Annotated in this window: 59 protein-coding genes, 1 pseudogene and 1 riboswitch (2 of these 61 only partly in view); of the genes and pseudogenes, 30 read left to right on the top strand and 30 right to left on the bottom strand. The window is 68.3% G+C overall.

The features are described from left to right. Positions 1–858 carry the 5' portion of an efflux RND transporter periplasmic adaptor subunit gene (locus AC1U7O_RS16020; protein ID WP_479895878.1) on the bottom strand. It extends 411 nt beyond the left edge of the window, so 858 of the gene's 1,269 nt are visible here — the first part of the coding sequence; its start codon is at positions 856–858; its stop codon lies beyond the left edge, outside the window. Between the two features lie 192 nt (positions 859–1,050). Further along, positions 1,051–1,803, bottom strand: coding sequence for a helix-hairpin-helix domain-containing protein (locus AC1U7O_RS16015; RefSeq protein WP_479895877.1), 753 nt, complete (start codon positions 1,801–1,803; stop codon positions 1,051–1,053). 249 nt (positions 1,804–2,052) lie between these two features. Between AC1U7O_RS16015 and AC1U7O_RS16010 the strand changes: the two genes are divergently transcribed. Then, positions 2,053–2,946, top strand: a complete 894-nt coding sequence (locus AC1U7O_RS16010) for an undecaprenyl-diphosphate phosphatase (RefSeq protein WP_479895876.1) — start codon at positions 2,053–2,055, stop codon at positions 2,944–2,946. A 10-nt stretch (positions 2,947–2,956) separates the two neighbouring features. Here the strand turns inward: AC1U7O_RS16010 and lspA are convergent, their stop codons facing one another. The 3 genes from lspA to nadA all read right to left on the bottom strand — a co-directional run bounded on the left by lspA (position 2,957) and on the right by nadA (position 7,527). Further along, positions 2,957–3,475, bottom strand: a complete 519-nt coding sequence (gene lspA / locus AC1U7O_RS16005; protein WP_479895875.1) for a signal peptidase II — start codon at positions 3,473–3,475, stop codon at positions 2,957–2,959. Continuing rightward, positions 3,472–6,324: an isoleucine--tRNA ligase gene (gene ileS, locus AC1U7O_RS16000; RefSeq protein WP_479895874.1), complete on the bottom strand. Its 2,853-nt coding sequence runs from the start codon at positions 6,322–6,324 to the stop codon at positions 3,472–3,474. The genes lspA and ileS overlap by 4 nt, the downstream gene beginning before the upstream one ends. Positions 6,325–6,423: 99 nt before the next feature. After that, positions 6,424–7,527: a quinolinate synthase NadA gene (gene nadA / locus AC1U7O_RS15995; protein ID WP_479895873.1), complete on the bottom strand. Its 1,104-nt coding sequence runs from the start codon at positions 7,525–7,527 to the stop codon at positions 6,424–6,426. A gap of 227 nt (positions 7,528–7,754) precedes the next feature. Next, a riboswitch (TPP riboswitch) is annotated at positions 7,755–7,857 on the top strand. A 72-nt stretch (positions 7,858–7,929) separates the two neighbouring features. Between nadA and thiC the strand changes: the two genes are divergently transcribed. The 13 genes and pseudogenes from thiC to AC1U7O_RS15930 all read left to right on the top strand — a co-directional run bounded on the left by thiC (position 7,930) and on the right by AC1U7O_RS15930 (position 18,027). Beyond that, the gene (thiC, locus tag AC1U7O_RS15990; RefSeq protein ID WP_479895872.1) at positions 7,930–9,837 is read left to right on the top strand and encodes a phosphomethylpyrimidine synthase ThiC; all 1,908 of its coding nucleotides are present in this window, start codon (positions 7,930–7,932) and stop codon (positions 9,835–9,837) included. A 10-nt stretch (positions 9,838–9,847) separates the two neighbouring features. Beyond that, positions 9,848–10,648, top strand: coding sequence for a sulfide-dependent adenosine diphosphate thiazole synthase (locus AC1U7O_RS15985; RefSeq protein WP_479895871.1), 801 nt, complete (start codon positions 9,848–9,850; stop codon positions 10,646–10,648). Positions 10,649–10,691: 43 nt separating this feature from the next. After that, positions 10,692–11,207 carry a tetratricopeptide repeat protein gene (locus AC1U7O_RS15980; protein ID WP_479895870.1) on the top strand — a complete coding sequence of 172 codons (516 nt, stop codon included), beginning with the start codon at positions 10,692–10,694 and terminating at the stop codon, positions 11,205–11,207. A 33-nt stretch (positions 11,208–11,240) separates the two neighbouring features. After that, positions 11,241–11,594: an ANTAR domain-containing protein gene (locus AC1U7O_RS15975; RefSeq protein ID WP_479895869.1), complete on the top strand. Its 354-nt coding sequence runs from the start codon at positions 11,241–11,243 to the stop codon at positions 11,592–11,594. 40 nt (positions 11,595–11,634) lie between these two features. Beyond that, positions 11,635–12,726 (top strand): CAF17-like 4Fe-4S cluster assembly/insertion protein YgfZ, encoded by a 1,092-nt coding sequence (gene ygfZ / locus AC1U7O_RS15970; RefSeq protein WP_479895868.1) that lies wholly within the window; start codon positions 11,635–11,637, stop codon positions 12,724–12,726. A 229-nt stretch (positions 12,727–12,955) separates the two neighbouring features. Next, positions 12,956–13,129 (top strand): phage integrase N-terminal SAM-like domain-containing protein, encoded by a 174-nt coding sequence (locus AC1U7O_RS15965; RefSeq protein WP_479895902.1) that lies wholly within the window; start codon positions 12,956–12,958, stop codon positions 13,127–13,129. Positions 13,130–13,186: 57 nt separating this feature from the next. Continuing rightward, positions 13,187–13,522 (top strand): tyrosine-type recombinase/integrase, encoded by a 336-nt coding sequence (locus tag AC1U7O_RS15960; protein ID WP_479895901.1) that lies wholly within the window; start codon positions 13,187–13,189, stop codon positions 13,520–13,522. Between the two features lie 213 nt (positions 13,523–13,735). Then, a complete protein-coding gene (locus tag AC1U7O_RS15955; RefSeq protein ID WP_479895866.1) occupies positions 13,736–14,503 on the top strand; it encodes a DUF3825 domain-containing protein in 768 nt (255 codons plus the stop codon). Between the two features lie 121 nt (positions 14,504–14,624). After that, positions 14,625–16,157 carry an Eco57I restriction-modification methylase domain-containing protein gene (locus tag AC1U7O_RS15950; RefSeq protein WP_479895865.1) on the top strand — a complete coding sequence of 511 codons (1,533 nt, stop codon included), beginning with the start codon at positions 14,625–14,627 and terminating at the stop codon, positions 16,155–16,157. Further along, the gene (locus AC1U7O_RS15945; protein ID WP_479895863.1) at positions 16,150–17,121 is read left to right on the top strand and encodes a BsuBI/PstI family type II restriction endonuclease; all 972 of its coding nucleotides are present in this window, start codon (positions 16,150–16,152) and stop codon (positions 17,119–17,121) included. Before AC1U7O_RS15950 ends, AC1U7O_RS15945 begins: the two co-directional genes overlap by 8 nt. Before the next feature lie 76 nt (positions 17,122–17,197). Then, positions 17,198–17,290, top strand: a pseudogene (locus AC1U7O_RS15940) (type II toxin-antitoxin system VapB family antitoxin); the annotation flags it as partial. 141 nt (positions 17,291–17,431) lie between these two features. After that, positions 17,432–17,704 (top strand): ribbon-helix-helix domain-containing protein, encoded by a 273-nt coding sequence (locus tag AC1U7O_RS15935; RefSeq protein ID WP_479895862.1) that lies wholly within the window; start codon positions 17,432–17,434, stop codon positions 17,702–17,704. Next, complete coding sequence (locus tag AC1U7O_RS15930; RefSeq protein WP_479895861.1) at positions 17,689–18,027, top strand: type II toxin-antitoxin system PemK/MazF family toxin; 339 nt, start codon at positions 17,689–17,691, stop codon at positions 18,025–18,027. Before AC1U7O_RS15935 ends, AC1U7O_RS15930 begins: the two co-directional genes overlap by 16 nt. A gap of 133 nt (positions 18,028–18,160) precedes the next feature. Here AC1U7O_RS15930 and AC1U7O_RS15925 read toward each other — a convergent pair whose 3' ends face one another. Next, positions 18,161–18,643 carry a hypothetical protein gene (locus AC1U7O_RS15925; RefSeq protein WP_479895860.1) on the bottom strand — a complete coding sequence of 161 codons (483 nt, stop codon included), beginning with the start codon at positions 18,641–18,643 and terminating at the stop codon, positions 18,161–18,163. 102 nt (positions 18,644–18,745) lie between these two features. Beyond that, positions 18,746–20,242 carry an alkaline phosphatase D family protein gene (locus AC1U7O_RS15920; protein ID WP_479895859.1) on the bottom strand — a complete coding sequence of 499 codons (1,497 nt, stop codon included), beginning with the start codon at positions 20,240–20,242 and terminating at the stop codon, positions 18,746–18,748. Between the two features lie 41 nt (positions 20,243–20,283). Here AC1U7O_RS15920 and AC1U7O_RS15915 point away from each other — a divergent pair, with 41 nt between their 5' ends. Next, positions 20,284–20,526 (top strand): hypothetical protein, encoded by a 243-nt coding sequence (locus AC1U7O_RS15915; protein ID WP_479895857.1) that lies wholly within the window; start codon positions 20,284–20,286, stop codon positions 20,524–20,526. A gap of 24 nt (positions 20,527–20,550) precedes the next feature. On the opposite strand, the gene AC1U7O_RS15910 is transcribed toward AC1U7O_RS15915, so the two are convergent. Next, on the bottom strand, positions 20,551–20,943 hold the full coding sequence (locus AC1U7O_RS15910) for a nuclear transport factor 2 family protein (RefSeq protein WP_479895856.1): 393 nt from the start codon (positions 20,941–20,943) through the stop codon (positions 20,551–20,553). Between the two features lie 443 nt (positions 20,944–21,386). On the opposite strand from AC1U7O_RS15910, the gene AC1U7O_RS15905 reads away from it, so the two are divergent. Then, positions 21,387–22,130, top strand: coding sequence for a helix-turn-helix transcriptional regulator (locus tag AC1U7O_RS15905; protein WP_479895855.1), 744 nt, complete (start codon positions 21,387–21,389; stop codon positions 22,128–22,130). Between the two features lie 97 nt (positions 22,131–22,227). Here AC1U7O_RS15905 and AC1U7O_RS15900 read toward each other — a convergent pair whose 3' ends face one another. The 6 genes from AC1U7O_RS15900 to AC1U7O_RS15875 form a co-directional block, all read right to left on the bottom strand. Next, entirely contained in the window at positions 22,228–23,208 is a 981-nt protein-coding gene (locus tag AC1U7O_RS15900) for a GGDEF domain-containing response regulator (RefSeq protein ID WP_479895854.1), read from the bottom strand. A gap of 38 nt (positions 23,209–23,246) precedes the next feature. Beyond that, positions 23,247–23,501, bottom strand: coding sequence for a PleD family two-component system response regulator (locus AC1U7O_RS15895; protein WP_479895853.1), 255 nt, complete (start codon positions 23,499–23,501; stop codon positions 23,247–23,249). A 153-nt stretch (positions 23,502–23,654) separates the two neighbouring features. Then, entirely contained in the window at positions 23,655–24,566 is a 912-nt protein-coding gene (locus tag AC1U7O_RS15890; protein WP_479895851.1) for a DMT family transporter, read from the bottom strand. Further along, positions 24,559–24,975: a PIN domain-containing protein gene (locus AC1U7O_RS15885; RefSeq protein ID WP_479895850.1), complete on the bottom strand. Its 417-nt coding sequence runs from the start codon at positions 24,973–24,975 to the stop codon at positions 24,559–24,561. The genes AC1U7O_RS15890 and AC1U7O_RS15885 overlap by 8 nt, the downstream gene beginning before the upstream one ends. Next, entirely contained in the window at positions 24,966–25,256 is a 291-nt protein-coding gene (locus tag AC1U7O_RS15880; protein ID WP_479895849.1) for a hypothetical protein, read from the bottom strand. Before AC1U7O_RS15880 ends, AC1U7O_RS15885 begins: the two co-directional genes overlap by 10 nt. Positions 25,257–25,280: 24 nt before the next feature. Beyond that, on the bottom strand, positions 25,281–25,988 hold the full coding sequence (locus AC1U7O_RS15875) for an O-methyltransferase (protein ID WP_479895848.1): 708 nt from the start codon (positions 25,986–25,988) through the stop codon (positions 25,281–25,283). 97 nt (positions 25,989–26,085) lie between these two features. Between AC1U7O_RS15875 and AC1U7O_RS15870 the strand changes: the two genes are divergently transcribed. Further along, positions 26,086–27,660, top strand: coding sequence for a carboxypeptidase M32 (locus tag AC1U7O_RS15870; protein WP_479895847.1), 1,575 nt, complete (start codon positions 26,086–26,088; stop codon positions 27,658–27,660). Here the strand turns inward: AC1U7O_RS15870 and AC1U7O_RS15865 are convergent. Next, complete coding sequence (locus AC1U7O_RS15865) at positions 27,654–28,214, bottom strand: hypothetical protein (protein ID WP_479895846.1); 561 nt, start codon at positions 28,212–28,214, stop codon at positions 27,654–27,656. The genes AC1U7O_RS15870 and AC1U7O_RS15865 overlap by 7 nt on opposite strands. A 181-nt stretch (positions 28,215–28,395) precedes the next feature. Here AC1U7O_RS15865 and AC1U7O_RS15860 point away from each other — a divergent pair, with 181 nt between their 5' ends. Genes AC1U7O_RS15860 through AC1U7O_RS15845 form a run of 4 tightly spaced genes read left to right on the top strand, consistent with a single transcriptional unit; the run spans position 28,396 to position 32,634 of the window. Further along, entirely contained in the window at positions 28,396–28,827 is a 432-nt protein-coding gene (locus tag AC1U7O_RS15860; protein ID WP_479895845.1) for a Fur family transcriptional regulator, read from the top strand. A 31-nt stretch (positions 28,828–28,858) separates the two neighbouring features. Next, on the top strand, positions 28,859–29,908 hold the full coding sequence (locus AC1U7O_RS15855; RefSeq protein WP_479895844.1) for an extracellular solute-binding protein: 1,050 nt from the start codon (positions 28,859–28,861) through the stop codon (positions 29,906–29,908). Between the two features lie 10 nt (positions 29,909–29,918). Beyond that, the gene (locus AC1U7O_RS15850) at positions 29,919–31,505 is read left to right on the top strand and encodes an ABC transporter permease (protein WP_479895843.1); all 1,587 of its coding nucleotides are present in this window, start codon (positions 29,919–29,921) and stop codon (positions 31,503–31,505) included. A 19-nt stretch (positions 31,506–31,524) separates the two neighbouring features. Then, the gene (locus AC1U7O_RS15845) at positions 31,525–32,634 is read left to right on the top strand and encodes an ABC transporter ATP-binding protein (RefSeq protein WP_479895842.1); all 1,110 of its coding nucleotides are present in this window, start codon (positions 31,525–31,527) and stop codon (positions 32,632–32,634) included. 19 nt (positions 32,635–32,653) lie between these two features. Here the strand turns inward: AC1U7O_RS15845 and AC1U7O_RS15840 are convergent, their stop codons facing one another. Then, complete coding sequence (locus AC1U7O_RS15840) at positions 32,654–33,706, bottom strand: FAD:protein FMN transferase (RefSeq protein ID WP_479895841.1); 1,053 nt, start codon at positions 33,704–33,706, stop codon at positions 32,654–32,656. Then, positions 33,700–34,332: a hypothetical protein gene (locus tag AC1U7O_RS15835; RefSeq protein ID WP_479895839.1), complete on the bottom strand. Its 633-nt coding sequence runs from the start codon at positions 34,330–34,332 to the stop codon at positions 33,700–33,702. Before AC1U7O_RS15835 ends, AC1U7O_RS15840 begins: the two co-directional genes overlap by 7 nt. A 284-nt stretch (positions 34,333–34,616) precedes the next feature. On the opposite strand from AC1U7O_RS15835, the gene AC1U7O_RS15830 reads away from it, so the two are divergent. The 8 genes from AC1U7O_RS15830 (at position 34,617) to AC1U7O_RS15795 (ending at position 39,618) form a co-directional block, all read left to right on the top strand. Further along, positions 34,617–36,140 (top strand): porin, encoded by a 1,524-nt coding sequence (locus AC1U7O_RS15830; protein ID WP_479895837.1) that lies wholly within the window; start codon positions 34,617–34,619, stop codon positions 36,138–36,140. Positions 36,141–36,201: 61 nt separating this feature from the next. Beyond that, positions 36,202–36,654, top strand: a complete 453-nt coding sequence (locus AC1U7O_RS15825) for a hypothetical protein (protein ID WP_479895836.1) — start codon at positions 36,202–36,204, stop codon at positions 36,652–36,654. Further along, positions 36,639–37,337, top strand: coding sequence for an FMN-binding protein (locus tag AC1U7O_RS15820; RefSeq protein ID WP_479895835.1), 699 nt, complete (start codon positions 36,639–36,641; stop codon positions 37,335–37,337). Before AC1U7O_RS15825 ends, AC1U7O_RS15820 begins: the two co-directional genes overlap by 16 nt. 12 nt (positions 37,338–37,349) lie before the next feature. Further along, on the top strand, positions 37,350–37,865 hold the full coding sequence (locus AC1U7O_RS15815) for a hypothetical protein (protein ID WP_479895834.1): 516 nt from the start codon (positions 37,350–37,352) through the stop codon (positions 37,863–37,865). Between the two features lie 138 nt (positions 37,866–38,003). Continuing rightward, complete coding sequence (locus tag AC1U7O_RS15810; protein ID WP_479895833.1) at positions 38,004–38,216, top strand: hypothetical protein; 213 nt, start codon at positions 38,004–38,006, stop codon at positions 38,214–38,216. A 198-nt stretch (positions 38,217–38,414) separates the two neighbouring features. Further along, the gene (locus tag AC1U7O_RS15805) at positions 38,415–39,146 is read left to right on the top strand and encodes an HD-GYP domain-containing protein (protein WP_479895832.1); all 732 of its coding nucleotides are present in this window, start codon (positions 38,415–38,417) and stop codon (positions 39,144–39,146) included. Between the two features lie 112 nt (positions 39,147–39,258). After that, positions 39,259–39,441, top strand: a complete 183-nt coding sequence (locus AC1U7O_RS15800; RefSeq protein ID WP_479895831.1) for a hypothetical protein — start codon at positions 39,259–39,261, stop codon at positions 39,439–39,441. Between the two features lie 9 nt (positions 39,442–39,450). Next, positions 39,451–39,618, top strand: a complete 168-nt coding sequence (locus AC1U7O_RS15795) for a hypothetical protein (RefSeq protein ID WP_479895829.1) — start codon at positions 39,451–39,453, stop codon at positions 39,616–39,618. 344 nt (positions 39,619–39,962) lie between these two features. Here AC1U7O_RS15795 and bfr (AC1U7O_RS15790) read toward each other — a convergent pair whose 3' ends face one another. From bfr (AC1U7O_RS15790) to AC1U7O_RS15740, 11 genes are all read right to left on the bottom strand, one after another. Then, positions 39,963–40,442, bottom strand: coding sequence for a bacterioferritin (bfr, locus tag AC1U7O_RS15790; RefSeq protein ID WP_479895828.1), 480 nt, complete (start codon positions 40,440–40,442; stop codon positions 39,963–39,965). Between the two features lie 5 nt (positions 40,443–40,447). Further along, positions 40,448–40,927: a bacterioferritin gene (bfr, locus tag AC1U7O_RS15785; protein ID WP_479895827.1), complete on the bottom strand. Its 480-nt coding sequence runs from the start codon at positions 40,925–40,927 to the stop codon at positions 40,448–40,450. Between the two features lie 222 nt (positions 40,928–41,149). Beyond that, a complete protein-coding gene (topA, locus tag AC1U7O_RS15780) occupies positions 41,150–43,471 on the bottom strand; it encodes a type I DNA topoisomerase (protein WP_479895826.1) in 2,322 nt (773 codons plus the stop codon). Positions 43,472–43,559: 88 nt separating this feature from the next. Next, a complete protein-coding gene (gene dprA / locus AC1U7O_RS15775) occupies positions 43,560–44,681 on the bottom strand; it encodes a DNA-processing protein DprA (RefSeq protein ID WP_479895825.1) in 1,122 nt (373 codons plus the stop codon). 20 nt (positions 44,682–44,701) lie between these two features. Then, positions 44,702–46,210 carry an Rne/Rng family ribonuclease gene (locus AC1U7O_RS15770; protein ID WP_479895824.1) on the bottom strand — a complete coding sequence of 503 codons (1,509 nt, stop codon included), beginning with the start codon at positions 46,208–46,210 and terminating at the stop codon, positions 44,702–44,704. Positions 46,211–46,307: 97 nt separating this feature from the next. Further along, entirely contained in the window at positions 46,308–47,429 is a 1,122-nt protein-coding gene (gene rodA, locus AC1U7O_RS15765; protein ID WP_479895823.1) for a rod shape-determining protein RodA, read from the bottom strand. After that, positions 47,426–49,264 (bottom strand): penicillin-binding protein 2, encoded by a 1,839-nt coding sequence (gene mrdA, locus AC1U7O_RS15760; RefSeq protein ID WP_479895822.1) that lies wholly within the window; start codon positions 49,262–49,264, stop codon positions 47,426–47,428. Before mrdA ends, rodA begins: the two co-directional genes overlap by 4 nt. A gap of 9 nt (positions 49,265–49,273) precedes the next feature. Further along, positions 49,274–49,789 (bottom strand): hypothetical protein, encoded by a 516-nt coding sequence (locus AC1U7O_RS15755; protein WP_479895821.1) that lies wholly within the window; start codon positions 49,787–49,789, stop codon positions 49,274–49,276. Beyond that, on the bottom strand, positions 49,786–50,667 hold the full coding sequence (gene mreC / locus AC1U7O_RS15750) for a rod shape-determining protein MreC (RefSeq protein WP_479895819.1): 882 nt from the start codon (positions 50,665–50,667) through the stop codon (positions 49,786–49,788). Before mreC ends, AC1U7O_RS15755 begins: the two co-directional genes overlap by 4 nt. A gap of 26 nt (positions 50,668–50,693) precedes the next feature. Continuing rightward, a complete protein-coding gene (locus tag AC1U7O_RS15745) occupies positions 50,694–51,743 on the bottom strand; it encodes a rod shape-determining protein (RefSeq protein WP_479895818.1) in 1,050 nt (349 codons plus the stop codon). 69 nt (positions 51,744–51,812) lie between these two features. Continuing rightward, the gene (locus tag AC1U7O_RS15740; protein ID WP_479895817.1) at positions 51,813–52,256 is read right to left on the bottom strand and encodes an RDD family protein; all 444 of its coding nucleotides are present in this window, start codon (positions 52,254–52,256) and stop codon (positions 51,813–51,815) included. Between the two features lie 217 nt (positions 52,257–52,473). On the opposite strand from AC1U7O_RS15740, the gene AC1U7O_RS15735 reads away from it, so the two are divergent. Next, complete coding sequence (locus tag AC1U7O_RS15735; RefSeq protein WP_479895816.1) at positions 52,474–53,169, top strand: SurA N-terminal domain-containing protein; 696 nt, start codon at positions 52,474–52,476, stop codon at positions 53,167–53,169. A gap of 118 nt (positions 53,170–53,287) precedes the next feature. On the opposite strand, the gene queA is transcribed toward AC1U7O_RS15735, so the two are convergent. Both queA and AC1U7O_RS15725 read right to left on the bottom strand, forming a co-directional pair. Then, entirely contained in the window at positions 53,288–54,307 is a 1,020-nt protein-coding gene (gene queA / locus AC1U7O_RS15730) for a tRNA preQ1(34) S-adenosylmethionine ribosyltransferase-isomerase QueA (RefSeq protein WP_479895815.1), read from the bottom strand. After that, positions 54,307–55,065, bottom strand: partial view of a SpoIID/LytB domain-containing protein gene (locus AC1U7O_RS15725; protein ID WP_479895814.1) — the 3' portion only. Its footprint extends 441 nt past the window's final position; 759 of the gene's 1,200 nt are visible here — the last part of the coding sequence; its start codon lies beyond the right edge, outside the window — the gene reads right to left on this strand; its stop codon occupies positions 54,307–54,309. The genes queA and AC1U7O_RS15725 overlap by 1 nt, the downstream gene beginning before the upstream one ends.

Raw genomic sequence — 55,065 nt, 5'->3', positions numbered from 1 at the left:
GAGCCGCAAGTCTCGGTTGTCCACGGCGATGACGACGTGGTACGTGACGACGTTCTGCACGTTGATCGGAGCGTTGCGCACCTGCCGCACCTGCCCCGTGAACTGCTGGCCGGGATAGGCGTCCACGGTGAAGTAGGCGGTCTTGCCCTCGGCCACGCCGGCGATGTCGGACTCACTGACGTTCGCCTCGACCTGCATCTTGGTCAGGTCCTCGGCCACGAGGAACAGCGTCGGGATGGCGAAGCTCGAGGAGAGGCGCTGGCCGACCTCCACCTGCCGGGAGATCACGATCCCGTTCACGGGCGAGCGGATGACCGTGTACTTGAGGTCCAGCTCGGCCGCCTTCAGGGCCGCCTCGGCCTCCCGGACCTGGGCCTCGGCGAGCGCGAGCTGGGCCCCGGCCCCCTCCAGCGCGGTCAGGGCCACGTCCACGTCGTTCTGGGAGACGAACTGTTGCGTCTGGAGGCGTTTCAAGCGCTCCGCCTCGCGCCGGCGCTGCGCGAGCTCGGTGCGCATCTTGACGACGTTGGCGCGCGCCATCGCGAGGTTGGCCGCGGCCTGGTCCCGCCGCGCCTGGTAGGGAAAGGGATCGATCCGGGCGACCACGTCGCCGGTTTTGACGACCGAGTTGAAGTCCGCGTGGAGGCTCTCCACCATCCCGGACACCTGGCTGCCCACCTGCACGATCGTGACGGGGTTGACCGTGCCGGTCGCCGAAACGATGGAGACGATGCTGCCGCGCTCGACCGGCGCCGTCCGGTAGCGGATCGGCGCCTTGCGCTCGCCCTTGAAGAAGACGTAGCCGCCGATGGCGAGACCCGTCGCCAACACCGCGACGATCAGGACGAGCTTGCGCACGGCGCCCCCTTCTTCCCCTCAGACGGCCGGCAGGCCGCCCCATTCTAGCAGGGGACGCAGGGGTCTTCCACCCTTCTTCACGGAGGGCATCCCCCGGACGGCTCGCCCCCGAACGACGAGGGGCCATCCGCCCGCGGGCGGATGGCCCCTTCCATCGCGACGGCGGCTCGCGTGAGGCGCCGGCGGAATCCCTCAGGGCGAAACCGTGATCCGGTCCTTGATCACGTCGAAGGTCGTCTTCGGCAGGACGTTCTTGGCGACCAGCTCCCCCTTGAGCCGATAGGGCCGGTTGGTGACCACTTTTTCGGCCATCTCTTTGGTGAGCCCCAGGAAGAGGACCATGTCGTTGGCCGAGGCGGTGTTGACGTTGACGGGCGTCAGACCGGTCTTGGGCGCGGTGGGCACCGGCGCGACGCTGGGCGGAACGGGGGCCGGCTCGCCCATGGGGCGGCCCGCCGGCGTGAGCGACGTGCCCGCGGCCGGCGGAGCGGGCGGCGACGGCGGCCTGGCGGCCTGCACGGCACGCTCACGCTCCTTCAGCTCCTTCTGGTAGCGCGCCACCGTCGCTTTCAGCGTTTCGTTCTGTTCCTTGAGCTCCTCGTGCTTCTGCTGCATGGCCTTGTACTGAGCCGTCATGTCCCGAATCTTCTGCTCCAGCTCCTTGACGCGGCCTTCGACGCTGCTGCGCTCCTTCTCGCGGCTGTCCCGGAGGCGCTGCAGCTCGTCCTCCGCGGCCTGGGTCCGCTCGGCCAGCTTGGCCGACTGCTCCCGGAGCTTCTTGACCTCCTGCTCCAGCACCGTCTTGCGGGTCTGAACGTCCTCGAGGTTGGCCTTGGCGACCTCTGCCTCGCGGACGGCCTGCTGGTACTGATCCTTCGACACCATGCAGCCGCCCGCCGCCATCATCACGATGAGGCCCGCGCCGACTATCGCGACCTTCTTCATGCGTTCCTCCCTGCCTCCTGCCCCACCGCGGCTGGCCGACGGAGCGCGCCCCGAGCCCCTCTCCGATCGAGGGATTCGTGTTGTGTAGTCGATCGGCCTCGGAATGTCAAGAGCGCGGGAGTTCCCGCACAGACCCGCGAGCGCCTTGACTCCCCGGCCGCGAGTCTGTGATGATGCGGCGGTTTTTCACCGCCGCAGCCCCCGGTCGGCCGGCCGCGCCAAACCATCGCCGAGGCACGCATCGCCATCATGGACAAGTGGGGCCCTGCCCTCGCGGCGCTCCTGGGCCTGGTCGAAGGGCTGACAGAGTTCCTTCCCGTCTCCTCCACCGGCCACCTGATCCTGGTCGGGCACTGGCTCGGGTTCACCGGCGAGGTGGCGGCCAGCGTGGACATCGCCATCCAGCTCGGCTCCATCCTCGCCGTGGTCGTCTACGAGCGGGCCAAGCTCGCCCAGTTGTTCGGCGGCGCGCGGCGCGAGCAGGCGATGCTGCGGGCCTGGCTGAGGGGGGAGGACGACCGCAAGGGCGCCTGGGCCGTGTCGTGGACCGACCACCTCCGCCGCTCCTCCGCCGAGCATGCCCACCTCCGGTTCCTGATCGGGCTCGCGGTGGCCTTCGTCCCCGCCGCGCTCATCGGCCTGATCGCGCACACATGGATCGAGGCGCACCTGTTCACCCCCTCCACCGTGGCTGCCGCCCTCATCGCCGGCGGGGTGGTCATCCTGCTGGTCGAGGCCCGGCGGCCGACGCCCCGCGTCGACCGGCTCGAACAGGTGGGGCTGGGCCACGCGCTCCGCATCGGCCTGGCCCAGTGCGCGTCGCTGATCCCCGGCGTATCCCGCTCGGGCGCCACCATCATCGGGGCGATGCTCTCCGGCATGGACCGCAAGGTCGCCACCGAATACTCCTTCTTCCTCGCGCTGCCCACCATGCTCGCCGCCACCCTGTACAAGCTCGTCAAGTCGCACGCCCTGTTCAGCGGCGAGGACCTGCTGGCTCTCGGCCTGGGCCTCCTCGTCTCCTTCTTCGTGGCCTGGGCGGTGATCGCCGCCTTCCTCGGGTTCGTCAAGCGGCACAGCCTGCGGGTGTTCGGGATCTACCGGATGCTGCTCGGCCTGGCGGTGCTGGCCTGGCTGGGCTGACGCGGCCGGCTCAGGACCGATGGTCCTGGAGCACGCCCTCCGGCTGCGGCTTCTCGAAGGCGAAGTGGATGATGAGGAAGCAGACCCCGACCGTGATGGCGGCGTCCGCGATGTTGAAGGCGGGCCAGTGGTAGCCGGAGACGTAGAAGTCCAGGAAGTCGATGACCTCGCCGTAGCGGACCCGATCGAGCAGGTTGCCGACGGCTCCGCCGAGGATCCCCGCGATGCTCACCTGCCCCAGCCAGTCCTCCCGGTTCAGGCGGAAGAAGATCGTCCCCAGCAGCCCCAGCGCGAAGAGCGAGGTCAGCCCGAAGAACACCAGCCGAAAGCCGTTGCTGCTGGAAGCCAGCAGGCCGAACGCCGCCCCCGGGTTCCGAATGTACGTGAGGCTGAAAAAGTTGGGGATGATCGGGATGGACTCATGGAGCCGCATCGTCTCCATGATGTGGACCTTGCTGGCCTGGTCCAGGACGATCGTCCCCACGCTCACCAGCGCCAGGATCACGTAGCGGGTCCGCGTCCCTTTCACCGGACCGCCTCGACGCACCGGTCGCACAGGGTCGGGTGCCCCGCGTCGGCCCCCACCGTGTCCCGGTAGTTCCAGCAGCGCTCGCACTTGCGCCCCTGCGCCGGCTGCACCTCGACCGTGAAGTCGTCCGGCCGCGGCAGATGCGTGACCGGCTTCAGCTCGACCTGCGAGACGATGAACAGCGCCGCCAGGTCGGGCCGATAGCCGAGCAGGAAGGCGTAGCGGTCCGGGTTGGCCTCGATGACGACGCGCGCCTCCAGCGACGAGCCGATGACCTTGTCGCGTCGCTGCGCCTCCAGCTTCGCCTGAACGGCGCTCCGCACCTCCAGCAGCCGCTCCCACCGCTGCTCCAGCCCCGGGTCGGCCCACCGTGGATCAGGCTCGGGGAAGGTCGCCAGGTGGACGCTCCAGACGTCCGGCCCGCCGCGCGCGGCGGGCGGAAGGATGCGCCAGATCTCCTCCGCCGTGAAGGTGAGGATCGGCGCCATGAGCTTGGTCATCGCCGCGAGGATGTCGAGCATGGCCGTCTGCGACGCCCGCCGCGCGGGCGAATCGCGGCGGAAGGTGTAGAGCCGGTCCTTGAGCACGTCCAGGTAGACGGCGCTCAGGTCCACCGCGCAGAAGTTGTTCAACTCGCGGAAGATGACGTGGAACTCGAACTCGTCGTAGGCCAGCCGCACCCGCTCGATCAGCCGGCCCAGGCGCAGCAGCGCCCAGCGGTCCAGCTCGGGCATCCGGTCCAGCGGCACCCGGTCGGCGGCCGGGTCGAAGTCGTAGAGGTTGCCGAGCAGGAACCGGCAGGTGTTGCGGATCTTGCGGTAGGCCTCGACGAGCTGCTTGAGGATGTCCTTCGAGATGCGCACGTCCTCGCGGTAGTCCTGCGCGGAGACCCAGAGGCGCAGGACCTCGGCCCCGGCCTCCTTGATGACCTCCTGGGGCGCCACGACGTTGCCCTTCTGCTTGGACATCTTCTCGCCGTGGCCGTCCACGACGAACCCGTGGGTGAGGACGGCCTCGTAGGGCGCGCGGCCGTCCGTGGTGATCCCGGCGAGGAGCGCGCTGTGGAACCAGCCCCGGTGCTGGTCGGAGCCCTCCAGGTAGAGATCGGCCGGCCACCAGTCGCCGCCGCGCGGCTTGAGCACGGCCGCGTGGCTCACGCCCGACTCGAACCAGACATCGAGGATGTCGCGCTCCTTCTCGAAGGCGCGGCCGCCGCAGGCCGGGCAGGCCGTGCCCTCGGGCATCAGCTCCGCCGCCGGCCGCTCGAACCAGAGGTCCGCGCCGCTCCGCTCGATCTGCGCGGCGACGTGGGCGATGACCTTGGGATCGGCCAGCACCGCCCCGCAGCCCGCGCAGGTGAAACCGGGGATCGGCACCCCCCAGGTCCGCTGGCGCGAGAGGCACCAGTCCGGGCGGTTGGCGATCATGCCGGTGATCCGGTCCCGGCCCCAGGGCGGAATCCAACGCACGCGCCGGTCGATCTCATCGAGCGCGCGCTGCCTGAGCGTCCGCCCCTCGGAGGCCCGGTCCATCGCGACGAACCACTGCTCCGTCGCGCGGAAGATCACGGGATTCTTGCAGCGCCAGCAGTGGGGATAGGCATGGGTGATCTCGCCGTGGCCGAGCAGGACGCCGCGCCCCTTGAGCGCCTCGATGATCTTCGGGTTGGCCTTGAAGACCGGCTGGCCGGCGAACTCGGGGACCGCGTCGGTGAACCGGCCGTGGTCGTCCACCGGCACGAAGACCTCCAGCGGCCGGGGCAGGACGCCCCGGCGGCCGGGCCCCCGGTAGTCCATCGCGAGCAGGTAGTCTTCCATGCCGTGGCCGGGCGCGATGTGCACGCAGCCGGTGCCCTGGTCCAGGGTGACGAAGTCGCCGAGGACGACGGGCGAGAGGCCGTCGGTCAACGGGCGCCGGCAGTCCAGTCCCTCGAAGCCCTGCCCCCCCTTCCTCGTCCCCAGGACCCGGCGGTCCCGGAGCCCGCAGGCCTTCACGACCGCCTCCACCAGTTTCTCCGCGATCACGAGGACCTCGCGGCCGACTTGGACGAAGGCGTAGTCGAAGTCCGGATGCAGGCAGACCGCCTGGTTGGCCGGAAGGGTCCATGGGGTGGTCGTCCAGATGACCACGGAGACGCGCTCGACCTCCGAAGGCATCGGCACGCTAAGCCCTCCACCCGATGCCAGGACACGCGGCGTGTCGACGAACGGAAACTTCACGTAGATCGAGGGCGAGGTATGGTCCTCGTACTCGACCTCCGCCTCGGCGAGGGCCGTCTGGTCGGCCGCGCACCAGAGCACCGGCTTGAGGCCCTTGTAGACGATCCCCTGCTCGACGAACTTGCCGAACTCCCGCACGATGGCCGCCTCGTAGGCGGGGTCCATCGTCAGGTAGGGCCGCTCCCAGTCCCCCAGCACGCCGAGCCGCCGGAAGTCCTCCCGCTGCAGCGCGACGTACTTCTCCGCGTACTCGCGGCAGAGCCTCCGGATCGCGGGCTGGTCCAGGTCCTTCTTCTTGTCCCCCAGCTCCTTGAGGACCTGGAACTCGATGGGCAGCCCGTGGCAGTCCCAGCCCGGCACGTAGGGCGCCCGGAACCCCGCCATGGTCTTCGACTTGACGATGATGTCCTTGAGGACCTTGTTGAGGGCGTGGCCGATGTGGATGCGGCCGTTCGCGTAGGGGGGGCCGTCGTGGAGGACGTAGAGCGGCCGGTCGCGTCGCGCCTCCTGGATCCGCTCGTACAGGCGCTCCCGGTCCCACCAGGCGAGCAGCTCCGGCTCCCGCTGCGGCAGGTTGGCCTTCATCGGGAAGTCGGTCTGGGGCAGGTTCAGCGTCGCTTTGTAGTCCATGAATCGGGAGGGGAAGTTATCGGTGTTGAGCGTTCAGTGTTGAGTGCCGCACAGCGCCCGCGCCTCCCGACTCAACACGCTTCACTCAACACTCAAGACTCAGCTGAGCGCCATCATGCGGTCCAGCGCGACTTTCGCCCAGCGCTTGTCGTCGTCCGGCACGACGATGCGGTTCACCACGCGGCCTTCCGCCAGGTTTTCCATCGCCCAGCAGAGGTGGGGGGCGTCGATCCGGAACATCGTGGCGCACTGGCAGACCGTGGAGGAGAGGAAGAAGACGCGCTTGTCCGGCTGTTCCCGCTTGAGCCGGTTGACGAGGTTCAGCTCGGTCCCCACCGCCCAGGCGGTGCCCGCCGGCGCGGCGCCGACGGTCTTGATGATGAACTCGGTGGAGCCGACGAGGTCGGCCTTGTTGACCACGTCCTCATGGCACTCGGGATGGACGATGACCTTCCCGTCCGGGTACTGCTTGCGGAAATAGTCCACGTGCGCGGGTTGGAACATCTGGTGGACGCTGCAGTGCCCCTTCCAGAGGATCAGCCTCGCCTTGCGGATCGCCTCCGCCCCGTGCCCGCCCCGCGGCTGGAAGGGGTCCCAGACGATCATCTGGTCGCGCGGAAGGCCCATGCGGTTGGCGGTGTTGCGCCCGAGGTGCTCGTCGGGGAAGAAGAGGATCTTCTCGCGGCGCGTCCAGGCCCACTCCATGATCGCGCGTGCATTGGACGAGGTGCAGGTGATGCCCCCGTGCTCGCCGCAAAACGCCTTGAGGACCGCCGCGGAATTCACGTAGACGATGGGCGTGACTTCCTCCTCGACGGCCAGCACGCGGCCCAGCGCCTCCCAGCACTGGTCCACCTGCTCGATCGCGGCCATGTCGGCCATCGAGCAGCCGGCCGCGAGGTCCGGCAGGATCACCGTTTGGCCGGAGCGGCTCAGGATGTCGGCCGTCTCCGCCATGAAGTGCACCCCGCAAAACACCACGTAGGGGCGTTCCGCGTGGCGGGCGGCAAGCTTGGCGAGCAGGAGGGAATCCCCGCGGAAATCGGCGTGCCGGATGACCTCGTCCCGCTGGTAGTTGTGGCCCAGGACCAGGACCCGATCGCCGAGGGCCTGTTTCGCCGCCGCGGTGCGCGCGCAGAGCACGTCGGGGGGCAGGTCCCGGTACTCGGTGATGGGCCAGGGCTCCGTTGCGAGCAGCTTCACGTCTTCTCTCCGGACTGGGGGCCGCCCCGGGTTGTCGCGCAGCCGGAAGGCCCGCCGCCCCCCTTCGCGCCGCACCGGGCGTGAAGGGGGATTCTACGCCAAGCCCCTCCGGACAATCAACGGCGCTGGCGGCCCCGCCGGCGCGCTCGACGCGGGCCATTGGGCCCTCGGACCTGGGCCGAAGGGCCGATTGACAACAGGAAAATCCGGGGTGTACGATTCAGCCTCGTCATAGCTGGGGGAGCCGTCACGGCTGAGAGTCCGACCTTCGGACGACCCTTCGAACCTGACCTGGATAATACCAGCGTAGGGAAGCGAGCCGCGTGATTCCCGATGGACCCGATGGGCCGCACCCTCCGTTTGGTGCGGCTTTTTTGTTTGGATAACGAAAGGACCGCCGCCATGAGCAGTCCGCACCCCCCATCCACCGGATCCGGCAACGGCCACGCCCCCACTGCGGGCCGAATCTCCACCCAGCCGTTCCCGGCCTCCCGCAAGGTCTACGTGGAGGGCACGCAGCCCGGCGTGCGGGTGCCGATGCGCGAGATCGTGCTGACGCCCACGAAGACGGCGGGGGGGGCGCTCGCGCCGAACGCGCCGGTGACGGTCTACGACACCTCCGGCCCCTACACGGACCCGGCCGTGTCCCTCGACATCCGCGCCGGCCTCGCCCCGCTCCGGCTCGACTGGATCAGCAGCCGCGGCGACGTCGAGGAGCTGACCGACCTGACCTCCGAGTACGGCCGGCGACGGGCCGCCGACCCGGCCCTGGCGTCCCTGCGGTTCGCGCACCTCCGCAAGCCCCTGCGCGCGAAGCCCGGCCGCAACGTCACGCAGATGCATTACGCCCGCAAGGGGATCGTCACGCCGGAGATGGAATTCATCGCCATCCGCGAGAACCAGTCGCGCGAGGCGGCACGGGAGGCGGCCGCGGGCAACGGCGAACCCCGCCGGTGGACGCAGCACCCCGGCCAGGCCTGGGGCGCCCGTATCCCCGAGCGCATCACGCCCGAGTTCGTCCGCGACGAGGTCGCGCGCGGCCGCGCGATCATCCCGGCCAACATCAATCACCTGGAGCTGGAGCCGATGATCATCGGCCGCAACTTCCTGGTGAAGGTCAACGCGAACATCGGCAACTCCGCCGTCGCCTCCTCCATCGAGGAGGAGGTCGAGAAGATGATCTGGGCCATCCGCTGGGGCTCGGACACGGTCATGGACCTCTCGACCGGCAAGAACATCCACGAGACCCGCGAGTGGATCATCCGCAACTCGCCGGTCCCGATCGGCACCGTGCCCATCTACCAGGCCCTGGAGAAGGTCGGGGGCAAGGCCGAGGACCTCACCTGGGACATTTACCGGGACACGCTGATCGAGCAGGCCGAGCAGGGCGTGGACTACTTCACGATCCACGCGGGCGTGCGCCTGCAGCACATCCCGCTGACCGCCTCGCGCCTGACGGGCATCGTCTCGCGCGGCGGCTCGATCCACGCCAAGTGGTGTCTGGCCCACCATCGGGAGAACTTCGCCTACGCCCACTTCGAGGAGATCTGCGAGATCATGAAGGCCTACGACGTCTCCTTCAGCCTGGGGGACGGCCTGCGGCCCGGCTCGATCGCGGACGCGAACGACGCCGCGCAGTTCGCCGAATTGGAGACGCTCGGCGAGCTGACGAAGATCGCCTGGAAGCACGAGGTGCAGGTGATGATCGAAGGGCCCGGCCACGTGCCGATGCACCTGATCCAGGTCAACATGGAAAAACAGCTCAAGGCGTGCCACGAGGCGCCGTTCTACACGCTGGGCCCGCTGACGACGGACATCGCGCCGGGCTACGACCACATCACCTCCGGGATCGGCGCGGCCATGATCGGCTGGTACGGGTGCGCGATGCTCTGCTACGTGACGCCCAAGGAGCACCTCGGCCTGCCGAACAAGGACGACGTGAAGGCCGGCGTGATCGCCTACAAGATCGCCGCGCACGCCGCCGATCTGGCCAAGGGGCATCCCGGCGCCCAGGCCCGCGACAACGCCCTGTCCAAGGCGCGCTTCGAGTTCCGGTGGGAGGACCAGTTCAACCTCTGCCTGGACCCGGACACGGCGCGGGCCTACCACGACGCGACGCTCCCCGACCAGGCGGCCAAGGTGGCGCACTTCTGCTCGATGTGCGGCCCGCACTTCTGCTCGATGAAGATCACGCAGGACGTGCGCGACTACGCCGCCAAGAAGCAGCTCGACGAGGGGGCGGCGCTCGAGGTCGGGATGCAGGAGAAGGCCGAGGAGTTCAAGAAGGCCGGCGCGGAGATTTATCTCTAAGGAGTCACCCATGGACCGCCCCAAGCCGGCGCCCCTGCGGGAACGCGACATCACCCGGCAGATCGCCCGGGAGTATTACCGGGAGTTCGACCAGCTCATCGAGAGCGACGTGATCATCGTCGGCGCCGGGCCCTCCGGCCTGCTCTGCGGCCGGGACCTGGCCGCCCAGGGGTTCCGCACCCTGATCGTCGAGCAGGGGCTCGCCCTGGGCGGCGGCTTCTGGTCCGGCGGCTACCTGATGAACAAGGCGACGATCTGCGCCCCGGCCCACGAAATCCTCGAAGAGCTGGGCGTGCCCTGTAAGCCGGTCAAGGACTGCGCGGGCATGTACCTCGTGGACCCGCCGCACGCGACCGGCGCGCTGATCGCGGGCGCGTACAAGGCCGGGGCCAAGATCATGAACCTGACGCGGGTCGTGGACCTGATCCTCCGCCGCGACGGCACGCTGGAGGGCGTGGTCGTCAACAACACCACGGCGGAGATGGCCGGCCACGACGTCATCCACGTGGACCCGATCGCGCTGGAGAGCCGGATCGTCGTGGACGCGACGGGGCACGATGCGGTCGTCGTGGACCTGCTGCACAAGCGGAACCTCCACCGGGCCGTCCCCGGCAACGGCGCCATGTGGGTCTCCCGCTCCGAGGAGGCCGTCATGGAGGGCACCGGCGAGGTCTATCCCAACTGCTTCGTCGTCGGCCTGGCCGTGGCCGCCGTGTACGGCACGCCGCGCATGGGGCCGGCCTTCGGCTCCATGCTGCTCTCGGGCCGGTACGGAGCGGAGCTGATCCGCAAGAAGCTCAAGCAAGGCTAGCGTCCGGCGATCGCGGAAGCCGGCTGCGGGAGCGCGTGGGCCCATGGACCTCAGGGATTTTCTGCTTCAGGGCGACGGCAGCGAGGAGGCCAAGCGCGAGGCCTGGCGCTGGTTTCAGGAGGCCTACGCGCACCAGATGAAGGGCGAGCTGGAGGAGGCGGCCCGGCTCTACAAGCAGTCCCTGGCCGCCCACCCGACGGCCGAGGCCCATACCTTCCTGGGCTGGACCTACAGCTTCATGGGCCGGCTGGACGACGCCATCGAGGAATGCCATCGCGCCATCGCCGCCGACCCGACCTTCGGCAACCCCTACAACGACATCGGGGCTTACCTGATCGAGAAGGGCCAGTTCGACGAAGCCATCCCCTGGCTGGAGCGGGCCATGAAAGCGAGCCGTTACGAGAGCCCGGCCTTCCCGCACCTGAACCTGGGCCGGGTGTACGAGCGCAAGGGCGACTGGGACCGGGCCGTCGCCTGCTACAAGCAGGCCCTGGCCCTCAACCCCGACTACACGCTGGCGCGTCGCTCGCTGGGGCGGCTGATCGGGATGATGAATTGAGGCGATTGACGGTCGCATGATCGAGCGAAGCCCATGAGCAAGATGATCCTCGTCGCGGTCAACGACCTCTTCTTCTACGCGAAACTGCGGGACGCGCTGCGCGACGGCGGCTATACGCTGGAGCGGGCGCGGTCGCAGGAAGACGTCGCGGCCAAGGGCGCGGGGCCCGCCGCCCTCATCGTGAACCTGAACGAGGACCGGCTGGACCCCTTCCGGGCGATCGAAGACTTCACGAAGGACGGGCCGCGGCCGATCCTCGCCTTCGCCAACCACGAGGAAGTCGACACCTGGCGGCGCGCGAAGGAACTGGGCGTCACCAAGATCGTCTCGCGGAACGAGTTCTCCGCACGGACGCGCGAGCTGGTCGAAGAGCTCACAAAGGGCTGACCCCTCTCCCAACTCAACACTCACGACTCAACGCTTGTTCATGAAACATTCCCCCCTCCACGATGAGCACGTCGCGCTCGGCGCCGCGTTCGGCGAGGTCGCCGGCTGGGAGATGCCCGCCCATTACGGCGACCCCGCCGCGGAGCATCGGGCGGTCCGCGAAGGCGTGGGGCTCGCGGACCTGTCGCACCGCGGCAAGCTCCGCGTCACGGGCGAGGACCGCGTCAAGTGGCTCCAGAGCGTCATCAGCAACGACATCCTGCCGCTCCAACCGGGGCAAGGCCGCTATTCGAGCCTCCTGACCCACAAAGGCAAGATGCTCACCTATTTCCGCCTGTACATGCAGCCGGAGGCGGTCATGCTGGAAGATGTCGGCGAGATCGGCGACACCACGTTTCAGACGTTGCGCAAATTCCTGCTCTACGGCACCAAGGCCAAGATGGAAAACTGCGGGGAGAGCTGGGGACTGCTCCTGGTTAGCGGGCCGACGGCTCCGACGGTGATCCGCTCCGCCTTCGGCGTCGAGGTCGCCGACCTCAAGCCCGTGAACTTTGTCACCGCCCAGATCGGCGGACGGACCGCACTCGTGATGCGGACGGAAGAGACGGGCGAAGTCGATCTCGAACTGATGCTTCCGGCGGACGGCCTCGCCGCCGCGTGGCAATCGCTGCTGGAGGCCGGTGCCTCGCTCGGCATCAAACCCATCGGAAGTCAGGCGCGCGAGGCCTTGCGGATCGAGGCCGGCATCCCGAAAGCCGGGCCCGACTTGAACGAAGAAGTCGTCCCCCCCGAAGCCAACCTGGAAGGAAAAGCGTTCAGCCTGAGCAAGGGTTGTTACCCGGGCCAGGAAGTGGTGGCGCGGATGGATACCTACGGCAGCGTCCGGCGGCGGCTGGTCGGGCTTGCGTTGAAAGATCCGGTCATTCCGCCGACAGGCGCCAAGCTGTTCAGCGGGGATCGAGAGGTCGGCTGGATCAGCAGCGCCGTCCGCTCGCCTCAACTCGGACAGGTCATCGCCTTCGGCTTCCCCCTGCGCGACTTCACCGCCCCCGGCACCGCCCTCGCCGTCGAGATCGACGGCCGGCGCTACCCCGCCACCGTCCACGCCCTGCCCTTCTACGCGAAGGGCTAGCCTTTCGCCCGCGCTGAGCCCTCTCCCCTCTCGGCCCATCCCGTTTCACCCGGTGGTGCACCGCAATATCGCTTCCGACGCAGAGGCAGTGCGCTCGTGGGAGAGGATGCTCCTTCACTATCAACAAGATCAACAACAGCTCTGATCACGCGGGGCATATCCTCGCGGCGACATTGCGCGTGCTGCTCTCACCGAGAGGAATCCATGCGAGAGCCATTGAGGGACATTCATTTCCACCCTGGCGAGCGCCCGTCGCGTCAGCGCCTCCACGCAGAACCAGGCATCGAACGCCATTTTGTTTCTGTACCGTGAAGTCTTGGGCAAGGACATCGGGTATGTGAACGGTGTCGTGCGGGCCAGGAGACCAACGCGATTGCCGGTGGTGTTGACACGGGCAGTATGAAGCGAATCTCCAGGAAGGCTATGGCGGGGTCTCACTGCCCCATGCGCTGGCACGACAATATCCCCATGCCCCAAAGAACGGGGATGGCAACGGGTCTTTCCCTCTTCGAGGCTCTATCGTGACCGGCAGTCCGGCGAGCAGAAGCCTCACCACCTCCACGAGTCCATCCTGCAGAGAGCCTTCAAAGAAGCCGTCCGGAGAGCCGGCATCGCCAAGCCGGCCAGTTGTCACACCTTCCGGCATTCGTTTGCCACCCACTTACTTGAGGACCGCTATGACTTTCGGACGATCCGGGAGCTGCTCGGGCATAAGGACGTCAGCACGACGATGATCTACACGCACGTCTTGAACCGAGACGGGCAGGGGGTGGCCAGCCCCGCGGACCGCTTCTAGCTCCCTGGTATTGCCCTGGATATGCTGCGGGCTGATAGCCGGATAGACTGCAGGATTCGCAGTCTATCTCGGACAGCCAGGCGGGGCGACCTCTTGATAAGGGTCTGATTTTATTCTAGAGTTGCTTTCCAGTAGGCTGCGTAGGCTCCCGCGCTATGCTGCAAGGTAGCCTGCAGCAGACTTAATAGTTAGGCGCACGAAGGAGAAGCGAGAATGCCGTGGCCTGATGATCTCTACGACCTCGTGTTCATGCCTCACACGAACGAGAAGCTCGACGAACTGGCGGGCATGGCCGAGCCTGAGGAGTGGGACTACCGCCACACGGAGACGGAGCACCACAAGCCGATTCTTTTCAACTACCTCCGCTACACGTACCGCCGGCTCGCCGAGGAAGACAAGATCGTCGTTGCCGAGGACGGCACCGCTGTCGCATTCAACACTGGTTTGGTGACGCCGGCTCAAGAGCCGATCTTCTGCTATTGCACACAGAACCGATTGTCGGATCGCCCGCAACACTGGCACTTCCACGCGTGGCGGCGCCAGGGCGAGTACGACCTGACTCGGTTCTCCGCGTTGCCGGACATGGCTCACTACTTCGACGACCCGTCTCAACTCGTCCTCGACACGCGTAAGGAACTCCGCGTGAACGTGGAACACGTGATCTCTGAGAACAAGGAGCGTTTTCCGGAGCCCTACTCGACGATGGCCGAGTACCAACTGCAGACCTTCCTGAAGGGCGCCATCGACAACGCGAAGCAACGAGTGCGGCGAAACTACAAGACGGCGATTCCGCAGTACTACCGGGGGCGCATCCAACTCCTACTGCCGCTCTGCCTCACCAAACCCGACGCCGCGGACCTCGCCCTCGTCGTTGACAATCACGGCACCTTCTATCGCGCCGCGACGTGTCTGACTCTGGACATGGCCTACAACAATGCGCGACAGCTCGCGAGACCGGACCGTGACTGGCTCGTACCGTAAGGCGCCTAACAACAGCATGCACCGGACGGCGCTGCACGCCGCCGCTGATGCTGGGCGTTAGCGGGACGAAAATGGGATATTCGCAGTGAAAGCCACCAGCGCACAAGGCGAGCGGAGCTCCGTGGCTACGACCGAGGGGTCAGAGAGATTCCTGCGAGCGCTCGATGAGGCCCGCAAGGAAGCCTCTGCCCGGCTAGATCCCCAACGGCGAGCTCAGATGGGGCAATTCATGACTCCCAGCCCCATCGCTACTTTCATGGCCGAGATGTTCCATTGCCGGAAGTCGGCGGTTCGCATCCTTGACCCCGGCGCTGGCGTCGGCTCGCTGTGCGCCGCCTTGGTGACGACACTCTGCCAGCGCCCGACGCCCCCAACTACGATCGCCGTTACGGCGTACGAGATCGATCCTGATCTCGTTAGCTACCTACGCGAGACACTGGACCGGTGTCGACGCGGATGCGCGGACGCTGGAATCTCGTTTCAGGCAAGGCTTGTAGACCGAGACTTCCTCGAGGCCGGCGCCAATGGTCTTGCTGGTGATCTTTTCGGAAGGGGCGAGCGAGAACGATTCGACTGCGTCATCCTCAACCCGCCCTATCGAAAGATCCGCACGGAGTCCCAGGAACGCTCGCTGCTTCGTTCCATCGGATTGGAGACGACCAACCTGTACACGGGCTTTGTGGCGGTCGCCGCGCGCCTGCTGGCTCCAGGCGGGGAGATGGTTGCGATTACCCCAAGGAGCTTCTGCAACGGGCCCTACTTCGAGCCGTTTCGCCGGTACTTTTTGCGAGATATGCGTTTCCGCCGAGTGCACGTATTTGACGCGCGAGACAAAGCCTTCGGGGATGACAAGGTCCTGCAAGAGAACGTCATCTTCCATGCGGTTAAGACATCCGAAGCTGACCCTGCGGTTATCGTTTCGGCGAATGCGGCGCCTGGCGCTGACCTCCGTAGCCAAACGATCAAGCACGGAGAACTCATTCATCCCAGCGATAGGCACGCGGTCATCCACGTTGTCCCCGAGAAGGATGGCAAGTCTAGGCGCGATCAGATCAGCAGCCTGGGAGGGACGCTCACTTCTCTCGGGCTGACGGTGTCAACCGGACGCGTCGTCGACTTCCGGGCCAAAGACCTGCTTCGTGCCCAGCCGGGGAAGAACACGGTGCCTTTGATCTACCCCTGTCACTTCAAGGACGGCTTCGTGAAGTGGCCCAATGGCAGTACACGCAAGCCGAACGCGCTCGCTTTGGGACCGAGGGCCGGAGACCTCGTCGTACCCGAGGGCCACTACGTATTGACCAAGCGGTTCTCGTCGAAGGAGGAGCGCCGCCGGGTCGTTGCGGCCGTCTACGATCCGGTGCGTGTCACCGCGCAGGACGTGGCTTTCGAGAACCACTTGAACTACTTCCATGAGCGCGGCTCTGGCCTGCCAGCAACGCTTGCCAAGGGGCTTGCCGCGTACCTGAACTCATCGCTTGTGGACATCTACTTCAGGCAGTTTAGCGGTCACACGCAGGTCAACGCTTCTGATCTTCGGTCTCTCCCCTACCCAACGCGCTCAGCCCTCATCGCTCTCGGGCGACGGATTGACGTGTCCTTCCCGGGGCAGGAGGAGCTTGATCGCTTGGTCGAGGAGGTTCTCTTCGATGGCTGAGAGACCTGCGCGGAAGCGTAGCGCCGCGGCGAGGCGCATCGACGAGGCCCTCGCGGTACTCGCCTCCTTGAACGTACCGAAGGAACAGCAGAACGAGCGCTCCGCCCTTGTTCTCCTCGCACTTCTGGGCATGACCCCACGCAAGGAGTGGTCGGCCGCGACGAATCCGATGCTCGGAATCACGGAAATGATGGACGTCTTCCGGGATCAGTTCGGCAAGAGGTATGCACCGAACACGCGGGAAACGGTCAGGCGCTTCACGGTGCATCAGTTTGTCCAGATGGGGCTCGTGTTGGCGAATCCTGACAATCCACAACGTCCAGTCAATAGTCCGGCCAATCGTTACCAGGTTGCTCCTCCGCTCTTGAAGCTGGCCCGCACCTTTGGCTCACCGGCTTGGAAAGGTTCCTTGACGGCATTCCTGGCCACAGCCAGCGCCCTCGGAACACTACAGCATCGTGAACGCGAGATGGCCCTTGTTGCGGTGAAGCTGCCGAGCGGAAGGCAGGTCCCGCTGACGGCTGGCGGACAGAATGAACTGGTCAAGAAGATCATCGAGGACTTTTGCCCCCGCTTTACTCCCGGCGGAGTCGTCGTGTACCTGGGTGACACCGGGCAGAAGCAGCGACATGTCGAAGCCGGCTACCTGGAGCGACTTGAAGTACAGATCGACGAACATGGGAAGATGCCCGATGTGGTCGTGCACTTGCCTGACAAGGATTGGCTTGTGTTGATCGAGGCGGTGACCAGCCATGGTCCCATCGGCATCAAGAGGCACAACGAACTCAAGGCCCTGTTCGGCTGCGCTCGATCCGGCCTCGTCTTCGTGACCGCCTTCCTGACACGCCGAGCCATGACGAAGTATCTGAACGAGATCGCCTGGGAAACCGAGGTGTGGATCGCCGAGGCACCCTCTCACATCATCCACTTCAACGGCGAACGCTTTCTGGGGCCATACGAATGACGGCGTGTCGGACTGGCCCGCTAACCACCGGTTGCAGCGGACGGTCCGCTGCGCGCCGCAGCTCATACCGAGCGTTATGCTCAAGATGACCGGCGTCAAGGAGAAAACATCGCTGGTTCGGCTTGGCCTTGAGACGCTCATCTCGTCGGAGAGTGCCCGCCGGCTTTCATGACTTGGCGGCACGGAAAAGCAGCTTCGTCAGTCCCGCCGCCAGCGTTCAACCAAACGAGGTCTTGTAATCATACAGTCAGTGTCGTAATGCCAGGCCCGACCCCGCTGTTCACTGAGAGGGCTTGACCGTAACACGGGTATGACGCATGGTCATACTTGGAGGTGTCACACGCCCAGGTCAAAGGTCGCGATATCCCTCGATGAGTCCACCTTGGAACGCCTCGATAAGCTCGTGCAGAAAGCCGCCTTTCCCAGCCGGAGCCAGGCGATTCAGGAAGCCGTGGAGGAAAGACTCTCGCGTCTGGAGCAACACCGTTTGGCCAGGGAGGGCGCGAAACTCAATCCCACGTTCGAAAGGGCGCTTGCCGAGGAAGGCTTGTCCGAGGATGTTTCGGAATGGCCCGAATACTGAGAGGAGAGATCCGTTGGGCGGATCTCAACCCGGTCCGCGACAAGGAGCAAGCGAGACGACGCCCCGTGCTGATCCTCAGTCACGACCTATTCAATGAACGCTCCGGCACGGTGATCGCGGCAGCGCTCACGAGCCAACCTCAACGAGCGGGCTTTCCACTTACTCTCGAGCTTCAGTCGAAGGGTCTGCCGAAGCAATCGTGGGCGAAGATCAGCCAGACTCGCACGGTGGCGGTGGAGCGGGTCGGTCAGCGACTCGGAAAGGCGAGCCTTGAGGAACTGGCTCGGATTGTCGACGGCCTGAATGAAATCATCGGCGCCTGACACTGCGATTCGGCCGATGCCGCAGAAGCTGGGCGGCTGAGCAACTCCGTTCACCGCCGCAGACGCCCCCACCTCTGACGGCTTCAAGAGCGGCGGCCACGCCTCAACGTGACGAGACGCGGCGGATGGTGCCTCACTTTTCCGGATTGCGCGCGTCGGCCACGGCCCGGGCGAAGGCGTGCAGGCTCTTGCGCTCCTCGTCGTCGAGCGCCAGGAGCAGGTGCATCTCGTCGCGGTGCGCGAGGCGGAGGCTCAGGAATGGCTCCTCCTGCCGCTTCTCGCGATTGTCCCACACCGCGTCGATCACCTGCACCTTGTCCAGGTCGGCGGCGGACACGAGGTCATAGCGGAAATACTGATCGCCGATCACGATGTCGTAGACCACCTTGCCCGCGGTCAGCAGGACCAGGTTGAAGCGGCCCTGGTCCTCATAGCCCTCGGGCAGAAACTTGTTTACGTGCAGCAGGGCGACCTTCCGGTCGCCCAGGGCCCGCTCGATCTGGGCCTTGAGCGCGTCATAGTCGATCTGCAGGGCCCGCTCGTCCGGACCCGTCGCGGCCACGGCCGCCGCCCGGGCCCGCTCGAACACGTCGCTCGCCGTCATGAGTCCCGCCATGTGTCCTTCTCCTTGTCCAACGTCCGGCCCCGGGCCGTCGCAGGCCCGGGCGGGCGTTACCCTACCCGGTCGCGCCCCGCGATTGCAAGGGGCCGGCGGCCGCTAGTCACGGACGGGGAACGTCCGCTCGTACCGCGTGACGCCCGCCTCGTCCACGATCTCCAGGCGCAAGTCCGTCCTCGACGCCGTCAGGACGCCGAAGTTGAAATAGCCGCTCTCCGTGTAGAGCGTCGTGGGGTTCAAGGCGCCGTCGGGCGCGCGCAGTTTCCCCGGCGCGGCGGACAGGGGCCCCGCCACAAACTCGCGGAAGTCCACCGCCCCGTCCCGGTCCGGGTCATACTCGTTGATCTGGACGTAATGGACGTCGGTCGCCAGCCAGACGACGTTGCGGATCCGCGCCTCCTGGATCAGGTCCGTGATCGCGTTCAGCTCGGTTTGGAACCCCGTGCCGTCGGCAGCCCTTGCCCAACTGTCGCAGCCGGGCGAGGTCTTGGAGCCGGGCTTGGGGATCGCCAGCGGCACGCTCGTGACGATGACCTTCCAGGTGGCCCCGGAGCGGGCGAGCCCGTCGAGCAGCCAGGCCCGCTGGGCCGGCCCGAGCATGGTCTTGTTCGGGCCGTCTGGCTCGCCGTTGCGGCTTCGGTACTGTCGCGTGTCGAGCACGAAGACCTCCAGGTCGGCCCCGTACCGCACGCGGCGGTAGAGGCGGTTGGGCTCCTCCTTCGGCGCCGCGATCGGCCAGTACTCGAAGAAGGCCCGCCGTCCGAGCGGCATCAGCGGATCGAAGGGCCCGGAGAAGTTGTTGCGGACCTCGTGGTCGTCCCAGATGGCGTAGACCGGAACCGCCGCCAGGAACCGCTGCAGCGCCGGGTCTCCCCGATTGTACCGGTGCTTGGCCCGGAATCCGTCGAGCGTCATGGCGATGAAATCGCCGCCGGGCGCCGCGGGCGGCGAGGGGCAACGATCGTCGCTGTAGACGAGGTCGCCCAGAAGGATGCCGAACGCCGGCCGCTTCGCGAGCATCCGATCGAAGATCGCGTAGCCGCCCGCCTCCTCCCGGCAGCGATGCTGGCCGCCCAGGTCTCCCGACCAGACCAGGGTGACGGGTTGGGACACGTCGGCGGCCGGCGCAGTGGTGACGGTGCCCTCGGCCGCCGGCGGGCCGCCGGGAGGCGACGTCATGCCCCCGACCTCCCCCACGAAGACCCGGTAGCGGTACGTCGTGCCAGGCACAAGCCCCTCCAGGCGCAGGGAGGCGGTGAAGTCGCCGGCCGCGCCCGTCGTCGCGGTCGCCGGCCCCTGCCAGGCGGCCGGCTCAGCCGGACCGCCGGCCGACGGCGTCCACTCGGCGCGGACGTCGGCGGCGCCGACCGTGCGGACCCACAGCACCGCCGAGGTCGCCGTCGGGTCGCCGATCGCCACGCCGTGACTCAGGGCCGCCTCCGCGCTGAAGGGGCTGGCGGGGGGCAGCCCCGGCCTCTGATCCTGGCCGCAGCCAGCCGCCAGCATCGCGACCCCCAGCCACACGGCGACCGCCGGCCGCGCGCGCCCCGTTGCATTCACGCCCGTCCGTCCGGCATACTGCCCGTCAGTTCGCATCCTGTTCCTGTCTGCGCGCGGCGCGCCTCCGGAGGAGATGCATGTCCGACCAGGTCTGTCTGATCGAGGGATGTTCGGCGCGGGCGTACGCCCCGGCCGGCACGGCGTCGCTCTGCAAGACGCACTTCCTGGCCTACCTGGCCTGGCGGCGGAAGCGCGGCGCCGGTCTGTTCGCCAAGTACGCGGCCATGACGATGGAGGAACGGGACGCGATCGTGGCCGAATGGCGGAAGTCCGTCACGGTCGAGGAGCCGCCCTCCCCCCAGCCCGCCCAGAACCGCTGACCGTCGAGCGTCCGGGCCGCCGCCCTACCCCATCACGGGCGACCCGTGGTGATGGATCATCTTCCACTCCCCGCCCATCCGCTCATAGAGGTTCGTGGCGAGCACGCGGCTCACCCGGGCCTCGTCATCCTGGCGACTGGTGATATTTTCCGTGCAGATCACCCAGGCCAGGTCGCCGGCGACCTGCACCTGGAGCTCCGTCAACTCGAAGCTCATCGAAAAGGTGTTGTTGAAAATGAGCACCCAGGAGTCGCGGACGGCGGGCCAGCCCACCCGGAGGCTCCAGCCCGGGTGGATGCAGGTCACGTAGTCCTGATGCGCCCAGAGCCGGTCCATCCTCGCGATGTCCAGGCTTTCGAACGCGTCGTAGAACGCCTGATTGATCCGCGTGACTTCCTCGATCCGCTCCCGTACCATGCCTCCCCCCGGCCGGCGAAGGGCGGTATCATACCCCAACTGCGCTCCGCGTTGCACTGAGTCGCCGGCGGCCCGAACCCGACATCGCCCGTCCGGTCCTTGCCACGCACAAGGGTAACCACTCCCCCGCAATCGAGGGGTCCGTCACTCCCCACCTGTCGGCCGATTCCGACAAAATTGTTATCGGTGGAACAAAATTGTCGCGCTTGATTCAGGCCATCCGGACCGGCTGATAAAGCCCCCGCGTTTTCAACTGGTTAACCGTGGGGGCGCTGGCAGCTTCCTTGCCTTCCTGGGGGCGCTTTAGGGGAAGGCCGCCGGCCTACGTGAGAATGCGAGGGGACCGCGGCCGAAGGACCGTCACGATGGAGGTGCCGACCCGTCACGACCACCGGCTCGGCGCCGGCAGGCTTCCAGACTCCTCCCAGCCAGGAGACAATCCCATGAGAGAATCGCACAGCCGCGCCGCCTCGTCGACCGCCGTCGCCAGCAAGTCGCGCCCCCCGTCGTCGGGCCAGGCGCAGGGCCGACAGCCGGAGCACAAGAGATCCACGCCCCCGCCCTCCCTTCCCGCGCCCGACCACCCCGAGCCCCGCCCCCTGGTGGGCATCGGCCGCGCTCGAGCCGAGGAGCGCCGCATCTTTCTGTTCACCCTCAAGGGGCAGCTCCTGTACGCCGACGCCGAACGGGCCGAGCCCGGCTCTTCCGCCGGCCGACCCGAGTCCTCCGGCGACCGCGACCTGAGGCCGCACCTGCAGCAGCTCTGCTCCCGCCTGCGGGCCCTCGCTCTGTCACGGTCCGGACCGGGACGGCCGCAGGCCCATCCCGCGGGCGAGGCGGTCGTCGTCAAGGTCGGCCCCGCCGGCGTCCGGCTGCGGGGCCTGCTGCTCGACCCCGCCGGCGGCGCCGGCGAGCCCGCGGTGCTCATCGTGGCCGATGGCCCGGGGACCGACCGACAGCCCCTCTGCGACGCAGCCTACCTCAAGCAGGCCTACAATCTCACCCAGCGGGAGATGGAAGTATTGGAATGGGTCAGGCGGGGCGCCAGCTACAAGGAGATGGCGAACGCGCTGGGGATCTCTCCCCACACGATCCGAGACCACATCCTGAAGATGAAGCTGAAGTTCCAGGCGGACAGCAAGTGCGGCATCATGGCCCGCCTGATCGAGGAAACCTGTCACGCCTGACGGACGGCGGCGGCCCCGACGGGGCCAGGAGGAGCAGCACCGCCACCGCCGAAGGCGGCGCGCAGCGTGCCGGTGGGCGACCAAGTCGGCGGTCTGTTCATTGGCTCAGCCGGACGCGGTTCCGCCCGTCATGTTTGGCCCGGTAGAGGGCGCGGTCCGCCGCCGTGATGAGTTCGACGGGCGAGGCCTCGCGCTCCGGCACCACCGTGGCCACGCCGGCGCTGATGGTCACGCGGTCGCGAACGGGGGAGGACGCGTGCGCGATGCCAAGCCCCTCCACTCGCGCGCGCAGCCCCTCCGCCAGCAGGAGGGCCCCCTCGGCGTGGGTGCCCGGGAGCACCACGGCGAACTCCTCGCCTCCGTAGCGCGCGACCAGGTCGCCGGGTCGGTTGAACGCCCCCTGGATGGCGGCGGCCACGCGCGTCAGGCAATCGTCCCCCGCCTGGTGGCCGTACGTGTCGTTGTAAGCCTTGAAGTGGTCCAGGTCGATCATGATCAGCGACAGCGGCTGCCGGTCGCGCATCGCCCGCCGCCACTCCTGACCGAGAAACTCATCGAACCGCCGCCGGTTCGCGATGCCCGTCAGGCCGTCCAGCGACGACAGCCGCTGCAGCCGCCGGTTCGCCTCCTCCAGCTCCCGCGTGACCTGCAACAGCGTCGCCTCGCGGGCCTTCCGCCGATCCATCTCCTGCTTGAGCCGCAAGGCCGACCGTACCCGGGCGAGCAACTCGACCCGGTTCAGCGGTTTCTCGATGAAATCGGTCGCACCGGCGGCGAAGGCCGCCTCCAGGCTTCCCGCGTCGCGCCGGCTCGTCACGATGATGATCGGCACGTCCTGCAAGGCCCCGCTCGCCTTGACCCGGCGGCAGACCTCGATCCCGTCCACGTCCGGCAGGACGAGGTCCAGGAGGATGAGGTCCACGGCCGTGTCGGCCGGGCCGGTCCCGTCCAGCCCCAGGCACTGGAAGGCCGCGGCCGGGGATTCGGCGAGCAGCAGATCGGCGTAGCCGGCCTCCTTGAGAATCCGCTGCAGCAGGTTCCGGCTCTCGGCCGAATCGTCGACGACGAGGATGCTCATGGCTCAGTTGCCGCGCCACCGGTCGCGGCCCTGCTCGATCAGCGTCGCCTATCCGCCGGGTGGGCGGGGTCCTTGATCCGGCCGCAGGCGGCGATGCCGCCGCTGGGGGGCCTGTCCACGTCCATCGGGATCGGGTCGAGGGCGGGGGGCGCGGCGGGATCGCTCCTCTCCGGGTGGCGGAAGGCGCCGACCGCCGAATCCGCCGTCAGCGGGTCGTCGTAGCCCGCGGCCCGCCGGGAGGCTTCGAGGAGGGCCCGAGCATCGGCCGAGTCGTCGATGATCAGGATGCGCACGTCGGCTCCTGGTTCCCACGGGGGCGCGCGGCCGGATCACGGCCCGCCGTCCCGCCGCGGGACTCTCCGCTCGTCCCGGCCTAGTACGTAAGGAAGCTCATGCTACCAGCAGGCCGAAGGGGCGTCAATTACGAACTGCGGGGGGCCGCGCGCTCAGGAGCCGTGCGCCGCCGCGTACCGGGCGGACTGCCGGTTCACCAGCCAGACCCCCGCCAGGATCAGGACGATGCCGGCGAGCTCCTTCAGGCCGACGGGCTCGCCCAGGACCAGGGCCGACAGGCCCAGCGCGGAGACGGGGATGAGGTTCACGAAGACGCCGGCCCGCGACGGCCCGATGCCCTGGACACCGTAGAGCCAGGCCTGTTGGCCCAGGGCCGTGGCGAAGACGATCAGGTAGCCCAGCGCCAGCCAGCCGGAGGCCGGCACCGAGCCGACCCCGGCGATCAGCAGCTTCTGATCCGTCCAGAGGAGCGGAAGCTGGAAGAAGAGGGAGATCAGGAGCGTGGTCCAGTTGACGGTCAAGGGCGAGAACCGCTCCATGGTCCGCCGGCCGCCGACCGTGTAGAGCGCCCAGCTCACGAGCCCCAGCACGACCAGCAGCCCCCCCAGCCAGGGATTGTCTCCCCCGGCCTGTTCGCCCCAGGACACCAGGCCCACCCCCGCGAAGGAGAGCAGACAGCCGCCGGCCACGATGCGAAAGGGAACGTCCCGAAGCACCAGGGAGGACAGCGCCGCCGTGATCACGGGGCTCGCCCCGATGATGACCCCGGCCGCCGCGGCGCCGATGTAGCGCAGCCCGAACAGGGTCAGCAGGTGGTTGCCGAGGACGGCCAGGCCCAGCGCCGTCAGGCCGCCCGCGTCCTTGGAGGAAAAGACGACCCGACCGCCCTCCCGCCACCACCAGAGGGGGACGAGGATCAGCAGCGCCCCGAGGCCGCGGAGCACGGACACCTCCACGGCGGAGAAGGAGCCGAGCGCGAACTTCTGGCCGACGATCGAGCCGCCCCAGACGACGGCCGAGGTGACGAGGGCGCCGTAGGCGGCGAGATCGGAGGGTTTACCCATGTGGACGCCGGATCACCTCAAGCGTGAGCCCTTCGATCTTCCGATAGTCACGCAGGTCGAAGGTGGCGACGGAGAATCCTCGACTCAGGGCCGTGGCGGCGATGACGAGGTCGTGGGCCGAGGTGGGCTTGCCCTTGGCTTGCACGACCGCCCAGAGCTCGGCGTAGGCCCGGGCGACCGGGAGATCGAGGTCGTAGAGCGGGAAGAGGGACAAGACCTGCTCGACATAGGCCGACCGCTTCAGCCGGCGCGCCGGGGTGTTCGCTCGGTGGACGCCGTTGAGCAACTCGGCGGCCGTGATCACGCTCAACCCGAAGGGCTCGCCCCGCCGCCCCTCGACGAAGGCGGCCAGATCGGCCTGCCGACGTTCCCAGTCGATCAGCACGCTCGTATCGAGAATCACCCCCACGTCGAGCGCTTCGGAGGGGTCGGGGCTCTCCGAATCCCACGTTCCACATCCCGCCGAAACGCGGCGGCCTCCTCGCCGAGGCGGGGCAGTTGCGTGAGCAACGTCGTCAGGTCGCCCAGGGTCGGGGTCGCCGCAGCGGCCACGGGCCCGGCTGCCGGACCGAGATCGGCCACGGCCTTGCCGCCGCGCGTGATCGTGTACCGCTGCCTTCGGAAGCCAACCTGGCTGAGCAGCGCGGAAAACTGCCTGACGGCGTCCGTGGCGGAGATGGTTTTGGACATGAGCGGCCCCCCGGATCGGCAAAATCAGATTATCAGATTGTGCACGGGACGGCAATCGCCAGCCGGAGCCGGCGTGAGGCCCGCCGCACCGGCCCTCGGCCGCACCATCAGCACCCCGTCGCGGATGGTCACCAGCACGCCGGTCACGCGCGGGTCGGCGGCCACGGTCCGGTTGAGCGTCTGGATCGCCGCGGCCCGCTCGTCCGGAGGCGGGTGGAGCAGGACGTCGCCGGACCAGAGGACGTTGTCGATCAGGATCACGCCGTCCGGCGAGAGGAGGTCCAGCGCCCGCTGGTAGTAGTGGACGTAGCTCGTCTTGTCCGCGTCGATGAAGATCACGTCGAAGGGCCCCGCGAGGTCCCGCAGGGTCTCCAGCGCCGGGCCGAGGCGCAGATCGATCTTGCCGCCGTGCGGGCTGCGGGCGAAGGCCCGCCGCGCGACCGCGGCGGCCTCCGGGTCGATCTCGCAGGTGACGACCCGTCCGTCCGGCGGCAGGGCCTCGGCGAAGCAGAGGGCGCTGTAGCCGGTGAAGGTGCCGATCTCCAGGACCCGTTTCGCCCGCGCGAGACCGGTCACCATCTTGAGGAAGGCGCCCTCCAGCGGTCCCACGACCATCTGGGGACAGTCCATCGTCCGCTCGGTCTCCTCCCGTACCGCCCGACAGGCGTCCGACTCGGGCATGGAGTGGGCCTCCGCGTAGGCCTCGATCTCTGGCGACACCAGGTGTTCCATGCCGCTCCTCTCCCCGATTGCCAAACCGCCGGTCCGCTGCGTACACTGGCGGCGCATCATACCGCAAAAGGCCCTGCGGCGTCAGGCACGAGGCGAGATGAAGACGTTGGCGACGCTCGAACCCCTGATCGAGAAGCTCCGGGACATCTATCACCTGAACAGCGCGGCCTCGCTGCTGTCCTGGGACCAGGAGACCTACATGCCGCCCGGCGGAGGCGTCGCGCGCGCGGAGCACCTGGCGACGCTCCAACGCCTGGCCCACGACCGGCTCGTCTCGCCCGACATCGAGTCCCTGCTCGGCCGGTGGCTCGACCCGGCGACCGGCCGACCGCTGGAGCCGGAGGAGGGGGCCTGGAGCGAGCCGGCCCGCGCCCTCCTGCGCGAGGTCTGGCGCGACTTCAACCGCGCGAAGAGGCTGCCCTCCGCCTTCGTCGAACGGCTGGGACGGGAATGCTCCCTCGCCCAGCAGGTCTGGACCGAGGCCAGGAAGAAGAGCGACTTCGCCCTTTTCCTGCCCAACCTCCGGACGGTCGTGGCGCTCAAGCGGGAGGAGGCCGAGCACCTCGGCTACCAGGACTCGCCCTACGACGCGCTGCTCGACACCTACGAGCCGGGGACCACGGCGGCGACCCTGCGGTCCCTCTTCGAGTCGCTCCGAGCCCGCCTCGTGCCGCTCCTGCGCCGCGTGACCGCCGCCCCGGCCCCCGACGATACCTTCCTCTATCGGACCTACGACCCGGCGCGCCAGGTGGAGTTCGGGAAGCTCGTTCTGACGGCCATGGGTTACGACTTCGACCGGGGCCGGCTCGACCTCTCGGCCCATCCCTTCACGACCTCCTTCCATCCGACCGACGTCCGGATCACGACCCGCGTGTACGAGAAGGAGCTGCCGGCCTGCCTGTTCGGGTGCCTCCACGAGGGCGGGCACGGGCTCTACGACCAGGGCCTCGACCCCGCGCGGTACGGCACGCCGCTGGGCGATGCGCTCTCGCTCGGCATCCACGAAAGTCAGTCCCGCCTCTGGGAGAACTGCGTCGGGCGGTCCCGCCCCTTCTGGCGGGCCTTCTATCCGATGCTCCGCCAGACCTTTCCCGAACCGCTCGCCGACGTGGACCTGGAACGGTTCTACGCGGCGATCAACCGGGTGAAGCCCTCCCTGATCCGAGTCGAGGCGGACGAGCTCACCTACAACCTGCACATCATGCTCCGCTTCGAGATCGAGCGTGACCTGATCGAGGGCCGGCTCGCGGTCGAGGACCTGCCGGCGGCGTGGAACGAGGCCGTGCGGGAGTACCTTGGCCTGACGCCGGACCGGGACTCGGAGGGGGTGCTCCAGGACGTCCACTGGTCGCTGGGCGCGATCGGCTACTTCCCGACCTACACGCTGGGCAACCTCTACGCCGTCCAGTTCTACGAGCAGGCGACGCGGGACATTCCCGACCTGGAGGGCGAGATCGCGGCGGGCCGGCTGACCGCGCTCAAGACCTGGCTGAACCAGAAGATTCACCGCTGGGGCCGGACCTTCACGGCGGACCAGCTGGCACGGCGGGTGACGGGCCGGGCCCTCTCCCCCGAACCCTTCCTGAGCTACCTGGAGAACAAGTACGGCGAGCTGTACGGGGTGCCGGCGCCGGTGGATGGGCGGCCCGCCGGCCGCGTCGCCGATCAATAGCCCAGCGCGCTGTTCAGCCTTGCGAGGAAGGAGGCCGGCAGGGTGAATTCTCGCTCGACCTCGATCCGGGAGGGCACGAGCAGGCTCGAATGGAAGGAAATGTCGCGGATCGGCAGCTTCAGGTCCGGCTGGTCCGGCGTGCTGAGCTCGATCTTCTCGACCGACTGCATGATCGCCCCGTTGTCCTGGGGGCCGTAGGCCGCGACCACCGCCCGCAGGATGTCCAGCACGGCGGCGTTGGCCTCGGACTTCTCCCCCGCCTCCTCGACCAACTTCAAGGCCGCCTCCGCCTCGGATGAGGGGCTGAAGTTCTCCACCCGCTCCCGCCGCCGCAAGGACATGAGGTCGTTGTCCAGGTCCTTGCTGAAGGCCCCGTAGGCATAGCGGAAGAACTCGAAGTGGAAGCCCTTCAGCCCCTTGGCGACCATTTGCAGCGCGCAGAGGAAGGCCAGTTGCTGAAGCTTCACGTCCCCGAGGAACCCGTGGGGCTCCGCCAGGTGCAGCAGGTACAGCAGCAGCCCGCGATCCACGGTGATCTGGCTCGGCGTCCGCATCCGCTCGCTCCTTCCCCGCCCGGGTCCCGACGGGACGGCCGACTATAGGACGGCCGCGCCGGGCGCGTCAATCGGCGGCCGCGCGCCCGGCGGCGCGGACGCACGGCGCGCCGTTCCGCTTGACCCGGTCAGAGCGTTTGGTCTTTAATACGCCCACCGATCGCCCGAGACCATCGCGCCCATGGCCAGAACGCCCCCGGACATCGAGATCCTCAAGCAACACCTGGCCAAGCACCAGCTCAAGCTGACCCGCCAACGCGAACTGATCCTGACCGCCTTCCTGAAGATGGAGCACGTGACCGCCGAGCAGCTCCACGTGATGCTGTCGAAGCGACACTCCCACATCGGCCTGGCGACGATCTACCGGACCCTGAACCTCTTCTGCGAGGCGGGGATCGCCCAGGCCCGCCACTTCGGCACCCAGACCCAGTACGACAACGTCTCGCACAAGGGCCACCACGACCACCTCATCTGCACGGGTTGCGGGAAGATCGTGGAGTTCGCGAACTGCGATATCGAGCGGTTGCAGGAGGAGGTCGCCAAGCGCAACGGTTTCACCATCCAGACCCACAAGCTGGAGCTCTACGGCCTCTGCGCCGCTTGCCGCCATTGACCCCGGCGGTGTTTTTTGTTAGCGTGCTGAAATGATGAATCAAAATCATTTTCAGCGCGTCCGCGTCGCCCTCCGTCTCCTGTGCCTCCTGGGCCTGGCCGTCGGGTGCGCCGCCCTGCTCGCCGCCGAGGGGTACGCCGCCGACCGCCTGGTCGTCTACTCCGGGCGCGCCGAGCGCCTCATCAAGCCCGTCCTCGACGCCTTCACGGCCAAGACCGGCCTCCAGGTGGACCTCCTCTCCTCCGGCACGACCGAGCTGGTCAACCGGCTGCAGGCCGAGGGCGAGCGGACGCCGGCCGACCTCTTCATCACGAACGACGCCGGGAGCCTGGAGCGCGCTCGGGAGCTGGGGTTGCTGCGACCGTTGAACCTCCGCGAGGTCGAGCGGGCCGTGCCGGCCGCCTTCCGGGCCGCCGACAACAGTTGGATCGGCCTCTCCGGCCGCGTCTGGGTGATCGTCTACAACACCAAGCTGATCAAGCCCCAGGAGATCACGTCGCTCCTGGACTTGGCCGAGCCGCGGTGGAAGGACCGGATCGCCATCCCCAACGCGGGCAGCGAATATCTCCAGGCCGGCGTCTCGGTGATCAAGGCCCTGCACGGCGACGAGCGGACGCGGAAGTTCCTGGACGGGCTCAAAGCGAACGCGGGAACCCGCGTGTACGGCAAGAGCAGCCAGATCGTCGAGGCGGTCGCCAAGGGCGAGGTGGCGCTGGGCCTCGTCAACCACTACTACATCTACCGGTACCTGGCCGCGCAGCCCGGCGCGCCCATCGCACCCCTGCTGACCGACCAGCAGGACGGAGCCATGGGCGTCATCATGAACGTGGCCGGCGTCGGCGTCGTCAAGACGACGAAGCACCTGGATGCGGCCAAGCTGCTCGTCGAGTTCCTCGTCTCCCGGTCCGGCCAGAAACTCTTCGCCGACCTCAACAAGGAGTATCCCCTGCATCCCGAGGTGAAGGCCGACCCGGCGCTCCCCGAGCGGAAGAGCTTCCGCGTGGCCCTGGTGCCCCTGGCGCGGCTGGCCGAGCTGCGGGAGCCGACGATGACCCTCATCGAGGAAGCGGGGCTCCGGTAACCGACCGGCCATGACCAGCGCCGCCCGCCACTGCTCCCCGCCCCCCCTCTCGCTCTTCGCCTTCGGCGTCGCGGCCCTGCTCACGCTGCCGCTGCTCTACGTCGCGTCCCTGGCGCTCTCGGCCGACGGCGCCCTCTGGGTCCGCCTCTGGTCCACCCGCATCCCGGAGCTGCTCGCCAACACCGTCCGGCTCGCACTGGCGGTCTCGGCCGGCACGCTGATCCTGGGCGTCGCCCTGGCCTGGATCGTGGCCCGCTTCGACTTCCCGGGCCGCCGCACGTGGGAATGGGCCCTCGTGCTGCCGCTGGCCATGCCCACCTATGTCCTGGCCTACGTCTACAGCCACCTCCTGGGCGTCGGCGGGCCGGTGGAGCGCCTCTGGCAGCTCTGGGCGGGACCCGACGCCCGGCTTTTTCCGCCGCAGAGCTTCGCCGGCGTCGCGCTCGTGATGACGCTCGACACCTTTCCGTTCGTCTACCTGCTGACGCGGGCGGCGCTGCTGAGCTTCAACGTGAGCTTCGAGGAGGTCGCCCGGGCCTGCGGCGCCTCGCGGCTGCGGACCTGGCTCCGGGTCACCCTGCCGCTGTTGCGCCCCTCGATCGCGGCGGGCCTCTCCCTGGTCATCCTCTACGTCGTGTCGGACTTCGGCGCCGTCTCGCTCCTGCGCTACCAGACCTTCACCTACGCGGTGTACCAGCAGATGACCGGGCGGTACGATCCGAAGGCGGCCGGCGTGCTGGCGCTCCTGCTCGTGCTCCTGGCGCTGCTGTTCCTCGGCGCCGAGCGCTGGTCGCGCCGCCGGAGTCGGTTCTACCAGACCACGGGCCGCTTCCGCGCGCCGACGCGCCGGCGCTGCGGAGCCGTGGGGACGGGGGTGATCACGCTGATCCTCCTGGCGGTCTTCGGAGCCTCGTTCGGCGTGCCGGCGCTCCTGCTCACGGACTGGAGCCTGGAGGCCGTCCGCCAAGGCGCGCTCGACGCCCGGTTCCTGGAGTTCGTCTGGAACAGCCTGCTGCTGTCCGGGCTGGCGGCCACGGCGGCGGTGCTGATCGGCACGCCGCTCGCCTACCTGGCGACGCGCCACCCGACCCGCCTGCACCTGCTCTGCCTGCAGGCGGCCTACGCCGGTTACGTCCTGCCCGGCCCCGTCGCGGCGCTGGCCGTCCTCGTGCTCGTCTCCAGCCTCGCCCCCTTCTGGTACGGCACCGCGGCGGTGCTGGTCGTGGCGTACACCATCCACTTCCTGCCCGCCGGCCTGCAGACGATGGAGCCCTCCATCCAGCAGGTGACGCCCAACCTGGAAGAGGCGGCCCGGACGCTGGGGCTCGGCCAGCTCGCGACGATCCGGCGCGTGACGCTGCCGCTCGTGCGCAACGGCTTCGTGGTCGCCTGGATCCTGATGTTTCTCCAGAGCATGAAGGAGCTGCCGGCGACGCTCCTCCTGCGGCCCGTCGGGTTCGACACGCTGGCGGTCCGCGTCTGGCTGGAGGCGAGCGAGGAGTACTACCAGCTCGCGGCCCCGGCCGCGCTGCTGATCGTGCTGCTGACGATGCCGGCTCTCCTGCTGTTGGTGAAGAAGGACTGGCGGGCGGCCTAGCCCCCGTGAGGCGGGAACCGTGAAAGGTGACGCGCCAGGAGAAACGCCGCCGATCGTCGTGGAGCTGCGCCGGGTCACCTGCGCCTATGGGCCGGGCCGCCCCGCCGTCGCGGACATCTCCTTCGCCATCCGACAGGGCGAGATCCTCTGCCTCCTCGGCCCCTCCGGCTGCGGCAAGACGACGACGCTCCGGGCCATCGCGGGCTTCGAGCCGGTCGCGGCGGGTGAAGTGTGGATCGGCGGAACCCTCATGTCCGCCCCCGACCGGTCGGTCCCGACCGAGGCGCGTCGCGTCGGCATGGTCTTCCAGGAGTACGCGCTCTTTCCCCACCTGCGCGTGCAGGACAACGTGGCCTTCGGGCTCGCGCACCTGCCCGCGAGGCAGCGGGCGGCGGAGGTCGAGGCGATGCTCGGCCTCACCGGGCTGACCGGACTGGAACGGCGCTACCCCCACGAGCTGTCGGGCGGGCAGCAGCAGCGGGTGGCCCTCGCGCGGGCGCTCGCGCAGAAGCCCGTCGTGCTCCTGCTGGACGAGCCCTTCAGCAACCTCGACCCCGACATGACGGGCCGCATGCAGCAGGACCTGCACGACCTCCTGCACCGGACCGGCACGACGGCGGTCCTCGTGACCCACGACCACGAGGAGGCCTTCGCCATGGCGGATCGGATCGCGGTGCTGAACGACGGACGGCTGGAGCAGTTCGACACGCCGGAGGCGATCTACCACCTGCCGGCGACGCCCTTCGTGGCGGACTTCGTGGGCCAGGCCGACTTCATCCCGGGCGTCGTCGAAGACGGCCGCGTGCTGACGGAGATCGGGGAATTCCCCAACCAGCCGGGCCTCCCGCCGGGCCGCAAGGTTCTCGTCATGGTGCGGCCGGACGACCTGCACATCCAGCCGGGCGAGCGATCCGCGGCGCGGATCACGGCGCGGCAGTTCCGCGGCTCCGAGAACCTCTACACGATCCGTCTGCCCTCGGGGCAGGTCGTGCACAGCAGCGAGGCCTCCACGAGCGTCTACCCGGTGGGAACCCGGGTGATGCTCGAGATCGTCGCCACCCACACGGTCCTGTTCGAGGAGACTTCCTTCCGACCGTCGGCGCCGCCCGACCAGCCCCCGTCCCCCTGACGGGCGCCGCGGCCGCGGCTCACTCCTGCGGCTCGATCCGGAGACGGTCCGTCAGCCCCGAGGACACGGTCATCCGCCCGGCCGCGTCCACGATGACGGCCTCCACGTCCGGCAGCCGCTCCACGAGCGCCATCGCCCGCTCCGGCCCCATGACGAAGAGCCCCGTGTCCAGCCCGTCGGCGTCCACGCCCTCCTTCGCGACCACGGTCACGCTTTGGCAGAGCCGGGAGGGCTTGAGCGTCCGCGGGTCCAGAATGTGGTGGTAGAGGACGCCGTCCTGCTCGAAGTACCGCTGGTAGTCGCCCGCCGTGGAGATGGCCTCGTCCTGCAGCTCCAGCCTGGCGAGGATCGCCCCCTCCTTCCGCGGGTGCTGGATGCCGAAGACGAACCGCTCCCCGTCCGGGAGCCGGCCGAAGGTCTTGATGTCCCCCGACAGGGCGACCACGCCGGCGGTGGCGCCGGCGGCCCGCATCGCGGCGGCGGCCCGGTCCGCGGCGAAGCCCTTGCCGATCCCGCCCACGTCGAGGCGCATGCCCGGCGTCGCGAGGTAGACCGTCCCGGCCGCCGCATCCAGGACGACGGCGCCGAGGTCGGTCAGCGGCGCGAGCGCGGCCAGCTCCGCGTCGGCCGGCACGCGCGGCTCGGCGGACACCCCCCAGAGGTCCACGGCCGGGCCCACGGCGATGTTGAACCCGCCCCCCGTCAGCTCGGCGACTTCCAGAGACTTCCTGAGCAGGAACATCGTGTCCGGGCTCACCCGGACGGGCTCGCGCCCGGCCGCCGCGTTGACGCGCGACAGCTCGCTGGCGGGGATCCAGGTGCTGAGAAGCTGCTCCAGCCGACGAATCTCCTCGAGCGCGGCGGCCGCCGCCCGGTGCGCGACGGCCTCATCCGGGGCCACGGCGGTCACGAAGACCAGCGTCCCCATCAACATCTGACTGCGCTTGACGGTGGCGGCCGCGGGGGCGTCGGGCGCGGATCGGCAAGCAGAAGCGGCCGCGCAGGCCAGGACGGCGGCCAGTACCCAGAGGATCGATCGGAGCGGCCGGCTCACCCGTGCGCGCCTCACCACCAGTGCCGCATGAAGTAGCGGGGCAGGTTGGGATAGGGCCGGACCTCGTAGAGGCGCGTCTGCGCCGAGGCCGGCTCGGGCAGCAGGGCGACGACCGGCCGGCCGGCCAGGAAGGGATGCCGCTCCACCAGCTCGCGCTCGGCCTCCGCCTGCTCGCCCTCCTCCTGCCGCAGCGAGAGCACGACCATCCGACCATACCGGGGCGACTCCAGCCCGAAGCGCCAGGTGCCCAGATAGGTCAGGCTGTCGGGGCCGACCTCGAACGTCGCGGTGAAGTCCGCCATGGAGACATGGGGGCCCTCGTGGATCTGGACCCTGGTCACCTGGTAGGACCCGGCGGGGAGGTTGAGGCGGAACGTGCGGTCATCGGACTGGAGCCACAGCCTGAACCGCGCCGACGTCTGGCGATGCTCCACCTCGATGAACTCGACTTGAGGCTCATACCAACGGGTGGTCGGCCCCAGGAGCAGGACGAGGACGCGGCCGAATACGATCGGACGGTCGGCCGCCAGCGACGCAGGGGCCGGCCCGAGGGAGGCTGTGCAGCCCGCGGCCGCGAGTGAGAGCAGGGCGCCCAGCCCCAAGGCCAGGCCGCCGCGGATGAACGGCGGGGACGACGGCGACATGCCGCCATTATACGGAAGCGCCGGCGGCGTTGCACCCCGCCCGGGGACCGGACGGCTTGAAAATGCCCCTTGACAGGGCACGGCCATGTAAGATATTAATAATCGTTCTCAATTTCAAATTTCGCTCGCGCGGTCGTCGGCGGCCCCGCGAGCCGCCACTCACCCCTGCGGAAAGGAGGTGCCCCGACCGGTCGAACCGATCACGGCGTCACAGGCAGCAGCAGAGGACCTTCAGAGTCCCGATTCTCACCTAACCACCCCAGTCATCACCAAGGAGCGAAGCAATGAGGACGTGGTTAATCCTCGGGGCTCTGGTCGTCTGTTCGGTCGCCACGGGGCAACCAGCCCGGGCCGAGGACAAGGCCCTCGAGGAGCGCATTCAAAAGTTGGAACAGCAACTGCAGGAACTCAGGTCGTTCGAGGAAAAGGAGCGGGAGAAGGAGCGGATGAAGGAGCCGCCGCCGCCCCTGCCCGAGGGGCAGAAGCCCGCCGGGACCGGTCCGATTCCGGAGATCGCGCGCGAGCGCCCGGGCGAAGAGAAGGTCCCCCTGTCCTTCTCCTCGACCGGGTCGGGCCGCCTGCTCTACGCCAAGCCCTTCTTGAGCGCACCCAAGGCCACGGTCGGCGGCTACTCGGACATCCAGTACAACGCCTTGACGCGGTCCAACCTGGATAACCGGAGCCGCAACACCTTCAACCAGGTCCGGATGATTCCGTTCATCTACTCGGACATCACCGACCGCATCAAGTTCGCGACGGAAATCGAGTTCGAGCGCGGCGGGACGAACAACAACCAGGCGGACGGCGAGATCAAGCTCGAGTTCGCCCAGATCGACTACCTGTTCAACGAGGGCATCAACTTCCGGGCCGGCATCATCCTGGTGCCGGTCGGCAAGTTCAACCTCCTGCACGACTCGCCGCTGAACGACCTGGTGGACCGCCCGATGGTGGACCGCCTGATCATCCCCACGACCTGGAGCGAGGCGGGCGCCGGCTTCTACGGCACGCTCTATCCGGGTCGCATGTCCAAGGTGGACTACGAATTGTACGTCATCAACGGCCTGCAGAACACGAGCAACGGCGTCCAGCAGGGGCCCGGGCAGGTCATCACCGCGCTGAACGGGATGCGGAACGCGCGCGGCAGCATGGCGCGGGACCCCAACGACGCCAAGTCCATCGTCGGACGCCTCGCCTACAGCCCGATGCTGGGCATCGAGGTCGCCGGCAGCGCCTACCACGGCCTCTACAACAACCGGAGCACCAACGGCGTCAACAACATCAACGGCAACGTGAGCATGTACGCGGTGGACTGGACCCTGCAGCGGGGGCCCTGGGAGCTCATCGGCGAGGCGGCCTGGGCGCGCATCACCGACAACTGCGGGCTGGGCGCGGTCGGGGCCCAGTGCGGCCCCTCCGGCATGTTCGGCTACTACATCCAGGGCAACTACCACTTCATGCCGGAGTTCCTCAAGCGGCTGGCGCCGAACCACTTCACGGACGCCTCCACGTTCACGGCGGTCGTCCGCTGGGAGCAGGTGGACACGGATACGACGAACATCACCAAGCAATACTGCCCGGTGGTGAGCTCCGTCTGCTCGTCCCCAGGCAACCCGCGCGACCTCCAGCGCCTGACGATCGGCCTCAACTTCCGGCCGATCGAGGACACGGTGTTCAAGCTCGACTATCAGTGGAACAGCCAGCTCGACACCAACGTCAACACCCGCACGACCAACATCCCGACCTCGACGAACGGGAACAACCGGATCGATGCGCAGGGCATCATGGCGATGGTGGCGACGTATTTCTAGCGTAACCGGGCGACCGTCCCGGCCACGGGACGGTCGCCGTTCCGAAAGGAGAATCTCCACGGTGGCTCGCTGGTGTCGTATCGCGGTGACGGGATTCCTGGTGTCCGCCTGCGCGACCATGGAAGGCGTCGAGGAGCGGTACCTCGTCTGCTCCTACAACCAGGTGTGGGACGCCGCGTTGGCGACGGTCAACGACCGTCCAGTCACCGTCAAGGACAAGGACAAGGGCCTGATCGAGACCGACTGGCTGGAGGTCCCCGCCCCGGGGCGCAAGTACGGAGTCCTGCGCCGCGAGATCGCCGATGCGCGGGACCGCAGCCGGTTGGTCCTGAACGTCACGCGCGTGGACTCCACCACCAAGCTGGTCGTGACCGAGACGCGCGAGAGCTGGAAATTCCGCGGCGGCTCCCGCCTGTTCGGCTGGCAGCCGGCCGAGCCCTCGGAAGAGGAGATGGAGGCGCTCATGCGCCGCTTCACCACCAAGCTGAAGGAGCAAGGATGCACGCCTACCTGAAAGCGGCCCCTGCGGCCCTGGCGCTGGCCTGCCTGTGCGGCGCCATGACGGGACTCCCGGCGGACGCGGCGGAGCGGATCTGGGACGACGAGCTCCGGCGCTACATCACCGAGGAAGAGATCGCCAAGTGGGGCGAGGTCTTCATGACGGAGGAGGAGGCGCTGAAACTGATGCTGCCGAACTCCGCCCGCATCCGCAAGGAGATGATCCGGCTCACGGCGGAGAAGAAACAACTGATCGAATCCCGCATCGGCTGGCACTTCCCCGAGCAGGAATTCGAGATCTACGTCGGCGAAACGGGCGACAAGGTCGACGGGTACGCGATGGTCACCAACACCATCGGCAAGTACAAGCACATGACCTACATGGTCGGCGTGGACGCGCAGGGCGAGATCACCAACGTCGAGCTGCTGGTCTTCCGGGACGCGCGGGGCAGCGAGGTCGGCCGCAAGCGGTTCAACTACCAGTATGAAGGCAAAACGGTTTCCGACCCGCTCAGGATCAACAAGGACATCATCAACATCTCCGGGGCCACCATGTCCGTCCGCTCCATGAGCGCGGGGGTCAAACGGGTGCTCGTCCTGATCGACGAGTTCTACCTCAAGCCCATCGGTCGGGGCAGCGATCAGGTCGCGGCCCGCCGGAAAGAGAAGGGCTTCTTGGACCTCATCTTCGGACGCTGACGGGCCCCGGACATGCGGAACTTCAACGCGCGCTTTCGGCTGACCGACACGGATCGCCACATCCGGCTCATCTACACGCTGTTCCTGCTCTTCACGCTGGCGGGGTTCGCCTTCAGCTTCTTCTGGGCCCACAGCATGACCAGCCTCTCCCCCCAGGGCATCGCCGACCATTACCGCGGGTCCGACGAGACCTTCGGGGAGCCGATGTCCTTCCGGGAGCTGGCCGAGGTCACGCACTTCCACCTGTTCACCATGCCCGTCACCTTTATCATCCTCGTCCACGTGCTCTACCTGACGGGCGCGAGCAACCGCGTGAAGGCGGCGACGACGTGGGGCGCCTTCCTCGGCGTGGGACTGGACCTGGCCTCGCCCTGGCTGATCACCTACGTCTCGCCCTTCTTCGTCCTGACGATGCTCGCGGGCGACGTGCTGATGGTCGCGACGTTCCTGGTGACCATGGTGATCCCGCTCTACGAGATGTGGGTGGTGAAGCGGCGCCTGGCGCCCTCGGTGCGGCAGACGGAGTAGAAGGGGCTTGACAGGGGCGCGAAGCCGGTATATATTGAGAATGAAAATCAAACGCAAAACCAAAGAGGCCAGAGGATCCCATCCCGGAGCCCGAAATCACCCGGCGACAGCCGGCAGGTCGCAGAGGGAGGCGCGGTGATGGGCGAGATCGTCAAGGATCGGACGACCGGGCTGCTGGGACGGCTGGCGGACGAGTTCCGCTGCGAATGCGGCCAGCTCATGGCCCGCTGGCAGGAAGCAGGCATCCAGCTCAAGTGCAAGCGCTGCCGGCGGCTGGTGACGATCCCCTTCTCCGAGATCGGCGGGGAGCCTCCCCGCCTCCTCTCCGGGGGCAAGGCGGCCCGCCTCTGAGCATCCAGGGCCGCGAGCCCGTCCCGCGCGCTGCGGCCCCCCGGAGCGCCGGCGATAGCATCCGAGACCACGCCCAGGGCTCCAGCCCGGGCACCGACACCCAGGCCAACGGACACCAGTCCAGAGCCCGCGACCGTCGTTGCGGTCGCGGGCTTTTTTATGACTCAAGATCGAGTCCTGCGGATCAAGGAGCACACCATGAGCTTGATGACAGGCCACCCCGGTAGCCCCGAGTCCGCTCTCCTTGCGCCCGGGCGGCCCCTCGCGTCCCTGCGCGAGCTGCTGGCGACGCTGGAGCGGGACGCCCCCGACCTACTCGATCACGGCCGCCGGACCGCGCTCTATGCCTCGTGGCTCGGCGCGGCGGTCGGGCTGTCCGCCCGGGAGCAGGAGGACCTCTTCTACGCCTCCCTGCTGCACGACCTGGGCAAGTTGGCGCTCCCGACGGCGATCCGGAACAAGCCCGGCGCCCTCTCGCTCGACGAGTACGTGCTGATGCAATGCCATCCGCGGGAGGGCGCCGAGGCATTGGAAGCCGCCACGGGCTTCCGGGCCGCCGCCGTCCTGATCGCCCACCACCACGAACGGTGGGACGGTCGTGGCTACCCCTACGGGCTCATCGGCCGGTTCATCCCGCTCGGCGCGAGGGTCCTCGCGGTGGCGGACACCTTCGACGCCCTGACCTCCGACCGGCCGTACAGCCGTGCGCGGTCCGTCGAGACGGCGCTGTCGCTGCTGCGGCTCGTCGCCGGCTCGCAACTGGACCCCGAGCTGGTCGAGCGTTTCGTCGCGCTCAAGCCCGAGCCGGTGGTGGTCAGGCCCGCGGCGCTCGCCCGCGGGCCCCATCGGGCTCATCCGGGGCGGGTCGTGCCGCCCGCCCAACGGCCCGCTGCGGCAGGCCTCTCGGCGCAAGCCGATCGCGAGCCCTGAGCAACGGGGCCGTCGCGGGGGCCTCGGTTCCTCCGGGCCCCCGCCCCTCCACGATGGAAGGCACCAAACAGCGGTCGGCCCAGAGCGGCCGGCCGCCTAGCAGGGAGCGTACATGAAAATTCTGGAGTGCCCGAGATGCCAGCGGATCAGTCTCGTCCCCACCGGGGCGTTCTGGGCCTGTGGAAGCTGCGGCTATACGATCACCCAGACGGCGCTGTGCGTCGAGCAGGCGGGCGGTCAGGGCAAGAGCAGGCAGCCGGTGGGGCGACGCGCGAGGGAACAGGCCGTCCCGTAGGAGGCCCCCATGCCGAAGCAGGCGTCGCGGCGGTTGTCCGGAGAGGGTAGCGTGATCCTCAGCCTGTCCGTCTCGCTGGGGATAGTCCTTCTGACTATCGCCGGGCTGTGGCTCTGGAAGCTGCTGGCGCCCGTCGCTGGCCTCATCCTCGCCGACGGCCCGGCGGATCCGCCGTAGGAAGGTCGGTCGGCCCGGGCCCCTCGGGACGATGAGCCGCCGGCCGCGACCGAGCGAAGATCCGTCTCATCGCGATCCCCTTCTTCCTGTGCGAGGGCGATCCGATGCTGAGGAAAGCCCGGTCCCTCCTCCATGATCACACGCCGGCGGGGATGATGCACTGGGCCGCACCGATGACCGAGAGCCGCCTCGTCGGCCGGATTCTGTTGGACCGGGTCGAGGCGCCGAGCCGGAAACCCCGCAGGAGCCACTCGTCGTGATCGGCGCCGGCACCACGAAGAAAGCGACCTCGACCGCCGGTAAGACCGACCTGGCCCGGACAGCTGTCGGAGGAACGTCGGACGTTACGCCCCACCGTGCTTGAGGTGCTCGCTGAGAAAGTGCTCCAGCCCCGTCTGCTCGATCGTCCGGAGCCGTGTCTCGAACCAGTCGATGTGCTCCTCCGTGTCCGTGATCATATCCTCGAGCTTGTGCCGGGTCGTGTAGTCGCCGACTTTCGCGCAATGCGCGATCGCCTCGCGCAGGATCGCCACATCGTCTCGTTCGAGCGCAAGGCCGCCCCGGAGAAGATCCGGGACCGTCCGGCCGGCCGTCACCGTCCCGAGGCGCTGCATGTCGGGCGCGCCCTCCAGGTAGAGAATATGGTCGATCAGGCCGGAGACGTGGCCGATCTCCTCCGCGGCGAGCTCGTGGAGCTCGTGCTGCAACCGCTCGTAGCCCCAGTGGTCGCAGAGCGACGCATCCAGGATGTACTGATGGATCGCCGTGAGCTCGTGCGTCAGCACCCGGTTCAGGAGGTCGAGGACGCCTTCTTTCGCCCTCATGCGGGCTAGCTCCCTTCCTTCGTGATCTGCTCGCTCAGGTAGTTCTCCAGGCCGACCTGCTTGATCAGCTCCTGCTGCGTCTCGATCCAGTCGATGTGGCCGTCCACGTCCTTGGCCATGTCCTCGAGCATGTGTCGGGTGGTGTAGTCCCCGACCTTGGTGCAGTGCGCCACCCCGTCCGACAGTATCTTGAGCATCTCCTGCTCGGACTTGAGGTCCGCCTTGAACTGCTCGGGCACCGTCTCGCCGACGTTGACGGTCCCCAGGCGCTGCATGTTGGGCACGCCCTCCAGGTACAGGATGTGTTCGATGAGCTGGTCCGCGTCCTTCATCTCGTCCAGGCTCCGCTCGCGGACCTTGTGGCACAGCCGCTCATAGCCCCAGTTCTCGCACATCTTGGCGTGCACGTAGTACTGGTTGATCGCGGTCAGGTTGGCCGTCAACAGCTTGTTCAGCAGGTCGATGACCCCCTCTTTGGCCTTCATGGGTGAATCCCTCCTTCCCGGTGGCGGTGAACGGCGAGGCAAACGGCGCCGGGCACCGGCGTCCCGTCCGGCCCCCTTGAACGCGGATTATGCACGGGGCGGGGCCGATGGTCAACTGGGAATATAAGTAGTAGTGACTATCATTATCAATTTCGACGGGCGGCGCGGCGCGCGGTCGAGCGGCCGAACCCGGCCGGGCGGGGGTTCACCGGCGCGGACGGCTCAGCCGACGCCCTGGTGGCCGCACTTGGGGCAGGAGCGGGAGGTGCCGCTCTCACGGCCGGTCTTCTCGACCATGAGGGGGAAGGCGCAGCTCGGGCAGGGCTGGTTGACGGGCCGGTCCCAGATCGCGTACTGGCAGTCGGGGTACCGGCTGCAGGAATAGAACACGCGGCCCTTCTTCGTCCGCTTCTGGACGAGGTCGCCGCCGCACCCCGGCTCGGGGCACTTCACGCCGAGGGGCAGGGGCTTGGTCGTCTTGCATGCGGGATAGGCCGAGCAGGCGATGAAGCGCCCGAACCGGCCCGTCTTGATGACCATCGGACTGCCGCACTTCTCGCACTTCTCGTCCGTGGCCTGATCCTGTCTGGCGAGCGGCTTGATCGTGCCGTCCGCCAGTTTCTCGAAGTTCGTCGTGTTCTTGCAAGGCGGGTCGTCCTTGTACCCCGGGCAGGCCAGGAACATGCCGTTCCGGCCCCACTTGATGACCATCATCCGCCCGCACTTCTCGCAGGGCACGTCGGTCGGCTCCTCCTTGCCCTTGACGCCTTCCATCGTGCTCTCGGCCAGGCCCAGGTCCTTCATGAAGGGCGTGTAGAACTCCCGCACGGTCTCGACCCAGTCCTTGCCGCCCTCCTCGATTTCGTCCAGTTCCTCTTCCATGCGGGCGGTGAAGGCCACGTCGAAGACATCCGGGAAGTGCCGGACCAGCCGCTCGTTGACGATCCGACCCAGCTCGGTCGGTTTGAACCGGCCTTCCTCTTTCTCCACGTACCGCCGCTCCTGGATCGTCGCGATGATCGCCGCGTAGGTGGAGGGCCTCCCGATCCCCTTCTCCTCCAGCTCCTTGATGAGCAACGCCTCATTGTACCGGGGCGGCGGCTGGGTGAAGTGCTGCTTGGACACGACCCCCGAGGTCTCCCCGCGGACCAGCTCCAGCTCCTCGCCCACCGCCAGCACCGGGAGCTGACGCCCCTCCTCGTCCTCCGGCTCCTGGGCCACGCCGACCTGGGCGGCGCTCCCATCGCCCCGCGCCGCCTCCTCTCTGGCCTCCGAGTAGAGGACGCTGTAGCCCGGGAACTTGACCACGGTCCCGCTGGCGCGGAACAGGTGGACGCCCGCGGCGATGTCCACCCGCGTGACCTCGAGCTGGGCCGGCGTCATCTGCGAGGACAGGAACCGGTTCCAGATGAGCTTGTAGAGCTGGTACTGGTCGCGGTCCAGGAACGGCTTGATTTTGTCCGGCTCGCGGGCGACGGCGGTGGGCCGGATGGCCTCGTGGGCCTCCTGGGCGGCCTTTTGGGTCTTGTAGACGTTGGGCTGCTCGGGCAGGTACTCCCGGCCGAAGCGGTCGTGGATGAAGGCGCGCGCCTCGGCCAGCGCCTCGGCGGCGACCCTGGTGGAGTCGGTGCGCATGTAGGTGATCAGGCCGACCGGCCCTTCCTTGCCGATCTCCACCCCCTCGTAGAGCTGCTGGGCCAGCATCATCGTTTTCTTGGGGCTGAAGCGCAGCTTGCGCGCCGCCTCCTGCTGAAGCCGGCTGGTGATGAACGGCGGCAAGGGGTTTCGCTTCCGGTCCTTCTTCTCGACGGCCGAGACGACGAAGCGGGCCCCCTCGAGCGCCTCCACGACCCGCCGGGCCTCCTCGCCCGTCTTGATCTCCGCGGGCCGGCCCTGGATCTCGTGCAACCGCGCCTCGAAGGGCGGCGGCACGTGGCCGCGCAGCGTGGCGGTCACGGTCCAGTACTCGACCGGCCGGAAGGCCTCCCGTTCCGCCTCGCGCTCGCAGATCAGCCGCACCGCGACCGACTGGACGCGCCCGGCGCTCAGGCCCCGCCGCACCTTGTCCCAGAGGAGCGGGCTGAGCTTGTAGCCGACGATCCGGTCGAGCACGCGGCGGGCCTGCTGCGCGTTCACCTTCTTCGTGTCGATCTGGCCGGGCGACTGCAGCGCCCGCCTGATGGCCGACTCCGTGATCTCGTTGAACAGCACGCGGTAGATGGCGCCCCGCGCGCCGTTCAGCTCCCCGGCGATGTGCCAGGCGATCATCTCCCCTTCCCGGTCGGGGTCGGTGGCCAGGAAGACCTTGTCCACCTCCTTCGCCTTCTTCTTGATCTCGGCGAGCACCTTGCCCTGGTTGCGGTCTTTCCGCCGGATCACCACGTAGTCCGGCGCGAAATCCCGGTCCACGTCGATGCCGAACTTACTGGCCGGCAGGTCCTTCACGTGCCCCACGGAGGGCAGCACGGTGTAGCCCCGCCCCAGGTACTTGGTGATGGTGCGGGCCTTGGCCGGGGATTCGACGATGATCAGCGCTTTGGCCATGACTTGCTCGGGTTCAACGCGGGCCGCCGTTGCCGGCCCGCGACGGGGCTGTGATATATACCGCGCCCTCTCGGGAATGCAAGGGTCATTATACCCGAACGCAGGACGGACCTGGTAAACGACGCGCCAATCCCTTCAGCTCGAGGGCAAGCACCGCCGCGGCCACCGCGGCGGCGGGCAGGCCGACCCTGGCGATCAGCTCGTCCATCGGGACCGGCTCGGAGGAGAGCGCCTCGTGGACCGTCCGCTCCTCCGCGTTGAGCGCCGGGGCGGCGCCGGCGGCCGGCCGTTGCGCGAGCCGCGCGAGGAACGCCTCGTCGAGCTGGGCGCGGACCTCCTCCACGATGTCCTCCACCGTTTCGACCAGCTTCGCCCCCTGCTTGAGGAGGCCGTTGGTCCCGCGGCTGTTCTCCGCGCGGGGGGAGCCGGGCACGGCGAACACCTCCCGCCCCTGCTCCGCCGCGAGCCGCGCCGTGATGAGCGAGCCGCTGCCCAGGTCAGCCTCGGTGACGAGCACGCCGAGGCTGAGCCCGCTGATGATCCGGTTCCGGCGCGGGAAGTGGTAGGCGTGCGGCGGCGCGCCCAGCGGCAGCTCCGACAGCACCGCGCCGTGCGCCTCCACCCGCTCGCGCAGCCCCCGGTGCTCCGGCGGATAGGTTCGATCGATCCCGCAGCCCAGCACGGCCAGGGTACGGCCTCCGCCGGCCAACGCGCCGCGGTGGGCGGCCCCGTCGACGCCGCGCGCGAGGCCGCTCACGACCGTGAACCCCAGCGCCGCCAGCTCGCGGCTCAGCGCCTCGGTGAGGAGACGGCCCTCGGCGCTCGCGCGCCGCGACCCGACGACCGCCACGGCCCACCGGTCCTCCTCCGCCAGCGCGCCGGTCAGGTACAGCAGCGGCGGCGGGTCCGGGATGGTCCGGAGGCGCGCAGGATAGGCCGCATCCAGCCAGGTCAGGACCGTGCAGGCGCCCCGCTCCAATTCCCGCAGCTCCCGGTCGAGCGCCTCGCGGGTCTCGCGGTCCGGACCGGTCCGGATCGCCGACAGGACGGCTCCGTCCAGGTTCGCGGCCCCGGCCAGTTCCTCCGGCGAGGCGGCCAGCACCGCCTCCGGGGAGCCGAGGGCCTCGACGAGGCGGCAGCAGGCGGCATCGCCCAGGCCGCGCACGGCGCGGAGGGTCAGCCAGGACCGGAGTGAGGCGATCGGCTCCATGGAACAAGGGCGGTCGGCGCTCAGAGAACGACGAGGTCGTACTGCTCGAGGTGCAGCTCGGGGTCGGCCCTCACGACTACCCGGGTCCGGCATTCGCGCTCCAACGCCTCGAGCCCCTGCCGCTCCTCGTCGAACAGGAGCTCGGCCACGGCGGGGTTGACGCCGACGACGATCTTTTGGTCGTCGGGCAGGTCGCCGATCTTGCGGATCTCGCGGAACAGTTCGTACACGACGGACGTCGGCGACTTGGTGTAGCCGCGCCCCTCGCAGTAGTGGCAGGGCTGGGACATCGTCCGGAGCAGGTCCTCGCGGACCCGTTCGCGGGACAGCTCGATCAACCCCAGGTCCGAGATGCGCGTGATGCGGGTCCGGGCCTTGTCGGTGGCCATGGCGTCCACCAAGGCCTGGTAGACCCGTTCCCGGTTTTTCTCACGCTCCATGTCGATGAAGTCGATGATGATCAGCCCGCCGATCCCGCGCAGCTTGATCTGGTAGGCGATCTCCTTGACGGCTTCCAGGTTGTTCTTGAGGATGGTTTCCTCCTGGTCGCGCTTCCCCACGAAACGGCCGGTGTTGACGTCGATGACGGTCATCGCCTCCGTGTGGTCGATCACGATGTGTCCGCCGGACTTGAGCCAGACCTTCCGGCTCAGCGCGCGCGCCAGGTCCACCTCGATGCCGAGGTGGTCGAACAGGTTCTCCTCCTTGTCGTAGAAGGTGATCCGGGAGGTCTGCTCGGGCAGGAACTTCTGGACGAAGTCCTTGACGGCCTCGTACTCCGGCTTCGAGTCGATCAGGAGCCGCTCCACCTTCTTGGTGAACAGGTCGCGGACGACCCGGAACGCGAGCGACAGGTCGGAGTGGACCAGACAGGGCGCGGGGCGGTTGTCCCGATTCTTGACGACCTCCTGCCAGACCGCCGTCAGGAACTCGACGTCGGAGCGGAGGTCCTCCTCCTTGACGCCCTCGCTGACCGTCCGCACGATGAAGCCGTACCCCGGCTTGCGGAGCCGCTTCATGATCTCCTTCAGGCGCGCCCGCTCCTCGTCCTTCGGGATGCGGCGCGAGACGCCGACGTGCTCGACGCCCGGCATGAACACCAGGTAGCGGCCCGGCAGCGAGATGTACGTAGTGACCCGTGGCCCCTTCGTCCCGATGGGCCCCTTGGAGATCTGCACCATCAGCTCTTGGCCCTCGTGCAGGAGCTGCTCGATCGGGCGGCTCGTCTGCCGGCGCGGGCGCGGCATCTCCGGACCCTTGTCGTCCTCCTCGGTGTCCAGGAGCGTGTCGCCGGGCTCGGTCTCCAGCGAGAGGTCGGAGACGTGCATGAACGCCGCCCGGTCCATCCCGATGTCCACGAAGGCCGCCTGCATGCCCGGCAGCACCTTGGCGACCCGCCCCTTGTAGATGTTGCCGACGTAATCCTTGTTCTTGGCGCGGTCGACGAAGAACTCCGTCACCACGCGGTTGTCCAGGACGGCCACGCGGGTTTCCTCCCGCGTGACGCTGATCGCGATTTCCAAAGCCATGAGTTCTCCCCTGCCGCCCGCGCGCGCCCGACGCCGCCGCGCGGCGGACGGCTCATCTAAACGGTGATCGGACGGCCGCGCCGCCCGGTGATCGTCGTCAATAGAACAACGTCAGGCGTCGCCGCTTGACGTTCAACAGCAAGCCCAGCGCGGCCATGGTCGCCACCATCGCGCTGCCCCCGTAACTCATCAACGGCAGGGGGATGCCGACGATGGGGAACAGCCCCGTCGTCATGCCGATGTTGACCAGGACGCAGAACCCCAGCATCGCCACGACGCCGGCGGCGATCAACGCCCCGAGCACGTCCTTGGCCTTCGAGGCGATCTCCATCGCGAGCAGGAACAGCCCCATGAACAGCGCGAGCAGGGCCAGGACGCCCACGAAGCCCCATTCCTCGGCGAAGACCGCGAAGATGAAATCCGTGTGCCCCTCGGGCAGGAACTTGAACTGGCTCTGCGTGCCGCCGTGCAGGCCACGGCCCAGCCACTCCCCCGACCCGATCGCGATCCGGGACTGCAGCCCATGGTAGCCCTTGCCGGCGGGGTCGTAGTCCGGGTCCACGAAGGTCATGATCCGCTCGCGCTGGTAGTCGTGCAGCGAGCCCCAGACCATCTCCCAGGCGAAGGGAAACAGCATGAGCGACAGGAGCACCAGCACGCCCAGCGCCTTCGACCGGATGCCGACGAGCAGGACCAGGGCCACGTAGACCGAGAGGTAGCTGAGCCCGCTGCCCAGGTCCGGCTGCTTGAGGATCAGCAGCAGGCCCGGCATCATGATCAGGCCGGGCAGCACGACGCGCTGCAGCCAGCCCTCCCGAGGCTTGCTCGCGTAGTACCGGGCCAGGACCAGAATCAGCACCAGTTTGGCGAACTCCGACGGCTGGAAAGCGACGGGGCCGAGGGGAATCCAGCGCTGGGCCCCGCGGCTCGTCTTTCCCACGACCAGCACCAGCGCCAGCAGCCCGAGCACGACGGCGTACAGGACGTAGGCCAGCCGGCAGATCTCGTGATAGTCGAACAGGAGCATGGCCAGGAACGCCCCGATTCCCACCAGAATCCAGGCGACCTGCTTGAGGTACAGCGGCGCCCCCGCGGCCTCCTGCGCATGCGTCACGCTGTGGATGGTCAGCACCCCCGCGCCGAGGATCGCTGCGACGACGGCAAAAAACCGCCACTCGAAGGTGTCCACCATCCGGCTGTCGGCGAGACGATCGATCACAGCGACTCCACGCCGGCCGCCCCGCCCGCCTCGGCCTCGATCGTGACGTAGGCCTCGATGAGCTGCCGGGCCAGCGGGGCCGCGGCCGAGCCCCCGTGCCCCATGTGCTCGACCAGCACCGCGACGGCGATCCGCGGCCGGTCCACCGGGGCATAGGCCACGAACCAGGCGTGGTCGCGCAGCTTCTTCGGCACCTGCTCCTCGGGACCGGTCCGCAGGGCGGCGGTCTGGGCCGTGCCGGTCTTGCCCGCGATCGTGACGAGGGGGGACTTGGCCCGCGTCGCCGTGCCCTTGGTCACGACGTCGGTGAGGGCCTGCCGGATCAGCTCCATGGCGGAAGGCTTGATCGTCAGCGCCTCGATCGCCGTCGCGGGCAGCGCCCGCATCCGGCCGGTCTCCCGCTCCATCACCGCCCGCACGACGTGCGGCTTGTATCCCCGCCCCTCGTTCGCCACGAGCGCGATCACCTGGGCCATCTGCAGGGGCGTGACGGTCACGTACCCCTGGCCGATGGAGGCGGAGATGGTCTCGCCGGGCAGCCAGGCCTCGCCCTTGGCCCGCACCTTCCAGGTCGTGGACGGGACGATCCCGACTCGCTCGGAAGGCAGCTCGATGGCCGTCTCCCGTCCGAGGCCGAACCGCCCCGCATAGGCCGCGATCGTGTCGATCCCCATCCGTTGCCCCACCGTGTAGAAGAACACGTCGCAGGAATGGGTGATGGCCTGCCTGACGTCCACGGCCCCGTGCCCACCGGCCTTCCAATCCCGGAAGATCCGCTTCCCGAAGGGGTAGCCGCCCGAGCAGTGGATCTTCGTCGCCGGGGAGATCACGCTCGCGTCCAACGCCGCGGCGGCCATGACGATCTTGAACGTCGAGCCGGGAGGATACTGGCCCTGCGTGGCCCGGTTCGTGAGCGGCCGGCCCTCGTCCTGGACCAGGGTCGCCCACTGCTGGGCCGTCAGCTCGCGGGAGAGCAGGTTGGGGTCGAAGGACGGCCGGCTCGCCAGCGCCAGCACCTCGCCGTTGCGCGGATCGAGGGCCACGATCGCCCCCGTCTCCCCGCCGAGGAGGTCCTCCGCCAGCCGCTGCAGCCGGAGGTCGATGGTCAGGTAGAGATCGTCTCCCGCCGTCGGCCGCTCCACGGACAGACGCCGCTTCTCGTGGCCCAGCGCATCCACCTCGACGGTCTTCTCCCCGGTCTTGCCGCGCAGCATCCGGTCGAAGGTCTTCTCGACCCCGTACTGCCCCACGATGCTCCCCTGGTGCAGGGTGCCCGTCTCATCCCGTTCGAGCTGCTCGGCCGACACCTCGCCGACGTAGCCGATGAGGTGCGCGGCGGACTCCCCGGCTGGATAGTTCCGCCGGGACTGCGGCTGCACCATGACCCCCGGCAGGTCGAGCCGGTGCGACTCGATCAGCGCGGCCTCTCTGAGGGTCAGCCGGTCCTTGAGCTTGATCGGCACCAGCCGGCCCCGGCGCTGGGCCAGCTTCTTCCGCAGCAGGGCCTCGTCGAGCCCCAGCAAGTCCGCCAGGCGGGCGACGAGCGCCGCCTGATCCTTGACGTCCTCGATCGTGACGTAGAGCCCGAAGCTGGGGACATTGTTCGCGAGCAGGACCCCGTTCCGGTCGTAGACGAGGCCGCGCGCCGGTTCGAGGAGCACGGTCCTCGTCCGGTTGTCCTCCGAAAGGCCGCGATAGTAGGCCCCCTCGCTGATCTGGAGCTGGGCGACGCGCAGGGCGAGCCCGATCACGAGGAGGATCACCCCCACCTTCGCGATCGTCAGGCGACGTTGAAGGTCCCGCAGATCGTCGTAGGCGGCACCGTATTCGGACATGGCTCGATCCTACACACCCAGGCGCAGGCCGTCCTCCCGCGCCCCCGGGCAATCCCTCCGTCGGATCATGAGAAACCAGTAAAGCCCGGCCCCCAGCGCGGCGTCCATCAGGGCCTGCGGCACGGCCACCGAGCCCACCGTCACGAGGGGAACCGCGATCCCCTTGCCCATGCGGAGCGCGAGGAGGAACAGCGCCGAGGCGCAGAGCGAGAGGCCGAGGACCGCCAGCCCGACCGCCCGTGTCGTCGGGTGGGTCATCTGCCCCGCCAACAGCCCGGCACCCAAGCCGGCGGCGCCCTTGGCGGCCAGGTTCCCCCCCCACCCTCCGGCGGAGAAGAGATCCTGGCCCAGCCCCAGGGCCATTCCCATGAGCAGCCCCTCGAGCTCGCCGTTCAGGAACCCGATCAGGCAGGCCGCGACCAGACAGAGATCCGGCCGGACTCCGAAGACGTCCAGATGCGGGAGCAGGCTCGTCTGCGCGGACACCAGGCCGAGCGCCAAGACCAGGTAGAAGGCGGGCTTCATGGGCGCCCTTCCGCCACGCCGGAGGACGGGGCCGCCGGCACCGCCGCGTCGAGCGTCCCGGCCGCCGGGACCGCAGTCACCACCAGCACCTCTTCGAGCCGCGAGACGTCCACCGACGGCAGCAGCTCGGCGGATTGAAAGAGCTCGCCCTCCGCCTTCTCGATCCTCGTGACGGTGCCGATCGGCAGCCCCTTCGGGAAGACGCCTTCGAGCCCCGAGGTCACGACCAGGTCGCCCTCCCGGACCGAGGACAGCAGCGGGAGGTATTTCATGCGGGCGCGCCTGGCCGGAGTCCCCTCGACGATGCCCTCGTCCCTCGTCCGCTGCACCAGCCCCGCGACCGCATTGTTGGGGTCCGTGATCAGGAGGACGACGGAGGTCGCGGGCGTCGTCTTGACGACGCGGCCGACCGCGCCGGCCCTGGTGATCACCCCCATCTCCGTCCGGACGCCGTCGCGCTCGCCCTTGTCGAGCACGAGTCCGCGGAACCAGTTCGTGGAATCCCTTCCCACGACCTGGGCGGCCACGGTCCCCGGCTGGAGGGAGGTCTTGAACGAGAGCAGCGCGGCCAGGCGCGCGCCGGCGGCGGCCGCCTCCCGGAGCTCGCCGAGCTGCCCCTTCAGGGCCTGGATCTCCTGTCGGAGCCGCCGGTTCTCCTCCGCGACGCGGCGAAGGGCGACGTAGCCGTCCCACGCATCGCCGGCCTTGCGGTTCAGGTTCGCCAGGGCGTTGACGGGAAGAGCGGTGACCTGGGCGAGCGGTCCGCCGACGAGCTGCAACAGGTTTTGACTCTGACGAGGGAGCACGAAGACGATCGCGAGCAGCAGGCCGAACAGGGCCAGCGTCACCCGTCTGGTTCCGGAGGTCGTTCGAAACATGGCCATCCGCGCGCCGGATGGACCCCCTACCGGGAACTGCCGCACTGCGACATCACGGAGACCTTTCGCAGGAGATCCAGCTCGTCGAGGATCTTGCCGACCCCGAGCACGACCGAGGTCAACGGATCGTCGACGGTGATGATGGGCAGATTCGTCTCCTCGCGAAACCGCGTGTCCATGCCCTTGAGCAGGGACCCCCCTCCGGTGAGCACGATGCCGCGGTCGATGATATCCCCCGCCAGCTCCGGGGGCGTGTTCTCCAGCGCCACCTTGATCGCGTTCACGATCGTCCCGATCGGCTCCTGCAGCGCCTCCCGAATCTCGGCGTCGTCCACCATCAGCGTGCGCGGGATACCCGAGATCAGGTCCCGCCCCTTGACCATCATGGTCTTCTTTTCCTCGAGGGGGTAGGCCGACCCGATCTCGACCTTGATCCGCTCGGCCATGTGCTCGCCGATGAGGATGTTGTACTTCTTCTTGACGTAATTCATGATCGCGTCGTCCATCCGGTCGCCCGCGACCTTCACCGATTCGCTGTAGACGATGCCGCCGAGCGAGATGACCGCGATGTCCGTCGTGCCCCCGCCGACGTCCACGACCATGTTGCCCGACGGCTCGGTGATCGGCAGCCCCGCGCCGATCGCCGCGGCCACCGGCTCTTCGATCAGATAGACTTCCCGAGCCCCGGCCAGCTCGGCCGAATCGCGGACCGCCCGCTGCTCGACCTGGGTGATGCGGGACGGCACGCCGATGATGATGCGCGGCCGGACGAACGTGCTGCGGTTGTGCGCCCTCGTGATGAAGTACTTCAACATGCGCTCGGCCATCTCGAAGTCGGCGATGACGCCCTCCTTCATCGGACGGATGGCCACGATATTGCCGGGGGTCCGGCCGAGCATCTTCTTGGCCTCGGCCCCCACGGCCAGCACCTTCTCGGTGCGCTTCTCCACCGCCACCACCGACGGCTCGTTGAGGACGATCCCCTTGCCCTTGACGTAGACGAGGGTGGTCGCCGTGCCGAGGTCGATGGCCAGATCGTTGGAAAACCAGCCCAGTACGTCGCCCGTCAGTCCCACCGGTGCATCCTTTCCTCGTCCTGACCCGCAAAGCGGGGGCCGGCCGGCCGCCCGCGGCCGGCGGACCGCTCAGTCGGGTCGGTCGAGCTCCCCCGCGTCCAGCACCTGCGTGTGCGCCATCTCATCCCCCAGCCGCAGCCCTTGGGTGTTGCCGATGATGAGCAGGGCCTCGAAGCCCGTGATCGCCATGGCGAGCAGCCACCCGATGTAGGGGAGGGGAAACAGCAGGTAGGCCAGCGCGAGGGGCAGGTTACGAATGATCGACTCCTTGAAGCCCGCGGCGTCCTTGCCGGGGCTGATGACCGTATGCAACCCGATGAGTCGTTTCCCGATGCTCTGCCCGCCCGAAAATCCGTCGGCGATCAACACGTACATCAGCCCGGCCAGCCACCCCGCCGGTGGAGCCACGTGCCCCACGGCGGCCGCCAGAATGGCATCCACGAACTTGGCGATGAACCGATTAAGAATTTGTGCCTTGGGAATCACCCCCAGGGCTAGAGGGGTCGGCTCCACGGGCGTTCCCCCGGGTCCACGCGCGTAATTAGCGGACAAGTATAACAAATCAACAAGGGAAGCACAAACGAGCCGGCCTCCGCCCACGGAGGACCCGGACCGTGCTCGATCCAGGCTGCAGTCCCGGCACCCGGTGCGGGGGCGGCCCTTGCCTTCCCGTCACGACGGCGGGTACAATTTCACCGTCTCGCTCCCTTCCACCCACCCGGAGGCGCCGATGATCAAGCTGATGCGCGAGGGCGCGCGCAGGTACCCGTGGCTGCTCAAGTCCATCATGGGGATTCTGGCCGTGGCCTTCGTGATCACGATGGGCTGGTGGGGTTTTACCGAGCAGGAGTCGAACGCGGTCGCCTCCATCGGAGACCTGAGCGTCAGCCGCGATGAGTACCGCCGGACCTACGAGAGCACCTATCGCTTCTACCGGGACAAGGTGCAGGGGGACTTCAAGGAGGAATCCCTCAAGCAGTTCGTGATCGACGGACTGGTCGAGAACAAGCTCTGGACGATCGCGGCCAGGGAGCTCGGCCTCTCCGTCTCGCCCGACGAGCTCCGGGATTCCATCATGAAGATGGAGGAATTCCACCGGAACGGAAAATTCGACCCGGAGCTGTACCAGCGGCTCCTCGCCGTCAATCACCTGACGCCAGCCACGTTCGAGTCCCTCCACAAGGTGGAGCTGCTGGCGGAGAAGGCCCGGAGCGTCATCCGCGACTCGGTGGCCCTGACGCCTTCCGAGGTGGCCGAGGCCCAGACCATGATGGCCCGCCAGGCCCAATCGGACGCGGGGAGCGCGGCGGCCCATGAACGTATCCTCCAGGATTTCCTCTTCCAGAAGCAGCAGCGGGCCGTGGCCGCCTACAAGGAAGCCCTCAAGGCCAGGGTTCCCGTCCAGATCCACAAGGAATTCCTCTGAGCCGGCCGCCGGCAGGTCTCCCACCGCCCCATCATACCGGCGAGCGCCGGAATCCAGATGGCCCTCGCATGATCCCGTCCGCGGCGACGGCCTCCCAGCCCACCGGCGGCTGTTTCGCTCAGAGAATCAGCATCGCATCCCCGTAGCTGTAAAACCGGTAGCGCGCCTCGATCGCTTCACGATAGGCCGCGCGCAGCGCCTCGACACCGACGAAGGCCGACACCAGCATCAGGAGCGTCGTCCGCGGCAGGTGGAAGTTCGTGAGGAGGCCGCCGACGCAGCGGAACCGGTAGCCCGGCGTGATGAACAGGCCGGTCTCCGATCGGCAGGGCCGGACCGTGCCCGCCTCGTCGGCGGCGGACTCCAGCGCCCGCACGACGGTCGTCCCGACGGCCAGCACCCGACGCCCCTCGGCCCTGGCGTGATTGACCGCGGTCGCGGCCTCCTCGGACACGATCAGTTGTTCCGTCCCCATCTCATGGTCCTCGACGCGCTCGGCCGTGACCGGCCGGAACGTCGCCGGCCCCACGTGCAGCGTCACCCTGGCCGTCGTCACCCCCCGCGCCCTGAGTCCGTCCAGGACCCCCTGGGAAAAATGCAGGCCGGCCGTGGGCGCGGCGACGGCCCCCTCCTCCCGCGCGAAGATCGTCTGGTACCAGTCACGGTCCGCCGGCGTCGGCGGCCGCTTGATGTAAGGAGGCAGCGGGATCTGCCCGTATGCCCTGACTAAGTCCGGGATCGGCCGACTGCCCGCGACGGTGATGAGCCCGCCCGGCGAGGCGGCACCCGCCACCGTCAGGCAGTCGCCCGGGCCCACCTCAATGACCTGGCCGGGCCGCACCCGGCCCTTGACCATCGCTTCCCAGGCCCCATCCCCGGCCGGACGCAGTACCAGCAACGTCACGCGGCCGCCGTGCGGGCGCTTGCGGCCGGCGAGGGCCGCCGGCACCACCTTCGTGTCGTTGACCACGACCAGATCGCCCGGATCGAGCAGGTCCGGAAGGTCCGTCACGTGCCGGTGGGTCCGCGGACCGCCGCCGCGCGGAACGACGAGCATCCTGGCCCGGTCCCGCGGCTCGACGGGGTGATCGGCGATGAGTCGAGGATCGAAGGGAAAATCGAACTCGTCGAGGCGCATCAGCGGAGCGCGCGCTGTGGGGATGCGGTCGGCCGCTGCAGGGCCAGCTCGGTGCCCGGGAAGAAATACCCGAGGATCGTCTCGTAACCGTACCCGAGGGCCGCCATTTCCTTGGCGCCCCACTGGCAGAGCCCGACGGCATGGCCGGCGCCTCGCCCGGCGAAGACGACCGACTGACCGGCGATCCGCGCGTCGAACTGCGTGCTGGGGAGGACCGTGTAGCCCACCGCCTTCCTCAGCTCCTCCCCGCGCAACACCAGCTCACCGCCCGAATGGAGAATCCGCAGTCGGACCACCCGGCCGGCCCGGCTGTAGTCCATCGGCGTGAGCGCGGCGATCGTGCCGACCGCGAACCCCTGCCCCCGCAACGCCGTCTCCACGTCGGCCGTCCGAAGCTCGGCGCGCCACTGGTAATAGGGCGAGCTCATGTCGAAGGGACAGTCCACGCCCTTGAGGTAGGGAAACTCCTTGGACCAGACGTTCACCGCGTCCTCGGTCGGCCCGGCCGCGGTGGAGGAGAAGGCGGAGAAGATCGGCTCGCCCCCGTACGTGAGCACCAGCCCCCGCGTCGCCTCGACTGCCAGCTCCACGCGCTCGTCCCGCTTGCGGCGGCCGCGATAGACCTGGTCCTGCGTGCTCGCCGCCACGTCGTAGTCCCGCCCCGCCGCGGACTTTCGCTGGTAGAGGGCGTAGGTCCTGGCGACGATCGCCTGGACCTTGAGGGCTTCGATGTGCCAGGCGGAATTCATCTCGGCGGG

It is taken from the genome of Candidatus Nitrospira neuquenensis (genome assembly GCF_979578155.1).
Note: the sequence above shows the minus strand (reverse complement) of the source record. Positions and strands in the feature narration are given on the sequence as shown.

Coding starts and splice junctions, on each gene's coding strand:
- AC1U7O_RS16015 (WP_479895877.1), bottom strand. CDS start 1,803: ATGAAGAAGGTCGCGATAGTCGGCGCGGGCCTCATCGTGATGATGGCG.
- AC1U7O_RS16010 (WP_479895876.1), top strand. CDS start 2,053: ATGGACAAGTGGGGCCCTGCCCTCGCGGCGCTCCTGGGCCTGGTCGAA.
- ileS (WP_479895874.1), bottom strand. CDS start 6,324: ATGGACTACAAAGCGACGCTGAACCTGCCCCAGACCGACTTCCCGATG.
- thiC (WP_479895872.1), top strand. CDS start 7,930: ATGAGCAGTCCGCACCCCCCATCCACCGGATCCGGCAACGGCCACGCC.
- AC1U7O_RS15985 (WP_479895871.1), top strand. CDS start 9,848: ATGGACCGCCCCAAGCCGGCGCCCCTGCGGGAACGCGACATCACCCGG.
- AC1U7O_RS15980 (WP_479895870.1), top strand. CDS start 10,692: ATGGACCTCAGGGATTTTCTGCTTCAGGGCGACGGCAGCGAGGAGGCC.
- AC1U7O_RS15975 (WP_479895869.1), top strand. CDS start 11,241: ATGAGCAAGATGATCCTCGTCGCGGTCAACGACCTCTTCTTCTACGCG.
- ygfZ (WP_479895868.1), top strand. CDS start 11,635: ATGAAACATTCCCCCCTCCACGATGAGCACGTCGCGCTCGGCGCCGCG.
- AC1U7O_RS15955 (WP_479895866.1), top strand. CDS start 13,736: ATGCCGTGGCCTGATGATCTCTACGACCTCGTGTTCATGCCTCACACG.
- AC1U7O_RS15945 (WP_479895863.1), top strand. CDS start 16,150: ATGGCTGAGAGACCTGCGCGGAAGCGTAGCGCCGCGGCGAGGCGCATC.
- AC1U7O_RS15935 (WP_479895862.1), top strand. CDS start 17,432: ATGACGCATGGTCATACTTGGAGGTGTCACACGCCCAGGTCAAAGGTC.
- AC1U7O_RS15930 (WP_479895861.1), top strand. CDS start 17,689: ATGGCCCGAATACTGAGAGGAGAGATCCGTTGGGCGGATCTCAACCCG.
- AC1U7O_RS15925 (WP_479895860.1), bottom strand. CDS start 18,643: ATGGCGGGACTCATGACGGCGAGCGACGTGTTCGAGCGGGCCCGGGCG.
- AC1U7O_RS15920 (WP_479895859.1), bottom strand. CDS start 20,242: ATGCGAACTGACGGGCAGTATGCCGGACGGACGGGCGTGAATGCAACG.
- AC1U7O_RS15915 (WP_479895857.1), top strand. CDS start 20,284: ATGTCCGACCAGGTCTGTCTGATCGAGGGATGTTCGGCGCGGGCGTAC.
- AC1U7O_RS15910 (WP_479895856.1), bottom strand. CDS start 20,943: ATGGTACGGGAGCGGATCGAGGAAGTCACGCGGATCAATCAGGCGTTC.
- AC1U7O_RS15905 (WP_479895855.1), top strand. CDS start 21,387: ATGAGAGAATCGCACAGCCGCGCCGCCTCGTCGACCGCCGTCGCCAGC.
- AC1U7O_RS15900 (WP_479895854.1), bottom strand. CDS start 23,208: ATGAGCATCCTCGTCGTCGACGATTCGGCCGAGAGCCGGAACCTGCTG.
- AC1U7O_RS15890 (WP_479895851.1), bottom strand. CDS start 24,566: ATGGGTAAACCCTCCGATCTCGCCGCCTACGGCGCCCTCGTCACCTCG.
- AC1U7O_RS15880 (WP_479895849.1), bottom strand. CDS start 25,256: ATGTCCAAAACCATCTCCGCCACGGACGCCGTCAGGCAGTTTTCCGCG.
- AC1U7O_RS15875 (WP_479895848.1), bottom strand. CDS start 25,988: ATGGAACACCTGGTGTCGCCAGAGATCGAGGCCTACGCGGAGGCCCAC.
- AC1U7O_RS15870 (WP_479895847.1), top strand. CDS start 26,086: ATGAAGACGTTGGCGACGCTCGAACCCCTGATCGAGAAGCTCCGGGAC.
- AC1U7O_RS15865 (WP_479895846.1), bottom strand. CDS start 28,214: ATGCGGACGCCGAGCCAGATCACCGTGGATCGCGGGCTGCTGCTGTAC.
- AC1U7O_RS15860 (WP_479895845.1), top strand. CDS start 28,396: ATGGCCAGAACGCCCCCGGACATCGAGATCCTCAAGCAACACCTGGCC.
- AC1U7O_RS15855 (WP_479895844.1), top strand. CDS start 28,859: ATGATGAATCAAAATCATTTTCAGCGCGTCCGCGTCGCCCTCCGTCTC.
- AC1U7O_RS15850 (WP_479895843.1), top strand. CDS start 29,919: ATGACCAGCGCCGCCCGCCACTGCTCCCCGCCCCCCCTCTCGCTCTTC.
- AC1U7O_RS15835 (WP_479895839.1), bottom strand. CDS start 34,332: ATGTCGCCGTCGTCCCCGCCGTTCATCCGCGGCGGCCTGGCCTTGGGG.
- AC1U7O_RS15830 (WP_479895837.1), top strand. CDS start 34,617: ATGAGGACGTGGTTAATCCTCGGGGCTCTGGTCGTCTGTTCGGTCGCC.
- AC1U7O_RS15820 (WP_479895835.1), top strand. CDS start 36,639: ATGCACGCCTACCTGAAAGCGGCCCCTGCGGCCCTGGCGCTGGCCTGC.
- AC1U7O_RS15815 (WP_479895834.1), top strand. CDS start 37,350: ATGCGGAACTTCAACGCGCGCTTTCGGCTGACCGACACGGATCGCCAC.
- AC1U7O_RS15810 (WP_479895833.1), top strand. CDS start 38,004: ATGGGCGAGATCGTCAAGGATCGGACGACCGGGCTGCTGGGACGGCTG.
- AC1U7O_RS15805 (WP_479895832.1), top strand. CDS start 38,415: ATGAGCTTGATGACAGGCCACCCCGGTAGCCCCGAGTCCGCTCTCCTT.
- AC1U7O_RS15800 (WP_479895831.1), top strand. CDS start 39,259: ATGAAAATTCTGGAGTGCCCGAGATGCCAGCGGATCAGTCTCGTCCCC.
- AC1U7O_RS15795 (WP_479895829.1), top strand. CDS start 39,451: ATGCCGAAGCAGGCGTCGCGGCGGTTGTCCGGAGAGGGTAGCGTGATC.
- bfr (WP_479895828.1), bottom strand. CDS start 40,442: ATGAGGGCGAAAGAAGGCGTCCTCGACCTCCTGAACCGGGTGCTGACG.
- bfr (WP_479895827.1), bottom strand. CDS start 40,927: ATGAAGGCCAAAGAGGGGGTCATCGACCTGCTGAACAAGCTGTTGACG.
- topA (WP_479895826.1), bottom strand. CDS start 43,471: ATGGCCAAAGCGCTGATCATCGTCGAATCCCCGGCCAAGGCCCGCACC.
- dprA (WP_479895825.1), bottom strand. CDS start 44,681: ATGGAGCCGATCGCCTCACTCCGGTCCTGGCTGACCCTCCGCGCCGTG.
- AC1U7O_RS15770 (WP_479895824.1), bottom strand. CDS start 46,210: ATGGCTTTGGAAATCGCGATCAGCGTCACGCGGGAGGAAACCCGCGTG.
- mrdA (WP_479895822.1), bottom strand. CDS start 49,264: ATGTCCGAATACGGTGCCGCCTACGACGATCTGCGGGACCTTCAACGT.
- AC1U7O_RS15755 (WP_479895821.1), bottom strand. CDS start 49,789: ATGAAGCCCGCCTTCTACCTGGTCTTGGCGCTCGGCCTGGTGTCCGCG.
- mreC (WP_479895819.1), bottom strand. CDS start 50,667: ATGTTTCGAACGACCTCCGGAACCAGACGGGTGACGCTGGCCCTGTTC.
- AC1U7O_RS15735 (WP_479895816.1), top strand. CDS start 52,474: ATGATCAAGCTGATGCGCGAGGGCGCGCGCAGGTACCCGTGGCTGCTC.
- queA (WP_479895815.1), bottom strand. CDS start 54,307: ATGCGCCTCGACGAGTTCGATTTTCCCTTCGATCCTCGACTCATCGCC.